General features: G+C 55.0%; 56 protein-coding genes and 1 pseudogene (1 of these 57 only partly in view). 16 read left to right on the top strand and 41 right to left on the bottom strand.

The annotated features are described in order from the left end of the window. From BM70_RS0123755 to BM70_RS32655, 3 genes are all read right to left on the bottom strand, one after another. Positions 1 to 1,133: the 5' portion of an IS66 family transposase gene (locus BM70_RS0123755; RefSeq protein ID WP_025858351.1), read on the bottom strand. 457 nt of this gene lie to the left of the window's left edge; 1,133 of the gene's 1,590 nt are visible here — the first part of the coding sequence; it begins with the start codon at positions 1,131 to 1,133; the stop codon falls past the left edge of the window. 61 nt (positions 1,134 to 1,194) lie between these two features. Further along, positions 1,195 to 1,530 carry an IS66 family insertion sequence element accessory protein TnpB gene (gene tnpB / locus BM70_RS0123750; RefSeq protein ID WP_025858350.1) on the bottom strand — a complete coding sequence of 112 codons (336 nt, stop codon included), beginning with the start codon at positions 1,528 to 1,530 and terminating at the stop codon, positions 1,195 to 1,197. Beyond that, positions 1,527 to 1,859, bottom strand: a complete 333-nt coding sequence (locus BM70_RS32655) for a transposase (RefSeq protein WP_155952193.1) — start codon at positions 1,857 to 1,859, stop codon at positions 1,527 to 1,529. Before BM70_RS32655 ends, tnpB begins: the two co-directional genes overlap by 4 nt. 60 nt (positions 1,860 to 1,919) lie before the next feature. On the opposite strand from BM70_RS32655, the gene BM70_RS0123745 reads away from it, so the two are divergent. Further along, positions 1,920 to 2,681: an alpha/beta fold hydrolase gene (locus BM70_RS0123745; protein WP_025858349.1), complete on the top strand. Its 762-nt coding sequence runs from the start codon at positions 1,920 to 1,922 to the stop codon at positions 2,679 to 2,681. Between the two features lie 92 nt (positions 2,682 to 2,773). Here BM70_RS0123745 and BM70_RS0123740 read toward each other — a convergent pair whose 3' ends face one another. The 4 genes from BM70_RS0123740 to BM70_RS0123725 form a co-directional block, all read right to left on the bottom strand. Next, on the bottom strand, positions 2,774 to 3,124 hold the full coding sequence (locus BM70_RS0123740; protein ID WP_025858348.1) for a hypothetical protein: 351 nt from the start codon (positions 3,122 to 3,124) through the stop codon (positions 2,774 to 2,776). Between the two features lie 959 nt (positions 3,125 to 4,083). Continuing rightward, positions 4,084 to 4,467, bottom strand: coding sequence for a VOC family protein (locus tag BM70_RS0123735; RefSeq protein ID WP_025858347.1), 384 nt, complete (start codon positions 4,465 to 4,467; stop codon positions 4,084 to 4,086). A 36-nt stretch (positions 4,468 to 4,503) separates the two neighbouring features. Further along, on the bottom strand, positions 4,504 to 5,193 hold the full coding sequence (locus BM70_RS0123730; protein ID WP_025858346.1) for a nitroreductase: 690 nt from the start codon (positions 5,191 to 5,193) through the stop codon (positions 4,504 to 4,506). A gap of 292 nt (positions 5,194 to 5,485) precedes the next feature. Further along, entirely contained in the window at positions 5,486 to 6,142 is a 657-nt protein-coding gene (locus tag BM70_RS0123725) for an SDR family oxidoreductase (protein ID WP_025858345.1), read from the bottom strand. A 105-nt stretch (positions 6,143 to 6,247) separates the two neighbouring features. On the opposite strand from BM70_RS0123725, the gene BM70_RS31535 reads away from it, so the two are divergent. The 6 genes from BM70_RS31535 to BM70_RS0123695 all read left to right on the top strand — a co-directional run bounded on the left by BM70_RS31535 (position 6,248) and on the right by BM70_RS0123695 (position 13,164). Then, positions 6,248 to 7,162, top strand: a complete 915-nt coding sequence (locus BM70_RS31535) for a LysR family transcriptional regulator (RefSeq protein ID WP_043274343.1) — start codon at positions 6,248 to 6,250, stop codon at positions 7,160 to 7,162. 155 nt (positions 7,163 to 7,317) lie between these two features. Further along, the gene (locus BM70_RS0123715) at positions 7,318 to 8,250 is read left to right on the top strand and encodes an MBL fold metallo-hydrolase (RefSeq protein ID WP_025858344.1); all 933 of its coding nucleotides are present in this window, start codon (positions 7,318 to 7,320) and stop codon (positions 8,248 to 8,250) included. A gap of 161 nt (positions 8,251 to 8,411) precedes the next feature. Beyond that, on the top strand, positions 8,412 to 9,725 hold the full coding sequence (locus BM70_RS0123710; RefSeq protein ID WP_051556787.1) for an Nramp family divalent metal transporter: 1,314 nt from the start codon (positions 8,412 to 8,414) through the stop codon (positions 9,723 to 9,725). Positions 9,726 to 10,032: 307 nt separating this feature from the next. Further along, on the top strand, positions 10,033 to 10,956 hold the full coding sequence (locus BM70_RS0123705; RefSeq protein ID WP_043274342.1) for a nucleoside recognition domain-containing protein: 924 nt from the start codon (positions 10,033 to 10,035) through the stop codon (positions 10,954 to 10,956). Between the two features lie 425 nt (positions 10,957 to 11,381). Beyond that, positions 11,382 to 12,515: an ImmA/IrrE family metallo-endopeptidase gene (locus tag BM70_RS0123700; protein ID WP_025858341.1), complete on the top strand. Its 1,134-nt coding sequence runs from the start codon at positions 11,382 to 11,384 to the stop codon at positions 12,513 to 12,515. Continuing rightward, positions 12,505 to 13,164, top strand: a complete 660-nt coding sequence (locus BM70_RS0123695) for a hypothetical protein (RefSeq protein ID WP_025858340.1) — start codon at positions 12,505 to 12,507, stop codon at positions 13,162 to 13,164. Before BM70_RS0123700 ends, BM70_RS0123695 begins: the two co-directional genes overlap by 11 nt. 253 nt (positions 13,165 to 13,417) lie before the next feature. On the opposite strand, the gene BM70_RS0123690 is transcribed toward BM70_RS0123695, so the two are convergent. The 6 genes and pseudogenes from BM70_RS0123690 to BM70_RS0123665 form a co-directional block, all read right to left on the bottom strand. Beyond that, positions 13,418 to 14,302 (bottom strand): DsbA family protein, encoded by an 885-nt coding sequence (locus BM70_RS0123690; RefSeq protein WP_081782118.1) that lies wholly within the window; start codon positions 14,300 to 14,302, stop codon positions 13,418 to 13,420. A gap of 13 nt (positions 14,303 to 14,315) precedes the next feature. After that, positions 14,316 to 14,546, bottom strand: coding sequence for a hypothetical protein (locus tag BM70_RS0123685; RefSeq protein WP_051556786.1), 231 nt, complete (start codon positions 14,544 to 14,546; stop codon positions 14,316 to 14,318). A gap of 91 nt (positions 14,547 to 14,637) precedes the next feature. Continuing rightward, entirely contained in the window at positions 14,638 to 15,540 is a 903-nt protein-coding gene (locus BM70_RS31955; protein ID WP_025858337.1) for a DUF1749 domain-containing protein, read from the bottom strand. An 87-nt stretch (positions 15,541 to 15,627) separates the two neighbouring features. Beyond that, positions 15,628 to 16,770 (bottom strand): NADH-dependent flavin oxidoreductase, encoded by a 1,143-nt coding sequence (locus BM70_RS0123675; RefSeq protein ID WP_025858336.1) that lies wholly within the window; start codon positions 16,768 to 16,770, stop codon positions 15,628 to 15,630. Between the two features lie 342 nt (positions 16,771 to 17,112). Further along, positions 17,113 to 18,081 (bottom strand): annotated as a pseudogene (locus BM70_RS31525) (NAD-dependent epimerase/dehydratase family protein); the annotation flags it as partial. Positions 18,082 to 18,506: 425 nt separating this feature from the next. Further along, positions 18,507 to 19,517 carry an NAD(P)-dependent alcohol dehydrogenase gene (locus tag BM70_RS0123665; RefSeq protein ID WP_025858335.1) on the bottom strand — a complete coding sequence of 337 codons (1,011 nt, stop codon included), beginning with the start codon at positions 19,515 to 19,517 and terminating at the stop codon, positions 18,507 to 18,509. A 419-nt stretch (positions 19,518 to 19,936) separates the two neighbouring features. Between BM70_RS0123665 and BM70_RS0123660 the strand changes: the two genes are divergently transcribed. From BM70_RS0123660 to BM70_RS0123645, 3 genes are all read left to right on the top strand, one after another. After that, positions 19,937 to 20,839 (top strand): LysR family transcriptional regulator, encoded by a 903-nt coding sequence (locus BM70_RS0123660; RefSeq protein ID WP_025858334.1) that lies wholly within the window; start codon positions 19,937 to 19,939, stop codon positions 20,837 to 20,839. 232 nt (positions 20,840 to 21,071) lie between these two features. Further along, positions 21,072 to 21,986 (top strand): LysR family transcriptional regulator, encoded by a 915-nt coding sequence (locus tag BM70_RS0123655; RefSeq protein ID WP_025858333.1) that lies wholly within the window; start codon positions 21,072 to 21,074, stop codon positions 21,984 to 21,986. Between the two features lie 689 nt (positions 21,987 to 22,675). Further along, entirely contained in the window at positions 22,676 to 22,858 is a 183-nt protein-coding gene (locus BM70_RS0123645; protein ID WP_025858332.1) for a LysR family transcriptional regulator, read from the top strand. A gap of 230 nt (positions 22,859 to 23,088) precedes the next feature. Here BM70_RS0123645 and BM70_RS0123640 read toward each other — a convergent pair whose 3' ends face one another. After that, complete coding sequence (locus tag BM70_RS0123640) at positions 23,089 to 24,084, bottom strand: MBL fold metallo-hydrolase (RefSeq protein WP_025858331.1); 996 nt, start codon at positions 24,082 to 24,084, stop codon at positions 23,089 to 23,091. 625 nt (positions 24,085 to 24,709) lie between these two features. Here BM70_RS0123640 and BM70_RS0123635 point away from each other — a divergent pair. Then, complete coding sequence (locus BM70_RS0123635; protein WP_081782117.1) at positions 24,710 to 25,099, top strand: nuclear transport factor 2 family protein; 390 nt, start codon at positions 24,710 to 24,712, stop codon at positions 25,097 to 25,099. Between the two features lie 131 nt (positions 25,100 to 25,230). Here the strand turns inward: BM70_RS0123635 and gabD are convergent, their stop codons facing one another. The 10 genes from gabD to BM70_RS0123585 form a co-directional block, all read right to left on the bottom strand. Further along, complete coding sequence (gene gabD, locus BM70_RS0123630) at positions 25,231 to 26,679, bottom strand: NADP-dependent succinate-semialdehyde dehydrogenase (protein WP_025858329.1); 1,449 nt, start codon at positions 26,677 to 26,679, stop codon at positions 25,231 to 25,233. Between the two features lie 76 nt (positions 26,680 to 26,755). Further along, positions 26,756 to 28,399 carry an acetolactate synthase large subunit gene (locus BM70_RS0123625; RefSeq protein ID WP_025858328.1) on the bottom strand — a complete coding sequence of 548 codons (1,644 nt, stop codon included), beginning with the start codon at positions 28,397 to 28,399 and terminating at the stop codon, positions 26,756 to 26,758. A 257-nt stretch (positions 28,400 to 28,656) separates the two neighbouring features. Then, complete coding sequence (locus BM70_RS31520; RefSeq protein WP_025858327.1) at positions 28,657 to 28,959, bottom strand: DUF1330 domain-containing protein; 303 nt, start codon at positions 28,957 to 28,959, stop codon at positions 28,657 to 28,659. 25 nt (positions 28,960 to 28,984) lie between these two features. Continuing rightward, positions 28,985 to 29,227 (bottom strand): SDR family NAD(P)-dependent oxidoreductase, encoded by a 243-nt coding sequence (locus tag BM70_RS0123615; protein WP_025858326.1) that lies wholly within the window; start codon positions 29,225 to 29,227, stop codon positions 28,985 to 28,987. A 42-nt stretch (positions 29,228 to 29,269) separates the two neighbouring features. Beyond that, positions 29,270 to 30,259 carry a quinone oxidoreductase gene (locus tag BM70_RS0123610; protein WP_025858325.1) on the bottom strand — a complete coding sequence of 330 codons (990 nt, stop codon included), beginning with the start codon at positions 30,257 to 30,259 and terminating at the stop codon, positions 29,270 to 29,272. 36 nt (positions 30,260 to 30,295) lie between these two features. Continuing rightward, on the bottom strand, positions 30,296 to 31,078 hold the full coding sequence (locus BM70_RS0123605) for an SDR family NAD(P)-dependent oxidoreductase (protein ID WP_025858324.1): 783 nt from the start codon (positions 31,076 to 31,078) through the stop codon (positions 30,296 to 30,298). 115 nt (positions 31,079 to 31,193) lie between these two features. After that, on the bottom strand, positions 31,194 to 32,450 hold the full coding sequence (locus BM70_RS0123600; RefSeq protein ID WP_025858323.1) for a sugar ABC transporter substrate-binding protein: 1,257 nt from the start codon (positions 32,448 to 32,450) through the stop codon (positions 31,194 to 31,196). Positions 32,451 to 32,496: 46 nt separating this feature from the next. Next, positions 32,497 to 33,549 carry an ABC transporter permease gene (locus tag BM70_RS0123595; protein ID WP_025858322.1) on the bottom strand — a complete coding sequence of 351 codons (1,053 nt, stop codon included), beginning with the start codon at positions 33,547 to 33,549 and terminating at the stop codon, positions 32,497 to 32,499. A 1-nt stretch (position 33,550) separates the two neighbouring features. Next, complete coding sequence (locus BM70_RS0123590) at positions 33,551 to 34,513, bottom strand: ABC transporter permease (RefSeq protein WP_025858321.1); 963 nt, start codon at positions 34,511 to 34,513, stop codon at positions 33,551 to 33,553. Further along, positions 34,510 to 36,057, bottom strand: coding sequence for a sugar ABC transporter ATP-binding protein (locus BM70_RS0123585; RefSeq protein ID WP_218187299.1), 1,548 nt, complete (start codon positions 36,055 to 36,057; stop codon positions 34,510 to 34,512). The genes BM70_RS0123590 and BM70_RS0123585 overlap by 4 nt, the downstream gene beginning before the upstream one ends. Positions 36,058 to 36,186: 129 nt before the next feature. Here BM70_RS0123585 and BM70_RS0123580 point away from each other — a divergent pair, with 129 nt between their 5' ends. Continuing rightward, a complete protein-coding gene (locus BM70_RS0123580) occupies positions 36,187 to 37,137 on the top strand; it encodes a LysR family transcriptional regulator (protein WP_025858319.1) in 951 nt (316 codons plus the stop codon). Positions 37,138 to 37,145: 8 nt separating this feature from the next. On the opposite strand, the gene BM70_RS0123575 is transcribed toward BM70_RS0123580, so the two are convergent. Genes BM70_RS0123575 through BM70_RS0123540 form a run of 8 tightly spaced genes read right to left on the bottom strand, consistent with a single transcriptional unit; the run spans position 37,146 to position 46,462 of the window. Continuing rightward, positions 37,146 to 37,988: a CoA ester lyase gene (locus BM70_RS0123575; RefSeq protein WP_025858318.1), complete on the bottom strand. Its 843-nt coding sequence runs from the start codon at positions 37,986 to 37,988 to the stop codon at positions 37,146 to 37,148. Between the two features lie 30 nt (positions 37,989 to 38,018). Continuing rightward, positions 38,019 to 38,837, bottom strand: a complete 819-nt coding sequence (locus tag BM70_RS0123570; protein WP_025858317.1) for a MaoC family dehydratase N-terminal domain-containing protein — start codon at positions 38,835 to 38,837, stop codon at positions 38,019 to 38,021. Between the two features lie 9 nt (positions 38,838 to 38,846). Next, positions 38,847 to 40,508 carry a GMC family oxidoreductase gene (locus tag BM70_RS0123565; RefSeq protein WP_025858316.1) on the bottom strand — a complete coding sequence of 554 codons (1,662 nt, stop codon included), beginning with the start codon at positions 40,506 to 40,508 and terminating at the stop codon, positions 38,847 to 38,849. Positions 40,509 to 40,551: 43 nt separating this feature from the next. Beyond that, positions 40,552 to 41,952 (bottom strand): GntP family permease, encoded by a 1,401-nt coding sequence (locus BM70_RS0123560; protein ID WP_025858315.1) that lies wholly within the window; start codon positions 41,950 to 41,952, stop codon positions 40,552 to 40,554. A gap of 53 nt (positions 41,953 to 42,005) precedes the next feature. Then, entirely contained in the window at positions 42,006 to 43,226 is a 1,221-nt protein-coding gene (locus tag BM70_RS0123555) for a CoA transferase (RefSeq protein ID WP_025858314.1), read from the bottom strand. Continuing rightward, on the bottom strand, positions 43,223 to 43,726 hold the full coding sequence (locus BM70_RS0123550; protein WP_155952191.1) for a MaoC family dehydratase: 504 nt from the start codon (positions 43,724 to 43,726) through the stop codon (positions 43,223 to 43,225). Before BM70_RS0123550 ends, BM70_RS0123555 begins: the two co-directional genes overlap by 4 nt. A gap of 37 nt (positions 43,727 to 43,763) precedes the next feature. Then, the gene (locus tag BM70_RS0123545; RefSeq protein ID WP_025858312.1) at positions 43,764 to 45,242 is read right to left on the bottom strand and encodes an aldehyde dehydrogenase; all 1,479 of its coding nucleotides are present in this window, start codon (positions 45,240 to 45,242) and stop codon (positions 43,764 to 43,766) included. Between the two features lie 14 nt (positions 45,243 to 45,256). After that, on the bottom strand, positions 45,257 to 46,462 hold the full coding sequence (locus tag BM70_RS0123540) for a CaiB/BaiF CoA-transferase family protein (RefSeq protein ID WP_218187298.1): 1,206 nt from the start codon (positions 46,460 to 46,462) through the stop codon (positions 45,257 to 45,259). Positions 46,463 to 46,844: 382 nt separating this feature from the next. Between BM70_RS0123540 and BM70_RS31515 the strand changes: the two genes are divergently transcribed. Further along, positions 46,845 to 47,375, top strand: coding sequence for an SDR family NAD(P)-dependent oxidoreductase (locus tag BM70_RS31515; protein ID WP_177326584.1), 531 nt, complete (start codon positions 46,845 to 46,847; stop codon positions 47,373 to 47,375). 104 nt (positions 47,376 to 47,479) lie between these two features. Here the strand turns inward: BM70_RS31515 and BM70_RS0123530 are convergent, their stop codons facing one another. Together BM70_RS0123530 and BM70_RS0123525 are read right to left on the bottom strand one after the other, a co-directional pair. Next, entirely contained in the window at positions 47,480 to 48,385 is a 906-nt protein-coding gene (locus tag BM70_RS0123530) for an N-acyl homoserine lactonase family protein (protein ID WP_025858310.1), read from the bottom strand. Positions 48,386 to 48,436: 51 nt separating this feature from the next. Then, on the bottom strand, positions 48,437 to 48,979 hold the full coding sequence (locus tag BM70_RS0123525; RefSeq protein ID WP_025858309.1) for a hypothetical protein: 543 nt from the start codon (positions 48,977 to 48,979) through the stop codon (positions 48,437 to 48,439). On the opposite strand from BM70_RS0123525, the gene BM70_RS33180 reads away from it, so the two are divergent. Next, positions 48,978 to 49,319, top strand: a complete 342-nt coding sequence (locus BM70_RS33180; RefSeq protein WP_155952190.1) for a hypothetical protein — start codon at positions 48,978 to 48,980, stop codon at positions 49,317 to 49,319. The two genes, BM70_RS0123525 and BM70_RS33180, sit on opposite strands and share 2 nt — an antisense overlap. 101 nt (positions 49,320 to 49,420) lie before the next feature. Here the strand turns inward: BM70_RS33180 and BM70_RS33175 are convergent, their stop codons facing one another. The 4 genes from BM70_RS33175 to BM70_RS0123510 all read right to left on the bottom strand — a co-directional run bounded on the left by BM70_RS33175 (position 49,421) and on the right by BM70_RS0123510 (position 52,240). Beyond that, on the bottom strand, positions 49,421 to 49,603 hold the full coding sequence (locus BM70_RS33175; RefSeq protein WP_155952189.1) for a hypothetical protein: 183 nt from the start codon (positions 49,601 to 49,603) through the stop codon (positions 49,421 to 49,423). Positions 49,604 to 50,101: 498 nt separating this feature from the next. Next, a complete protein-coding gene (locus tag BM70_RS0123520) occupies positions 50,102 to 50,536 on the bottom strand; it encodes a nuclear transport factor 2 family protein (protein ID WP_051556788.1) in 435 nt (144 codons plus the stop codon). 232 nt (positions 50,537 to 50,768) lie between these two features. Further along, positions 50,769 to 51,788, bottom strand: a complete 1,020-nt coding sequence (locus BM70_RS0123515; RefSeq protein ID WP_025858307.1) for an alpha/beta hydrolase — start codon at positions 51,786 to 51,788, stop codon at positions 50,769 to 50,771. A 68-nt stretch (positions 51,789 to 51,856) separates the two neighbouring features. Continuing rightward, positions 51,857 to 52,240, bottom strand: a complete 384-nt coding sequence (locus BM70_RS0123510; RefSeq protein WP_025858306.1) for a nuclear transport factor 2 family protein — start codon at positions 52,238 to 52,240, stop codon at positions 51,857 to 51,859. Positions 52,241 to 52,359: 119 nt separating this feature from the next. Here BM70_RS0123510 and BM70_RS0123505 point away from each other — a divergent pair, with 119 nt between their 5' ends. Beyond that, entirely contained in the window at positions 52,360 to 53,331 is a 972-nt protein-coding gene (locus BM70_RS0123505) for a LysR family transcriptional regulator (RefSeq protein WP_025858305.1), read from the top strand. Positions 53,332 to 53,519: 188 nt separating this feature from the next. On the opposite strand, the gene BM70_RS33170 is transcribed toward BM70_RS0123505, so the two are convergent. The 3 genes from BM70_RS33170 to BM70_RS0123490 all read right to left on the bottom strand — a co-directional run bounded on the left by BM70_RS33170 (position 53,520) and on the right by BM70_RS0123490 (position 55,915). Continuing rightward, positions 53,520 to 53,663, bottom strand: coding sequence for a hypothetical protein (locus BM70_RS33170; protein WP_155952188.1), 144 nt, complete (start codon positions 53,661 to 53,663; stop codon positions 53,520 to 53,522). Between the two features lie 404 nt (positions 53,664 to 54,067). Next, on the bottom strand, positions 54,068 to 54,835 hold the full coding sequence (locus tag BM70_RS0123495) for an SDR family NAD(P)-dependent oxidoreductase (RefSeq protein ID WP_025858303.1): 768 nt from the start codon (positions 54,833 to 54,835) through the stop codon (positions 54,068 to 54,070). 423 nt (positions 54,836 to 55,258) lie between these two features. Further along, entirely contained in the window at positions 55,259 to 55,915 is a 657-nt protein-coding gene (locus tag BM70_RS0123490) for a hypothetical protein (protein ID WP_256220938.1), read from the bottom strand. Between the two features lie 169 nt (positions 55,916 to 56,084). Here BM70_RS0123490 and BM70_RS0123485 point away from each other — a divergent pair. Continuing rightward, positions 56,085 to 56,949 (top strand): LysR family transcriptional regulator (locus BM70_RS0123485; protein WP_025858301.1); only part of this gene is annotated, 865 nt, incomplete at its 3' end.

Below are 56,949 nucleotides of genomic sequence, written 5' to 3'. Positions count from 1 at the left end.
AACTGGATATAGCGCAGGGCTTGCTCGGCGAGCGTGCTTTTATTCGTCGCATGCAGCTCGAAGAACTTGCGCCGCGCATGGGCCATGCACCCGATTTCGGTCACGCCAAGTTCGAAGCTGGCTTTGTAACCGCCAAAATCATCGCAGACCAGCTTGCCCCTCCAGTCTTGCAGGAAGTTGCGAACATGCTCACCGGCTCGGCTAGGACTGAAGTCGTAAACCACCGCTGCCAATTCCGAGAACTGGCTGGTGGCGTAAGCCCAAACATAGGAACGATGGGTTTTCTTTGTTCCCGGCATGAGCATCTGCACCGGCGTTTCATCGGCATGAATAACTTGCTGCCCAAGTACCACGTCGCGCAGTGCATCGACCAGCGGCTGTAACTGCACGCCGGTCATGCCAACCCATTGAGCCAAGGTTGAGCGTGGAGTCGCCAGACCCGCTCGACCGAAGATTGATTCCTGACGGTAAAGCGGCAGGTGGTCGGCAAACTTGGCGATCATGACATGGGCCAGCAGCCCGGCAGTTGGGATGCCCTTATCAATAATCTGTGCCGGAACCGGTGCCTGAATCAGCGTTTCGCAGTCATCGCAGACCCATTTGCCGCGCACATGGCGTTCCACTGTGAACACACCAGGCGTGTAGTCCAGCTTCTCGCTGACGTCCTCGCCGATGCGCTTCAGGGCGCAGCCGCATGCGCAGTTAGTGTTGTCCGGTTCGTGATGAATCAAGGTGCGTGGAAACTCCGTCGGCAATGCCGTGCGCTTGGGCTTCTGCTTTTTCTCGGTCGGAGTAATCACTGCCTGTAAGCTTTGAAGCTCTGCTTCAATTGCCGCGATATCGGTATCGATCAGGTCATCGAGCAAACTGGCCTGCTCAGGATTCATCTGCTCGCTGCGTTTGGCAAACTTCAACCGCTTGAGCTGGGCTATCTCATGAGTCAGCTTTTCGATCAACGTTTGGTCGCGGTTGATCTTATTGCCCATCGTCTCAACGGTTTTACCCATCGTTTCGACCGTCTTGCCCAGCGTGTCGACCTGGTGGTCGAGGCTCTCGACACGCTGCATCAACTGCGCCGCTAAGGCGCGCAGTTGTTCAGGGGTCAAGTGATCAAGATTGGGTAGCGAAGTCATGGGGCCGATTTTGCCAGAGCAGGCAATTCGCGGCGATAGACCGATATGCTAATGGCAGCCATTAAAGCAGTGTGATCGAGCCACCAGAACCTGCGCGTTGCCATGGCAGACCCAGCACCAATGCCTGAAGTTGCTCGGCATTCAGTTCCATCTCAGAACCATGGCGAATGCCAGGCCAGTGGAACTTGCCTTGGTTTAACCGGCGCGCCGCCAGCCATATTCCGAAGCCGTCATGCACCAGCACTTTAATGCGATTGGCGCGGCGGTTGGCGAACATATAAGCACAGTGCGGCTGCGCCGCACCGAACACAGCGATCACCTTGGCCAATGCCGTCTCGGTACCGGCGCGCATGTCCATAGGCTCGGTGGCGAGCCAGATGGAGTCGATGCGAATCATCGCAGAAGGTCTCGAAGAAAGGTCGCGCAGGCAGCAGCATTTTCAGTGGGCCAGTTCACTTTGACGGTGCCACTCGGGTGTTGTATTTCAACGCAGATATTCGATGATGCTGAGTGCAAGCTTGCCCCGGCCACCGGCACGGGTAACGGAATAAATGCAGGTTGCAGCGCTGTGCTTTTCTGCGATTGGAGCCGAATCCATTTGTGGACGAGGTTTGCGTTGAGGTTATGGCTGAGTGCGACGCTGGCAATCGAAGCGCCGGGTTGGGCACACTCTTGAATGACTTGGGCTTTGAAGGACTTGGAATAGGAACGGCGTGTTGGCTGCATGAAATACCCGCTTAAAAGGCTAGAACTGGTGCCCACTTAAATTTAAGTGCACACCATGTCTTGGCTTGGCGGGGCTGGGTAGATGACTTGGCCGGACGGTTACGAGGATACGGTGGCACTCGCTTTATTGCTTCCATTACCCCTCGCTCTGGTGAGCAAGCGGCTTTGGGCGCTGATCTTCTGGAACTCCTGGATGCCCTGAAGATTGAGAAGGCCGTGGTCGCTGGTTACGACTGGGGTGGCCGGGCAGCCTGCGTGGTTGGAGCGCTTTGGCCGGAGCGCGTATCGGGTTTGGTCAGCCGTGAGTCGGGCTACAACATTCAGGACATCGCTAATGCGAGTATCCCCGTCGCGCCCGAGATTGAGAACCGCTTGTGGTATCAGTATTACTTGCACGGCGCCCGCGGCTATGCCGGGCTTGAGGCGAACCGTGACGCGTTCTGTCAGCTTTTATGGAAGCAGTGGTCGCCTACCTGGCACTTCTCGGATCAAACGTTCGCAGCGTCCTCACAGTCCTTCCAAAACTCTGACTTCGTGGACGTGGTCACCCATTCATATCGCCATCGGTTCGGCTTAGTCGCGGGCGACCCTCAGTACGCGCACATCCAGAACCAGCTAGCGCTTCAACCCGACATCTCCGTACCTACGGTCATATTGGCAGGCTCAAACGACGGCGTCACACCGGCTCAGAGTGAACAACAAGCGTTGATCAAATTCACCGGCTCTGCGCGGCGATTAATCCTCGATGGCGTTGGACACAACGTACCCCAAGAGGCGCCAGCTGATTTTGCGCAGGCCGTACTTAGCCTGTTGCACCTCTAAGCTAGGTTTGCAGCACCAATGGCAGGGAGCGGATATGACTCGAAGGCCACGATAGCGGCCATAGGGCGCACGGAGCTCGACAGATGCCCCCCCTACAGCCCCAGGTCGGCCGAGAAGTAGTTGTCACGCATCGCATCTGTTGCATGCTCGTCTTCGATGAGAATTTGCTGCAAACGCCGGCTGAGATGCCAGCGAAGCCCTGACCGCATTTCGATGTAGCCATTCTCCAGGCAAAGGCCGGAGTGATCATTGGCTATGAACGCGCGAGCTAACGCCTGAAAGGCTGATGACTCCATGCTGGACTGATAAATTCGCGTAGGATCGTCGAGCCCCGGGCGCCTCCGGTATTGCATCAGTGCCTGGGACACAATTGGTTCGAGGCTCGGCCCATACGCTTGGGCCGCTAGCGACCAAATCAGCACCTCAAGTTCGGTTTCCAGCATCGATCTCATTTCAGGGGCGCTGTTTCCAGCCAGCCCTCAATATTCGCTCAAACCGTCATCAGCGTCGAGCATGTCGCCCTTTGGCCCCAATCCTGATGAGTTTGAAAATCGCCACGCATTACCTTGAGCCATGACCTTTTAGCCGCAATGGGCGCGGGTGGATCGGCCGCGGTATGCGGTGCTCAAGTCAAATCCACGATTTTTTTGGGAAGTGGTTTTTCTGTGTTTGTAGTCAAAGAGAAGGCGGCGGCACAGCCGCCGAATAACCGATGCCCCTAAAGCCTGTAGAACCATGCACCGTCAGCACGGCTGCATCAGCCAGAAGCCAAAACCGAAGAAGAAACCAGACCCTGAACAGCGCTGAAAAACCCAAATCGACTCAAGTCCGATCACCTCAAAGGTGGCGATCAGGGGCGCATAAAGCGGCGTGACGAAGATCTATGCTTTTTCTTTTGCTCTCAAATACAAAACTCCGTCGCCGTTAAAAAATTTCAAGGGGGGTCTCTAAAAGAAATATGAAATACAGTGAAATCACCTTTTTCTACCAGCAGTAAGAGCGGATATCACTGGTAAATGACGGTCTCGATGCCCCCCCTTTTGCGGCGATGAGTGGGGAGAGAATCAGCTAGTTACCCGAGCGGCGCCCGGATTACTCGATGGCCAGGAGCGTTACCAACCGGCCTAACAAGCGGAAGAATCGGCGGACATACAGGGCGCCCATATCGATGCGGTTCAGGTGCCAACATGGCGTCCCCACCAGTGCTCTGCAAACCGTGAAAATGGGTAAACAGCTGGCTGCTGAATCGACCAGGGTCTGCGGCCCTCGCGCGTCAAAGCAGCAGTCACTCCAGCGCAGGTGTTGAAACTGCCGCCCTTGCCAGAGGCGCAGGTGCGTTCTTCAAGGCAGACTGCCCCGGACTTTAGGGCGGTGCCCTCCTCCAGAAGAGTCACACCAGCGATCAGTCGACTACAAGTTGGGAGATCTCGATCAGGTTGAGATCAGGGTCTCGCACGTACACTGAGCGAATCGGCCCGGTCGCACCGGTACGCTGGACAGGGCCTTCAATGATCGGCCATTGGAATGTGGTCAGGCGCTTCATGACCTCATCCAACGTGCAACTGGCGATGAAGCACAGGTCTAACGATCCTGGCACCGGCAAGTGCGCTTTAGGCTCAAATTCATTGCCTTTCAGATGAATGTTGATTTTCTGTATGCCGAAACGAAACGCTAGCCGCCCTTCTCCAAATGTCTCGAGCTGCATGCCCATCACGTCGATGTAAAAGCGCTTGCACGCCTCAACGTCCACGGTGGTGAGTACGATGTGATCCAGGTGATCGATCATTGACGTGTCTCCCGAGCGCTGGGATTGTACATCGCCTCAGCCGTGAAACCTCACGAAGCTTTCGGCAGGAATGCGCTCACTCGCGAGCGTATTTTCGATCTTACTGTGGTCTGCATAGCCCAGGCTCATGGCGCACACCATGATTTCATCATCTGGCAGGCTCAATTGTTCAGCCACTAGCCTGTGGTAACGGTTGAATGCGGCTTGGGGGCAGGTATCCAGTTCAAACGTTCGAGCCAGCAGCATCACGCTCTGAACGAACATCCCAAAATCGAGCCAAGTGCCCTGCTCCATGCTGCGATCCGTAGTAAAAATGAGTCCGACGGGAGCGTCGAAGAAATCGAAATTACGGGCGTGCTGGGCCTTCATGGCTTGCTTGTCATCGCGGGTGATCCCCAGCAGCGAGTACAGCCCCCATCCCAATGCGCGGCGACGCTCGATGTAGGGTGACTTCCAGTGCTTGGGGTAATAGGCAAACTCCTCCGTGTGGAGGGCATCCTGGTCTGGGTCGCTCTGCACATCCTTGATGCGTTGAGACAAAGCAGCCTTAGTTTCACCGGTAAGGATGTGCGCTTTCCACGGCTGAATGTTGCTCCCGGAGGGAGCACGCGCCGCTTGGCTCAGGATGGTCTTCAATACTTCCTGATTGACCTGATCTGGAAGAAACGCCCTCACGGAGCGACGAGATTTCAGGGCCTCGACCACGCTCATTGTCGACTGGTGCATAAATCACTCCTAGTGAACGTGCTGGCAATCCGGGTAGCCGTGTGCCACCTCATCCTTGCGCATTACAAGCGAACTGCCTGTCTTACTTCGCCGGATTCTGATCATGGTCGCCAGCATCCGATGGGATGCCGGCGTACAGCGTTATGAGTTTGCAAAGCTTCATCGGTCAACATTTGCCGCATTCTACTTCCAGCTCGGGTGCGAGCGCGCTATGGCCTCACTCTAGGACGAGTAAGGACATCAGGATCACTCTCTTCCGGCCTGAGTGGCCAGACGTCTATGACATGTTGCCTCATTCGGCCGTGAACGTGATCTCCGGATTCCACTCGTTGAAGGGCTGCTGATGAATCTCCCAGAAGCGCTGTGCGATCGCAGAGGCTTCTGGTGACTCAGGTGCAATGTTCGCTGCGACCGTGACAGTACCGATGTGGATGCCACGGACTTTGAGTGCTTCGAACAATCCCAACACTAGGGCGCGGATGCCTGCCTTGCCGATGCTGAGTGACAAATAGTCTGGACTTGGGTACAGGGCGAAGCCACCCCCGGTGTGCAAGATCGTGCCCGCTCCGGTTTTGCCCATCACCGTCAGTGCTGACTGAGTGGCCGCCAGTGCACCTCCAATGTTAACCGCCAGGTCGGCGTTGAAGCTGGTGCTCGGCTGGTCGTCTATCGTGGACTGCCTGAGATTGGCGGCGTTGTAGTGCACCACGTCGAGGGTGCCAAATTGCGTTTCGGCGGCTGCAATCAGTTGACCGATGGAACTCGCGTCGGACGCATCTACAAAGCGCGCATGCGCGTCATACCCATCGATGCTCAGTCTTTCGACCAGGGCTTGGGTTCTCTGCTGATCTCGAGCGCTCAAGATGACCCGGTAGCCTTCTCGTGCAAAGCGCAATGCAGTCTCAAAGCCAATGCCTGGCCCGGTACCAATACTGAGGAATGTTTTCATGTGAAGCGCCTGCTGTAGGAAAGGACTTGATCCAGTCTAAAGATGCATAATCGAATGATAATCAGCAGTCGGTGCATTTGAATGATGCGGAATTTGCAGTAGTCTTTGAGCGCGCTTAGCCTTGAGGAACTCACAACCTTTATCGCCGTAGTGGAACACAGCAGTTTCATAGAGGCCTCAAACGTGGTCGGCCGTGATGCCACCATCATCTCGCGTCGGATCAGTCGACTCGAGAAAAAATTGGGTGTTCGCCTGCTCTCACGCACCACCAGCAAGGTTGCTTTAACTGAAGTGGGTAATCAGTACTACCAGCGTGTGCGCAGAATCCTGGAAGACCTAAGCAGCGCAGGAGAAGAAGCCAGCGATCTTGCTTCCAAACCCCAAGGCCTGCTGAGAATCTCTGTGCCCGTCACCTTCGGTCGGCAGTGGGTTGCCCCCGCTCTGCCAGGATTTCTGGCCAAGCATCCGCAGATACGAGTAGATGCTGCCTTCAGTGACAGGTTTGTCGATCTGGTTGCAGAAGGGTTCGACGTCGTAATCAGGCTGGGCGCTTTAAAGGACAGTACTAACACGGCCACGTGGATCGCCCCATCTGAAACGGCGCTTTTCGCGTCGCCTGGATATCTGCGGGCACATGGTGTCCCTTCGCACCCCGAGGATCTGTCCAGTCATGCCTGTCTAGGCTTTACCAGCCATGCGAGCTGGCCAGAGTGGATTTTGGTGAGCAAGGACTCCCAGCGAGCTATCAAACCATCCGGCCCGATGACGGCAGATAACTCAGAAGCCCTCCTGGCAGCTGCAATAGAGGGACTGGGTATTGTCCTGACACCTGACTGGCTGGCAGGGCCTGCTGTGAAATCCGGAAGCCTGGTGAGGATACTTCAAGGTTGGCAGGGTGTAGCGAACGGGGGTATCCATGCGGTCATGCCTCCAGGACGCCTAGTGCCGGCCAAGACGAGGGTGTTCGTTGAGCACATCTCGACAACTATTCGCACCGCCTGGTCGCGCGACTTAAGTTAGTTCGGGCCAAACATGCGGCACGCAATAACAATCTATTACTTAAACAATAACAATCACTGTTAATGGAGGATTGCCAATCAATTAATATAACGAGGATTTATCATCTACATGCTGCTCGTTATTCTGGCTCCCACACCAAACAACGGAGTCACAAAATGAATTCCCTCGTAAATGCCCCAAAGAAAGTTGCAGTACAACGCACTCAAGCTCCAGGCTTCTTCCGGTATGCGCATGGTGATGTTGTAGTAACCGCCCTGTATGACGGTTATGTAAGTCTTGACCCAATGACACTTACCGGCCTGACCGACGAAGAACGTGCTGAAGACCTTACCCGTCAAATGCATGCACTCAACGCCGACGTCGACTCCGCCGTCAATGCCTTCCTGATTCACGATGGCAAACAGCTGATCATGGTCGACGCAGGCTCTGCCCATGTCGCTGGCCCAACTATGGGCAAATTGCTCAAGAACATCGCAGCCGCCGGCTACACCCCCGAGGATGTCGATACCATTATTCTGACTCACATGCACCCCGACCACATCGGCGGCATCACGAATGAACAAGGTGTCGGGTTCTTCCCGAATGCGATCGTCTGGACACACAAGGCGGATGCAGACTTCTGGCTGGACACCAACACCGCGGACGGCCTACCTGATGGCGAGAAAGCATTCGTCCAGATCGCCATTGACGCAGCCGCTCCTTACATCGCAAGCGATCGCTTCAACACTTTCGCCTTCGGTGATGAGATTGTTCCTGGTTTGATCACTGCAGTTGATGCCGCAGGCCATACCCCAGGACACACAGCTTTCATGGTGACTTCGGCTGGCCAGAACATGCTGTTCTGGGGGGACATCTCGCACATCCCTGCGATCCAGCTGCCTCACCCAGCCGCGACCATCGAGCTGGACGTCTTCCCTGAAATGGCTGTGGCATCTCGTAAGCGCGTACTGGCTGATACCGTCAAGGGTCAGTGGGTAGTCGGCGGCTCGCACCAACCGTTCCCCGGCATCGGCCGCGTCCGCCAGGAAGGCGAAGGTTATGCATGGGTCGCCGCGGAATATGGCGCACCTTCCTCGCTGGATGATTGATCACTCTGTCGGGTTCTCGGCCCCAAAGGCCGGGGCCAGATGAGGGCTCATTACAAATATTCGTTAGCGTGCGGTGGCTTCGTCCACCGCACGTCTGCGTGCAGCCGCTTAACAGCTGACGAGCGAGCCGCCACCCCCTCCCCCTTAGGTATCGACGAATCATGCTGACTACCATGACCTCGGCCTCCACTCGGCTAGCGTCTACGAATGAGCCTTTGCAGACCCCAATTAAGGGTCGCAACTTGCGAAAGCTTCTGCATTTTCTCGGGCCTGGCTTGATGGTGTCAGTGGGTTACATGGATCCTGGCAACTGGGCGACGGCTATAGAAGCGGGCTCGCGGTTCGGTTACGCCCTCCTCTTCGTTGTAGTGCTGGCGAGCTTTACGGGCATGGTCTTGCAAAACCTCAGCTCGCGGCTTGGTATCGCGACCGGAAGAGATCTTGCACAGCTATCACGCGCGCATTACCCACCTGCGGTCGCACGGGGTCAATGGCTCCTGGCCGAACTATCCATCCTGGCTACCGATTTGGCGGAGGTGCTAGGAGCCGCCCTTGCATTCCACCTGTTGCTCGGGGTGTCGATCATGACCGGGGTAGTCCTGACTGCCTTTGACACGCTGCTGGTTCTGGCCTTGCAACGGGCAAATGTACGTCGCCTCGAGGCAATCGTGCTGGGCCTCATCGGTACGATCGGTGCCTGTTTCTTCGTGGAGCTTGTATTGGTCAAACCGTATTGGCCGGACGTCGTTGCCGGACTGCGTCCGAGTTGGGATGTCTTGAGCCATCAGGAGCCGCTGTACCTGGCGATCGGGATTCTTGGAGCGACGGTGATGCCGCACAACCTCTACTTGCATTCCTCACTAGTTCAGGCGCGAGTTCGCTCCCATGAGCCGAAGGCCAAGGCAACTGCCATACAATTTGCCCGTCTGGACACGTTGGCTTCTTTGACGTTGGCGTTGCTTATCAATGCAGCGATTTTGATCTTGGCAGCTGCAGCGTTCCACCGCACCGGCCACACCGATGTAGTGGAGCTTCAGGACGCGTTCCATTTGCTAGACCCCATTGTTGGCGGCGCCTTTGCGAGCCTGCTATTTGGCATAGCCCTGCTGGCCTCAGGGCAAAGCTCGACGTTCACGGGCACGATTGCGGGACAAGTAGTGCTGGAAGGCTTTCTTCAGCGCTCTATTCCCTGCTGGGCACGCCGCCTGATCACACGGGGCATAGCGTTGATCCCGGCAATGATTGGCGTGTGGTGGCTGGGTGACAGCGCGGTTGGAAAAATGCTGGTGCTGAGCCAGGTAGTGCTAAGCCTTCAACTCCCTTTTGCACTGTGGCCTTTGATCCGCTTCACCAGCAATTCCCGCTTGATGGGTGAGTTCGTCAATCGGCCATGGGTACGCTGGCTAGCCTGGGGACTGTTCGGCCTGATCTCGTTCGCAAATGTCATGTTACTGATGATCGCGCTGAACGACTGAAGCATCGACATGAAGATCCGAGTTCCCAATGCAAAGCACATACTCTTTGTACTTTTTCAAATCATTGCATCATCGGATTGCGCAATAAAATACTAACAATCAATTATCCAATCGCTGGTTAAAGATATCGACGCCAACCGGTATCCTACAGGCATCTAATAGCGATGCATTTGATGGGCGCGAAGTGCTTATCAAGCAATTGCTTTCCCGCGGTTCCAGGCTCGAGTGATGCAGTCATAACTTAATCGAAACGGAATTCAAGACCAGGTTATGTTTTCTCGCTCCCAAAATATTGAAGGTTGAAGTGATGATTGACGTCATTCTATGTGCCGGGCGTAGTGCGCTCGAGGTCGCACTCTATACGTTATTGCCGATAATGGTGCTACTTACCATCATCATGCGACTCCTTGAGGCGTATGGCGTGTTGGACAAGCTAGTACAGTGGCTCACCCCGATAGCGCGCCCATTCGGCCTGCCAGGGTTAGGTGCGCTGGCTCTGTTGCAAGGCAGCCTGATCAGTTTCATCGCGCCGCTGCCGACGATGAAGGCCATGGAGGCTCGCGGGGTCTCTACCAGGGGGCTTGGTGCCACGTTAGCGGGTGTACTTGCGATTGCACCGGCAAACGCAACATTCCCTCTCGCCTCGTACGGGCTTCATGTGGGATTCACCCTCCTCGAATCCACCATTGGAGGTCTGACGGCCGCGACAGTAACCTACTGGTTCTTTGGCCGACGCCTCTCCGGACTTCGCGAGGAACCGCTTGCAGTTGAAGTTCGCGCTTCGGAGCGTCAGCCCCTTTTGATGATCATCAACACCGCTGGCGCTGAAGCCATTCAATCGATCTTGGGCATCATCCCGATGCTGCTGCTTTCACTGGTCATCGTGATGGGCCTGCAGGCCGCCGGTGCAATCGGTTGGCTGGTAACCGCAATGAGTCCGCTGTTAACGGTGATTGGGATCGACCCAGTCTACATATTGCCCACCATCACCAAATTCTTGGCCGGCAACACAGCTTTTGTCGGATTAACCCACGAAACGGCGAAGCAACCAGGTTTTGTTCCAGAGCATTTCTGGAAAGGCGCGGGATTTCTCCTGCACCCGCTAGACCTCACCGGTGTCGCCATCTTGACGGCGGGCGGCCCGCGGATCATGAGCACGATCGCTCCGGCGCTCGCCGGCGCAGTGGTCGGAATCGCAGTGCGTGGGATGATCACAGTGCTCTGTGGATGATCAAGTGGCAAAGGACAAGCCAGTCACCAGTGGACTGGCGACGGCCCTACGGCCCAGCATCGCTAGATACTGAGTGGGCTTTCCCTAGAACGGGTCGGGTGTGGATCCCTCTGACCCTGCGCCAGACGCGATTTCGAAAGCGCTGTGGTGGATGAGCAACTCTAACTCCAGCGCTTATGACGGCGGTGTATCTCCATCCAGGGAGAATCCATTTATTTGCCCACGCAATAAAATGCCGTGCGCAATCCACCGTCATTTCTAGCCACCCAGATCATAGTCGCATCAGACTTTCTGAGCGGCTCAGCACCCCAAACGGCCTAACACTTCCCTGAGGTGCACTCCGGGTTGAGCGCGGTACCAGTATCCAAGACAACCTGAGCTAAGATGTCTTCACACGCCAGTGCCGTCTAGGACACAAATGCAGCATGAACCTTCAATCGCTCGGCGAAAAATTGCAGCGTTATCGGAGCCAGTTGGAAGCCACACAGGAAGACGTGGCCAACGGCACTGCGATCTCCGTGGAGCGTCTGAGTGAAATCGAACTGGGCGTCGTAGAGCCCACGGGTGATGAAATCCTCATCCTCGCCGACGTCTATCGATGTGACTTCAAGTTCTTTATCTCCAACGAGCAGGTGGCCCCGTTCGAACAAACGGAGACCCTTTATCGGGCACACGGCAAGGAGTTCTCGAAAGAGGATCGCTCGGCCATCCAGGAATTTCTGTACCTCTGCGACACAGAGCAGTTCCTAACGCAGGAACTGCATGGTGCGTTCCAAGAATTTTCCTTCTCGCCCACTGGAACCTACTTTAAGGGGCATGCGCAAGATGCCGCCACGGCGCTGCGTAAAGCGATGGGGCACAGTGAGAGGCAAGTGCCTCTGGACGTGTATGCCGAGTTCCGGTCGGTGGGCGTCCACGTATTCCGACGAAAGCTTTCTAACTCCAAAATCTCGGGTGTGTTCATCCAACATCCCACAGCAGGGAAATGCATCCTGGTCAACTACACAGAGGATGTCTATCGACAGCGTTTCAGTGCTGCTCACGAGATGGCTCACGCTATCTTCGACAGTCATGAGGGCGCAAGTGTGACACTGCAGGGTGACGGATCGGACATGCGCGAGGTGCGCGCGAACCGATTCGCATCGTGCTATCTCATGCCCGAGGAAGTCGTCCGCCAACTGCCGGATCCCTCTGGTTGGTCGGAAAGTGATGCACAGCACTGGGCCAATAAATTTCGGGTGAGCTGTGATGCGTTAGGCATAGCCGTAAAGGAGGCGCGGCTAGTCGATGATGATACGAGTCGGCGGATTCGCCAGTATCGAGTGCCAAGAGAAGCAAAAGTAGATCCTGAGCTCCCAGAGCGACTCACCGCTGAACAGCGCGTCAGAAAGGTGAGCTTACTCACACGGGGCCTGTCCGATCATTATGTTGGATTATGCCTGGAGGCTTATAGCCAAGATCTGATTAGCCTTGGCCGACTTTCGGAAGCCCTGCTTTGTGGCTACGCAGAGCTTGCAGACCTAGCAAAACTTTACGGACGAACCCTTCATGGCTATTGATCCTTCAAGCTTTCACCGCATCAATGTGGCAGACACCTGTTCAGTCTGGAATGTGTTGTCGTCCATCCGCTTATATGCGGCCGCGCGTGAAGCGAATTGCGAGTTCTGCATGACTGCATTTGTCCATTACGAGTGCTTAGTCAAAACCCGCACGAATCCCAGCGCGGCAGATCTGGAGTTCAGGGAGCGGCTTAAACGTGAGCAGCAGCGAGGCAGGTTCCAAGCTCACTCCTGCAGTATCAGCGATCTTCAAGCGATCGCAGATTTGGAAAGCCGAAAGCGCCTTGGCAAAGGTGAGTTGTCATCCATAGCTTTCGCCATGAGCATCAGACAAGCCTTCATCACCGATGATAGGAAAGCGCGAAAGCTGTCCGAAGCGGTAGGTAACACGCTTACCCAGACGACCCCTCACCTGCACTCTTGGCTCATTTTCACAAACCTGCTAACCGATACCGACCACAGCACCGTAACCAGCCAACATCAGTCAATGGGGGGTACCTTGGGGCCGCACTTCGATACCGCTTATGATCTCGCGCTTCAGTATCGGTACAACATTAATCGTGCGGTCACCTCTGCGTCACCCTCAAGCAATTCACCATCCCTATCGCCAGCTGGACAGCCCCCAGCCCAAGGCAATCCGAATCCTTGATACAGGAACCTGGTTGGCACCCGGTGTAAGGCATTGGGCTTGGTGGCTTCGAGATTATCGGATGGCCCTGCGGCCTGACACTACGGGCGTTAACTGGCGGTGTTCTTTGCATGGATGTCCAACCTCACCCGCGAGCATCAACTCATGTATCCACCTATTGTGGTGAGTTGCCGACGTTGTGAAGGCTGGTGAAGTTCCGTAGTCCAGGGCTAAGGCGGGTGTGGCTAGAATGTCGGGTTGTCCGACTAAGTCCTCAGCACAAGCTGTCAGCTGACACTCGGCGAATAAACCAACCATTGGGCACATCGTGGATGCTAATTTCGCCGCTAGATAGCAGAGGCTTAATCAACTCTTTGACCTCCCCCAGGCTTGCCAAGTTGAGAGCATACTTAATCTCGATCGGCGAGATTAGCGGGTGCAGATTGACCAGTTCCCTTACGCTTTCAAGAGAAACCACAGGAGGGATCTCGACCATTTCGTTGTTAGTCAGTTGCTCTATCACTTGGCAAAAATCATCATAGTTCAGCACGCCTTTCGCCAAGGTGTTCCTGCCGTCGTACTCAAAAAGGTAAGCCGGCAATGTCCTTAGCCCTAACGTTTGTCGAAACTGAAAATCCTTGTCCAATGCAGCCTGCGCGCGGCCGTCGTTGTAGCAAGTGACAAATGCATCCACATCTATCAACGTTCGCTTGACCACGGCCAGGATCTCGTCAAACCGAGTGGTAGGCCTGCACTCGACAATGGTCGCGTAACGCAGATTGTAGAGAAACAGATCTGCTTTACTGATGTCGACGATCTGCGCAGCCTTATAGGCCAAATTTAGGGGAATTGAGGAGGTATGCTCGGTCGAAAAAAGCTGGAGCCCTTTCATCTTGATGGGCATTCCAGAAATGTATTCTTCGTCCTCGTATATCTTGGCAAGTCTTGCGTTGTACCGATCTAGCGCTAACTCCCGCCCCATCAGCAGATCATTAGGGTCAACAAAGTCATACACGTTGCGCACAAGGCCTGACATGATGAACTTCAGAGTGACTCGACGTTGAAAGTGAGTCTCGAGCTTACGAAAAAAAGGCTCGCTTTCATAAGAGAGCCCCATCATGGGATCGGTGAAGTTACTGATCGTCAGTTTTTTGGGCATCTCTTCCTCTCATTCAACTTAACACGTGACCCGCAATGCTCCAGCAACTGATGTCTTCGTACTTGATGAACACGCTGGTAGGGTCGATGCCCAGGGTCTCGTGGAACAGCTTTGCGATCATCGGGCTCAGTTGCGCATACCCCCGTTGGTCAGGATTGGCAAACACAGCGACCGTTATGTAGCCCATAGGCTCGCTGTTATCCCCACGCAAGTACAACGAGCATTCAGCTTCAAACTCGAGCATCGGTGATGCTTCCGTTTTCCCCGGTATACATTCAGTTGCTCGGCCGAGGCCTGTTTTGAGGCGAAACTCGTGCTCGGGGGTTATCGGGACATTAACCTTGGATACGATGAACGGCACGTCCTGGCTCCTTCGCAAAACTCTCGTTGTGCCAGTTCAGGACAAGCCCCAGAATCGATTCAGCCAACTCTTGCTCTTTGCCCTGGTACGTATGGCCAGTGCGCTCAATGAAAATCAGCTCATTATCATGGGCGAATTGCATATGATCGTTGATATTGCGAAGGAACCCCGACGGGTCACCGTAGGTGAACCGGTCATAGGTGCCGATAATAAGCGCACCCGTATGCTCGATTTTCTCAACCTGTGAAAAATCCTGGTCAGCCTCGACGTGAACGTTGTCAAGAATGTCGGTATACAACCACTGGTATGCAGTGTCCGCTACACAAGGCAGCCAACCCAGCAATGGAAACGGCAGCATCTCCTGCCCCATACCTTGCTCGCGAAACTTGAGGACAAGCTGACGCTGTTCTTGCGTCACTACACTGGTGAGATGCTTGATGTTGGCCGGGCTCAGAAAGATAAATTTTGCTATCCGAGCATCGTTGTTTCTGGAAAGGTAGTAAATGGCCTTATTCACACCCAGAGAATGGGCCGCGAGAATAATGTTTTTGTACCCGGCGTGGTACGCATAGTCTACATAGGCGGCAATATCTTCTTCAGCCTTTGTGAAATCTTCGTTGAAAGAACCTATGCTTTCCTTTTGACCAGTGATCGTGTTTACGATCTCATCTTCTCCAAACGCATCTCGGGTCTGCGCGTAGATAAAATCAATACCTGAGGCGCTCAGGGTGTGCCCGATGTTGTAGTAAAACGGATTGGAGTGGAAGTTACCATGGACGCCAGTTATAGCGATCACCACCGTATCTGTTCCAGTTGACGGGAACAGAACGCCAGTCAATAGCGTTCCGCTCTGCGTAGCAATGTCTAGCCTTTTCATAATTGAATTCTCTAAAAGACGCCTATCGCAGAGCTGGACGCTAGGCTGCGGCGTTGCGCGGTAATTTATTAGTATTGCAAGACCAACTTAGAAGTGGTTGGTTTTGTAACGAACGCCATTCTGCTTAGATGGAGGGAAGAAATCAGTCCCCGCCAGCGTACCCTGCAGCATCGCTGGGGTGTAGCGATAAAAGTCCTTCTTCTCCCAGTCAAAGCTCGTTTCGATTTCTGCCTCCCTATCATTGAGGATCAGCTCGATCAAATTGGGATTGAGCATGATGCTCTTGCCGATTGCGATAAATTCAGCCCATCCTGTCTGGTATGCAGCGAGCATATCGTCCGCGGTATAAAGATTGCCCGCCCCCATGAAAGGTACTCGCCCGGCAATGTGGTCGTGGACAATCTGCATGCGCGTCAGGTGGCTGTCCGCACCCCGCCTAGCTTGCTTATAAAAGTCCCAAAGCGAAATGTGCAAGTACTGAAGTGGCCGAGTAAGCAGCGCATCGACTAGTGCCAACGTTTCTTTCATTGTAATACCATCCTCGCCAGGTTCTTCAGGGGAGAAACGGTAGCCAATGATAAAATCTGGACGGTTATGTTTTTTGCGCACTTCGTCTATGGCGTCAACCAGCGCCAATGGGAAGTTAAAACGCTTCTCAAGAGTGCCGCCCCAGTGATCGGTACGCAGGTTCGTAGCAGCGGAAACGAATTGCTGAATCAGCCATCCGTTCGCTCCATGAATTTCGACCCCGTCAAACCCTGCACGCATCACCAGTTCGGCAGCATTGGCGAAACTCGCGACCTGCTCGCGAACCTCTGCATCCGTCATCGTGCGAAAACGGCCGCTCATGTCGCCGGTCGCAGCGATCACACCCTGCCCCCGGGTCATCCGCGGATCAGCACGTAGCCCAGAATGCGCCAGTTGCACGACAGCTTTCGCGCCTTGCTCATGGGCGATTTCTGCATATTCGATCAGGGTTGGCAGGTCAGACTCATCAATGGCATTGGGCGATTCAAATCCAATTGCGGTTGGATGCACGTTGGTAAAAGGCATGATGAAGAGCCCAAACCCTTCGAATCGATCTGTCCAGAAATTGCGACCCGTTTCGGTCATCTCTCCGTTGGGGCCCGAATCATAGATCGTCAGTGGAGCTACAGTAAGTCGATTCTTGATTTCCACCCCATTATTTAGTCGATAGGGTTCAAAGAGCGGTTTATATGCTTCTTTCATGACGACAGTATCCTCTCCCAGCATAGTTCGGCTGAGTTGGCAGCCATACTGGAAACTTAAGGGTTAGTATCGCGATCTAGTTGATCGGTGTATGAGACAAATTTTATCATGAGGTTTCGCAAGCATTGATAGCTGCAAAGGAAACAATCAATTATCGCTTTGCATAACTAAGTGCCAATTGAACACCGCCCGCTGGGGTGTATCAGCCTAGCCGTGAGTCACGAAGACAGCACCAATCGATGGTGTCAGCGCGCGACGAATGTCGCGGCTGATCCTGATTTCATCACGGACATCGCGTCACTACGATGCAGATAGGAACCTGAACCGCTGTCCAGTACCGGTTCAGGCGTTGATCAGTTGGGAGACCAATGCCAGATCGCTTTCAACCCCGCCCAGCATTGCAGCGGCACCACCCAAACGGGGCTCCCAGCCGAGTGCTATGCAATTGGTAGGTTGAAGTCGTACGTTGCTACCCCAGAACCAACCTGGCCGCAGGCCTGTAGTCGGCTCGGCATTCGGTAAAATTTGGGTCGAGTCAAATACTGCCGCTATGCGGTGAGCGACCGCTGCCCACGTAAAGTGCTCAGTAGCTGGGTAAAAAAGCCCCTCCCTACCTTCCGGAGCCGTGCCAGCGAGAGCACCCTCCAGGATCAGCAAATAGAGCTCAGCCAAATCGCCTACGTGCACGTTAGCCCAGACGTTTTGGCCTGTGCCCACGTATTGGACTGTCCTATGGATGAGGGACTGATAAATCAACCGCGGGATTTGGATTGATGCACGGTGCTCCGCAAATGGCCCTAGGCCTACGCCGAAAACTGTTGGGGGTACGACAAGATAGGTTTTAACCGAACCGGATTTCGCCGCTTCGAAGACCTTGAGGTCGACCAGGCGATGCGGTGCATGAGCGGGGATCGCCGCATGCTTCTCGGCATCCGCGTCATCCCAAATATCTGCATGCTTGTCATCGGTCGGGGATTCACCTCGGCCAGATGAAGTGTCCGACAGAACCCCTGCGCCTGAGGTGTGTATCAGGACGGGACGTACCCCCGTCTTTTTCCACCGGCTCGTCAGACCTATAACTATTGATTGGGCACTTGCCTGATGGTCGCAGCTGGCTGTGTTGAAAACTACATCGGCGTTGGTTGCTTGATCCACAATCAAGTCACGATCATCGAGGGTGCCAAGTACTGGAATGACGCCCATGGACTTGAGCTTTTCCGCATCTTGTTTGCGGCGTACCAGCGCTGAGATCTCAAATCGCGAGAGGTAGTCGCGTGACAGCATCAAGTGCAGAAAGCTACCGGCGATGTACCCGGTTCCCCCCCCCCGTGATAAAAATGCGTGGTTTGCTGGGCATTGAGCTCATTTCAGGTTCTCCCCTTTGAAACCAAGGCCATTTCGTGCCCCAGAACTGAGTTGCGCTGTAAAAAAGCCACTGCCAAGGCGGGATCTGCAACGGCGGCAGTGGCCCAAAACCAGGAAGACCAATTGCTTAGCCCACCCCGTATTGAAAAAATCTCCCGACCAACTTGGCATCTAGTTGGTCGAGTCTTGAAGTGCCGGCTGCATCCCAATCAGACAAAAAACCGTCCGGCAAAATGAAAAGAGGCCATTCAGGCCTCGCGAACCTTGAACGGCTCTTTCACGCCAGGTTGGAAGGTAGCCCCCTGTCGTGGGATAGCGGGGATTGAAAAGGGACGCTACTGACTGGAAGTCGCCCCTTCGATTTTGCGGGTTTAGCTGACCTTGATAACAACCTTGCCAAATGGGCCGCGAGCCAAGTGCTCATAAGCCTCGCGTGCTTGCTCAAACGGGTAGACGTGATCGATTACGGGACGAATATGGTGGGAGTTGAGGAACTCGTTCATCCGGTCGAAGGACGAGCGCGGTGCTACTGCAATACCGCGAATGGTCGTTTGACGGAAGATCAATGGCATCAAGTTCAGATTGGTCGATTGGCCAGTCAGGAAGCCGATCTGAGCGATCTTGCCTCCGACTTTGGTCGCTTGAACAGAGTCATTGATGCCGTCACCGCCGGCGACTTCGAGCAGCAGATCCACACCCTTACCGTCGGTGACCTTCAATACCTCTGCAGCCCAGTCAGGGGTTTTACGGTAGTTCACGCCAGCCACGGCACCCAGCTTGATCACAGCTTCAAGGTTTTCATCACGGCTGGAAGTCACGATGACTTTGGCACCCAGTGCCATCGCGATCTGCGCTGCGAATATCGACACGCCACCGGTGCCCTGTACCAGCACGGTCTGGCCAGCTTCGATTTGGCCGAAATCTACGAGCGAGTACCACGCGGTCAGCGCAGCAATCGGCAGGGTCGAAGCTTCTTCATCGCTCATGTCATCCGGCGCACGAACTGCGCTGTCCTCATGGATGATCATGTATTCAGCGAGGCCGCCAGGCAGCGGAGAGCCGAAGCAATAGTCCGGTTCGTCGTGAGCAGGCATGCCCTCGATCCAGCGGGAGTAAAGGTGGGAATTGACGCGGTCACCTACAGCAAAGCGGCTAACACCCTCGCCCACGGCGACGACTGTACCGGCTGCGTCGCTGACAGGAATCAGAGGCTTAGGAACCATGTGCGGTTCGTAGATGCCGTCCACGATTGCTTTGTCGCGGAAGTTCAGGGAGACAGCACCGATCTTGACCAGCAGCTCACCGGTTTTAGGGGTAGGGGTTTCAGTCTCGCCTTGTTTCAGATTATCGAGACCAAAATCTTGCAGCAACCAAGCTTTCATAGTTCTACTCCAACCAATGTAAGGGCGCGCCGAGTCATTCGGCCATGCCCGAGCTGGAAGGCATTGTTTCTCTACAGATAAGGCGGATAAAGGTCACTTTTGGAACAAGATTGTAATTCTAAAAATTACAATTGAGGGTTCTCAAGCCGGCCGCGCGATCTCATTTGCTCGCTTCCCTGGAAGTAAAAGCGACGCGGATCGGGGCATCCATGCTGGTAAGGTGCTTCCAAAGCTTGCCCGCCGTGCAGGTTACCGCCAGTCAGCACCGTCCCGAGCATTGGCGTGGTCACGGGGCACGTCTGCGGCTTGCTGGCCAACAAAGCTGGATCTTCTGATAGGCTTCGATGGATCTTGCGTTGCTAGACTCACATCCAACCCCCTTCGGCTGTCTGGCCCCACCCGTAGTAGAAGACCCAAAAATGAATATGATCGAAGCGATGGAGATCTACGTGAGCGTCGTAGAACAGGGAAGTTACACGCGCGCGGCGGAGTCTCTCCGGCTTCATCGTCCCGCTCTCTCAAAGGCCATCCAAAACCTAGAGCAAGAGCTTAATGTGCAGTTGCTGCACCGCACGACACGCAAGATACATGTCACTCCGGAAGGCGAGGAATTCTACGGACGTTGCAAACAGATGTTGGCGGATCTCGCCGATACGGTCGCATGGTTCTCTCCCGACCGACCTCCTCGCGGCAAGCTGCGTGTGGATGTCCCGGTAACCTTGGCCAAAGCGTTCATCATTCCTTCACTGCCCCAGTTCCGGGAGGTCTATCCCGAGATCGAGCTGATCCTGGGTTCAACCGATCACCAGATCGATCTCATCGCAGAGGGGGTTGATTGCGCCGTCCGCCTGGGCGAACTGGACTCGTCGAGTTTGATTGCGCGCCGAATCGGAACAGTAGCCATGGTCACCTGCGCAGCACCCGCCTACATCGAAAAACACGGCATGCCGGCCGATTTGGAAAGCCTGGACACGCATTCCGCTGTCAACTTTCTGATCGATCATCGCCGCCAGATCATGCCCTGGAAATTTCAAATCGATGGCGAGACCGTCGCGGTGACGCTCAAGAGCGGGATTGTGGTCGATGACTCGGAGGCATTTTTGAGCTGCGGCCTCGCTGGTCTGGGGCTGTTGCAGGGCCTGCGCCCTTCCCTGCAGCCACATATCGATTCTGGTGAGCTGGTGGAAGTCCTGCCGCATCTCGCTACCATTCCCAAGCCTGTGTCGTTGCTCCTGAGTGATCGCAAATACCGCTCTCCCAAGGTGCGCGCATTCATGGACTGGCTCGCCGCTATTTTCAAAGACCAAGAAGTAACTGCTTAGGCGCTTTGACCAAGTGCCGCCGGCATTGCTCAGACGCTAGCGTCGATTGTTTCCTTTCCGATAACAAACTCGTATCGGAAACGCTATTGATGCGCCTAATCAAGGCCCCTAAAGTCCCTCCGCAGAACCGGGAGCTATGTGCTCTTGGTTGATCTCTGGGCATCGGCTTGCCTCTTTTTATCGAATCAGAGGAGTCCGTGCCACCGCTTATGAACGCCTTGTGAGGGGCAAAATGGACGTCATCGAGAGCATGCGAATATTCGTCCAAGTCGTGGACGATAGCAGTTTCACCCGCGCCGCCGAAGCGCTGGGGATCCATAAGCCCTGCATCACCAAGGCGATCCAGAATCTTGAGCGCCAGCTCGGTACCCGAATCTTGCACCGAACGACACGCAAGGTCGGCGTTACTCCAGAAGGCGAAGAGTTCTATCGACGCTGCAAGAGCATTCTAGATGAAGTTTCGGACACAATGGCCTTTTTCTCGGGCGATGATAAGTCCATCGATGGCAAGCTCAGAATCGATCTGCCTATCACTTTGGCTAAATATCTGATCATCCCTTCCCTGCCCGAATTCAACAGGCTGTATCCGGGTATCGAACTGATCATTGGCACCAGCGATCAGGCGGTCGATATCGTAGCGGAAGGTATCGACTGCGTTGTGCGGCTCGGGGAACTACCGGACTCAACACTGATTGCTCGAAGAATTGGCGCAGTCCCAATGGTTACTTGCGCTACGCCTCAATACCTGGAGCAGTACGGTAGCCCTGAAAGTATCGAAGATCTTGCCGACCACAAGGCAGTCAATTATTTCTCCGGCTCGAATCGCAAGCTGATGGAGTGGCAATTTGACGTCGATGGCAAAACGCAAAGCCTGAGAATGCGCAGCGCGATCATGGTCAATGACACTGAAGCCTTCGTGTCCTGCGGCCTGGCGGGCTTCGGCATCATGCACGGTCTGAGACCTACCATGCAGCCGTATATCGACTCAGGTGAGCTTGTGCAACTTCTGCCGGAGGTAGTTTCACCGCGCAAGTCCATTTCGATCATATACCCTGACCGACGCCATCTAGCTCCAAAGGTGAAGGCATTTGCCGACTGGCTTTCATCACTGATCAATACGCAGGGTTACGACTGCTTGAGTGTTTAAGTGAGAACATGAGAGGCGATCCAGTTCGCGTTTCAATTGACGACCTAGAGCTTAAATTAGCGCCCCCCTCCAATGATGTGATGCGCAGTGATTATTTCCTCCGCATTAACAGTGAAAGCAGGATCCAAGCGTATATCAGCGATAGCTGCCTCAATAGAATCGCCGCCACTGAGCATCTCGTATTTGACGCTGTGGAAGCTATTGAGCAATCCTTTTACGGATCATTACAAAAACTCCCCTCTTGGCGTTTTTGAAGCCGCCATGGCCGCACGTGCGCAGTCCGAGCAGAGCTGAGCCATGTTCCGCTCGGTACAGCACGTTGTACAAGAGGATGGCGCCGGGAACTACTTGCTGAATCGACAACTCGACGCTGAGCTGGCGTCACTAACAGAGCTTTATCGTTGCGCGAGCAGCAGGACACGTTATCACTGCACAGATACGCCAAGACAGTCAGCGACGCTCTGACTATAGGCATTATGAGCTTCAGCGAAGCGCATCCAAGCGCTCTTTATTTTTTGAATGGTTATCCGGGAGGACAGGACGAATGGGTAATCCATTACCCCTGGTCGCCACAAGTCATTTCTAAGGGGATGGAAGATCCCCGTTTGCCAGGCTGATACCCCTACTCAACAGCAGTAAGGTAATAAGGATGGGCTTCAACACTTTTGGCCCCGGAGTCTCAACGGCCCATGAATGATGATTGTAAATATCTCACGCAGATAGATCTGAACCTTCTGCTGGTTCTCTTCATTATTCATGAGAGCCTGAGTGTATCCGTAGCAGCTAAACGACTAGGTGTTGGCCAGCCGGCGGTCAGTAATTCTCTGAAGAAACTACGCTGCCTGTTCGACGACCCGCTGTTTCTGCGCTAAGGCCGTGGTGTTCGTCCCACCGCTAAGGCTGATGCGCTAGCCATGGAAATCGGTACCGCTCTAGGCGTGCTGCGAAATGTGATTCCTTAAACCTCATGAGCGGATGTTGCGTGTGGTGGACATTCTCCGCATCCACTGTGCCCCCGACGAGGTCTATGGATGCAATTATTCCACGCAGCAGAAAGCGCGCACCCGCAGGCACGCGCTTGATGTGGATGAAGCTTAAGCCGTTACTTCACTCGACCTGGAAGAGGCGCATACTCGACAGGAGTCCAAGAATACCCCTGCTTCTCCTTGCTCACGTGCCCGATACCAGGGAACGGCAGATGGGCTGCGCCGATCAGCCAACCATTGGCGGCCGCTTGAGCCAGGATTTTCTCACGTGACTTGATAGCCTGCTTAGGGTCAACGTCAACCTCTATCGTCACTTCCGGATGCGGCAGCTGTACCGCGTGGAAATGGATGATGTCGCCCCAAACCACGAGTTTCTCGGAGCCTGAAGTAATCAGGTACGAAGTATGACCTGGGGTGTGACCCGCGGTAGACATGACCTCGATGCCTGGAATCAGAGTTTCTGCCCCGTTGAACGTCTTAAATTTTCCTTTGGCGGCGTATGGTGCTACTGCGTCCTGCGCCATTTTCAGGAAGTCCCGCTGATCCTGCGGCAGCTTGTTTCCAGATTCTGGGTTGAGCCAAAAATCCGCGTCATCCTTGTCTGCCCAAACGGTGGCGTTTGGGAAAGCCGCTTCACCGTTGGGTAGCGTGATGCCACATGCGTGGTCAGGGTGCATGTGCGTCAACAATACGGTGTCCACATCTGCAGGGTTGTAACCCGCCGTCCGGATATTATCGACCATGCGGCCCATCGTTGGGCCGAAGCAGTTCGCCGAGCCTGAGTCGATCAGCACCAGGTTTTTATCGGTATGAACCAGAAACGCATTCACCGAGACCTGAAGCGTGGTGTTTTTGACCTGAAACTCTTTAGCCATCAGATCGCGAATTTTGCCTTGATCCATGCCCGAAAGTGACTTCGGATCCAGCCCAACAAACCCGTCATAGACAGCCGTAACGACAAAGCTTCCAAGCGCCTGACGATGAAAGCCTGGGCTCTGTTCCAATTGGGGTTGTGGTGGCGCCGCCATCGCGGCACTGGCGGCTAACAGCGCCAGGGCGAATAAGCCGGCAGCGGCTTTTTTGGGGGAAGCCAAATGCTTGAAGCAGATCATACGATTCTCGTCCGATGTTTAAGTGTGGCAGGATTGAAACTCGGGAGAATCATATTTATTAAATAAATATTTATGTAGATAGTTAAATATTAATAGTCTGTAATTAATATAATAACAGTGACGTCCTCAACACAAGCGGCAATGCCGTGCAATATAGTATCTCTACCAAATCATTTCAAGATGTATCAGGCTTTGCGCTTGAGATTATAGGCGGCCTCCAGATCAGGGGTAGGTCGTACAAAGCGGGCCTATTTTTAAACCACGAAGTTTATACTTTGAGTAATTAATCCAAATAACAAAGCAATAATAACCTCTCAGAAAACAACCACTCATGAGTGGATTCATATAATCTTTCTCTTGCTTTTGACGCTATAACTGCTCAAGCAGCCGACCGCAGCACTTGCGAAAAGTTTATTTTGATTACAGTACTAATCTAGTATCTCGCCAGCGGTTGTTCAACTCCATGAAGCTGATAGTTTGAGGGCTCACTCCACTCTGATGAGGAACTGAGATGTCTATAGAATCTGATGTGCGTTATCTGCTCGATCGCGTTGAGATCCAAGACAAAATTGCCCTGTATGGATTGGGCCAGGATTGACACCAGTCCGGTGCAGAGAACAAGAATATCCTTGAGCAGTGGGGACAGCTGTTCACACCCGACGCGCAAATTGACGTAACCGATCTGGGTGTACCGAAGGTCATGAGCCTTCAGGAATACGCCGAGCTGATGCGAGGCCCTGGCCTTAAGGGTGGCGGTCTAGAGGTACCTTTCAAGGCGTGGCAGCACATTGAGGGCCACGGCACCGTGACCATCACAGGTGATACTGCAAAGTCGGTAGCCCTGCACTTGCACAGCCATATCACCAAAGACGGAAAGGCGAATCTGCACGACGCTGGTTATTGGTATGACGAATGGGTTCGGACTCCCGAAGGCTGGAGAATCAAAAATCGTCGCCATCAATTCCTCTATACCAATACCTACCCTACGGTCGAGAACCCACCTTTCCTCAAATAGAATCCTCAATGGATTCTGTGTGATCCCTAGTCAGGTCTTCCGTAGTGGTAAAAGAACGCTTCAAGCCCTTTATATCCCATGATCGAGGCCTGTAAGAAAAAAGCCCAGCTAGTAGCTGGGCTTTTTTGTTATCAAATACTGAGGCACAAGTACTTAATTTCCAGATAGTCCTCAATCCCGTACTTCGAGCCTTCGCGGCCTAGACCCGACGCCTTCATCCCGCCAAACGGCGCCACCTCGTTAGAAATCAGGCCGGTGTTGATACCGACCATGCCGTACTCCAGGGCCTCGGCCACCCGGAACACCCGGGAGAGATCGCGCGCATAGAAGTAGGAAGCCAGTCCGAATTCGGTGTCGTTGGCCATGGCGATGACTTCGGCTTCATCTTTGAAGCGAAACAGCGGCGCTAAGGGGCCGAAGGTTTCGTCTTTGGACACCAGCGCATCCTTGGGCACGTTGGTGAGTATGGTGGGCTCGAAGAAGGTGCCGCCCAACGCGTGAGCCTTTCCGCCAGAAAGCACGGTCGCGCCCTTGGCCAATGCGTCTTCGATATGTTCCCTGACCTTGGTCACGGCTTTTTCGTCGATCAGAGGGCCGGTGGTCACGCCCTCTTCCATGCCGTTTCCGATTTTGAGTTGCTCCACCGCGGTTTTGAGCTTCTCGGCGAAGGCGTCGTACACGGCATCCTGTACGTAGATACGGTTAGCGCATACACAGGTTTGCCCGTTGTTTCGGTACTTGGAAATGATCGCGCCTTCGACGGCTTTGTCGAGATCGGCGTCTTCAAACACGATGAAGGGCGCATTGCCGCCCAGCTCCAGCGAAACCTTCTTGATGTCTTGGGCGCATTCAGCCATCAACTGGCGGCCGATTTCGGTCGAACCGGTGAACGACAGCTTGCGCACGATAGGGTTGCTGGTGAGCTCACTGCCCACCTCGCCGGCGCTGCCGGTGATCACGCTGAATACGCCTTTCGGGATGCCGGCACGCTCGGCTAGCTCAGCCAGCGCCAGCGCCGAGTAAGGGGTTTGCGAAGCGGGCTTGAGCACCATGGTGCAACCGGCTGCCAGCGCTGGCCCGGCCTTGCGCGTGATCATCGCGGCAGGGAAATTCCACGGGGTGATAGCCGCGGTCACGCCGATCGGTTGCTTGATCACGATCAGACGTTTGTCTGGCTGGTGGCCCGGAATGGTGTCCCCATAAATGCGCTTGGCTTCTTCGGCGAACCACTCGATGAACGAGGCGGCGTAGGCGATCTCGCCCTTGGCTTCGGCCAATGGCTTGCCTTGTTCGAGCGTCATCAAGCGGCCAAGGTCTTCCTGGTTCTCGAGCATCAACTCATACCAGCGGCGCAGCTTGGCCGAACGCTCTTTGGCGGTCAGCGCGCGCCAAACCGGCAGGGCTCTGTCCGCGGCCTCAATAGCACGACGGGTTTCGGCCCCGCCCATCTTTGGCACGGTGCCGAGGATTTCGTTGGTGGCGGGATTGTTGACTTTGAGGGTCTGACCGCTGTCGGCATCCGCCCAGACGCCATCAATGTACGCTTGTTGGCGGAGCAGGCTTGTGTCTTTAAGCTGCATTTCGAACTCCTTCGATATGAGACGCGAGCAAACGCCAGGCACGTGAGCCCAGCGTCGAGTTTGTAATGAGGCAGTATCAGACCAGCGCTGCGCGCCGCTTGAGGTCGTGATTGAGGATGGTGTCGTTTTCTGAGTAATCGACTGGGCAGTCGATCACGTGAACGCCCGGCGTCCCCATGCATTCCCGCAGTAACGGAAGGAAGCCTTCTGCACTCTCCACCCGGTGACCCTGGGCGCCATACGCTTTGGCATACAGGACAAAATCCGGGTTGCCATAGTCCAGACCGAAATCGGTGAAGCCCATGTTCGACTGTTTCCATCGAATCATCCCGTAAGCATCGTCGCGCAGGATGATCACAGTGAGGTTCATCTTGAGGCGGACTGCAGTCTCGAGCTCCTGGCTGTTCATCATAAAACCGCCGTCACCGCACACCGCTACGACCGGCCTGTCGGGGTAGACCAAGTGAGCTGCCATCGCCGAGGGCAAGCCTGCACCCATGGTCGCCAAGGCATTGTCGAGCAGCACGGTATTGGGCATGTGGGCTTTGTAGTTGCGCGCAAACCAAAGCTTGTAGACGCCATTATCCAGAGCCACGATTCCTTCTGATGGCAGCGCGCGTCTTACATCGGCCACCATGCGTTGAGGGTAGATGGGGAAACGGCTGTCATCCGAGCCCTCTACGATCTGGGCTTCATTGGCCTCCCGAATCTCGAGCAGGCGGGAAAACGCCCAGTGCGAAGTGTCTTCAAGGGCTTCGCTGATCTGCCATACCGCGTTGGCGATATCGCCCACCACCTCGATTTGAGGGAAGTAGACCGGATCGACTTCGGCAGACCGGAAGTTGACGTGAATGACTTCTGTCCCGCCACGAACCATGAAAAACGGTGGCTTCTCGATAACGTCATGCCCGATGTTCACGATCAAATCCGCTGCCTCGACTGCACGATGCACGAAGTCACCGGCGGAAAGCGCCGCGTTGCCCAGGAACCGCGGGTGACGTTCGTCAACCACGCCTTTGCCCATTTGCGTGGTTACAAACGGAATGCCTGTCTTGTCGATGAGCTGTTTGAGGACTTTGGCGGTCATCTTCCGATTTGCACCGGCACCGATCACCAAGATGGGGCTGCGCGCGTTGCGAAGCTTCTCTACGGCCGCACAGATCGATTTGTGCTCGGCCAAGGGGCGACGGCTCAGGCTGGGTGGCAGTGGTGTGCTGTCAGTGTGTTCATCTGCGATGTCCTCAGGCAACTCGAGGTGAACTGCCCCGGGTTTCTCTTCCTCTGCCAGGCGGAAAGCTTCACGCACACGCGAGGGGATGTTGTCGGCCGACGCCAGTTGGTGGGTGTACTTAGTCACTGGCTGCATCATGCCAACTACGTCCAAGATCTGGAAACGACCTTGCTTGGACTTCTTGATAGGTTTTTGGCCCGTGATCATGAGCATGGGCATGCCGCCCAGATAGGCATATGCCCCGGCCGTGACAAGGTTGGTAGCGCCGGGGCCAAGCGTCGACAGGCTGACCCCAGTCTTGCCGGTGAGACGGCCGTAAGTGGCGGCCATGAAGCCGGCCGACTGTTCGTGACGAGTCAGCACAAGCTGAATATCTGATTTCCTCAAGGATTCCAGGAGATCGAGGTTTTCTTCACCTGGAATACCAAAGATGTACTTCACGCCTTCATTCTCAAGGCACTGCACCACTACGTCTGAAGCCTTTGCCATCGTCTCTTCCTCATGTTGATGTGCCGCCCGATCGCTTGAGGTTGAACGGGCAGACATTAAATAAGGGCTGGGAAATTAGATATCTCGCCCACGCCATGCCCCCCAAACTGGAAGCCAATGGGCCAAGATAACTTTGTGGGGTAGGCAGTAAAAGGAGCGGTGGGGATACAGTCTGTTATTGCAGGAGTACTAATCGGCCTTACCGCAAGACAGGTGCCCGCTCTCCCTAATTTACGAGAGTGGGCACCCTTCTACATTTACGACGCGGTACCTTCGAGCAAATACAGATCAGTTTTTGCCGAGCGGGTACGATAGCCGATCACGTCCTGGTAATCCTGAGAGTGGTAGAACTCTCGGGCTTTCTCAGGGCTCTCGAACTCAACCAGCACTACGCGCTCGACACTGCGATCGCCCTCGAGCACCTCAGGCTCACCGCCAGCAATCGCGAACACTGCGCCCCATTTTTCCAGCACGGGGCCAACCCGTGTCATGTACTCATTGTAAAAATATTCTGGATCGGTAACGACCAGCTCGGCGTAGATAAATCCTTTCTTTTGCATGATTGCACCTTTTGTTGTTGTGAAATTAATGGGCCGAGCCGAGGTAGGCTGCGCGTACTGCTGGATCACTGCGAAGCTTACTGGCCGGGCCGTGTATGGATATGTGGCCGTTCCCAAGCTCAGCAGCCGCTGCGTCGGTCGCGCTTTGATCAAGGTCTAGAAGTGCGACACGCGCGCCGTTTTCGACGAAACACTTGGCAGTTGCCCAGCCGATGCCTCTCAGCGAGGCGCTACCGGTAACGATGGCGGTCTTGCCTTTAAGTAACATGGTGTTCTCCCTTGTTCTTGTTTTGTGGAGAAAACGTCGCGGTCACACGGTCAGAATCACCGACCCGCTGGTCTTACGGGACGCCAGGTCTTGGTGCGCAGTAGCCGCTTCTTTCAACGGATAGGCGTTGTCAATGCGAATGCGTAAAGCACCTGTCTTCACCAGATCGAACAGCTCTGCTGCGCCACGCTGGAAGTCAGCAGCCTCTGCCACGTAATGCGAGATGGTGGGTCGGGTGATGAACAACGAACCCTTGTTGCGTAGGTAGGCCAGATCCACGGGGGGCACGTCGCCGGATGCCCAGCCGAAAGACGCCACTAGACCGAATCGTTGAACACAATCGAGGGATTTTTCGAAGGTGTCTTTGCCGATGGACTCGTAGACGACGCTGACGCCCTTGCCATCAGTCAATCGTTTAGTTTCTTCGAAGAAGTCGAGCTTTTCGATATTGATGGGATGCGCGCAGCCGTATTCTCTTAGGATCTTGGCCTTGTCGTCACCCACGCAGGTGCCGATAACATTGGCCCCAAGATGAGAAAGCCACTGAGTCAAAATCAGACCGACCCCACCCGCTGCTGCGTGTACCAGCACCCAGTCACCGGCCTTGATGTCTTTCAAGCGCGTGGCGAGATACCAGGCCGTAAGTCCACGAAACAGCGCGCCGGCGGCGGTTGCCAAGTCCAGGTTTTGGTCGGGCAGTTTGAATACGCGTTCGGCCGGAACATTGCGTCGCTCAGCGTAGGCACCAGGCGTCAGGAAGTGGTAAACAACCTTGTCCCCTTCGGCCAGACCTTTGACCGACTTGCCGACCTTTTCAATCACACCTGCAGCGGCGAAGCCAATCCCGCTTGGCAGCTTTGGAAGCAGGAGGAGCCCAGAGCGCAACTGGGTGTCAATGAAATCGACCCCGATCGCTTCCTGGCGAATCTGTACTTCCGAATCACCCACTTCTGGAAGCTCAATTTCCTTCCACTGCAGCACTTCAGGGCCGCCGGTTTTCTCGACAATCAATGCGCCTGTTGAACTGGTCATTGCAGTACCTCGCGATTAGAAATCGTTGATGTGTGCTTACTGGGCCGTCCAGCCACCGTCCACTTTCAAACTGGCGCCGGTGACCATGCGGGCTGCCGGACTTGCCAAATAGAGAGCAGCGCCGACGATGTCTTCGATTTGGGCTATGTGGCCCAGTGGAATCTTGGAGACGAGAAACTGCATCTTCTCCGGGGTATTGACGATGCTGCGTACCAGGGGCGTGTCGACAAAAGTGGGAGCGATGCTATTGACCCGCAGTCCGCGGTCTGCAAATTCGATTGCCATCGCTTTGGTGAGCCCTTCTACCGCGTGTTTGGTCATGCAATAGACCGTACGGTTGGGTGAGCCGATATGGCCCATCTGGGAAGTGATATTGATGACGACGCCGGGGACTTCCTTCTCCGTGCTCAACATCTTTTTGGCCGCAGCCTGGGCGGTGACGAAGCAAGCTCGTACATTGAGATTGAGCATGCCATCCAGATGCTCATCACTAACTTCGCCCATCGGTTCGGGGAAGTTGGTACCTGCGTTGTTAACTAGGATATCGAGCACCGGAAGCTCATCGATCAGTGCGCGGATAGCAGTGCTGTCAGTGACATCGCAGACCGCTACGGTGGCTTGACCGCCTTGCGAGCGGATATAAGTGGCGACAGGATCCAGAGGGTCGCGATCACGACCGACGAGAATCACATGAGCTCCGGCATTGGCGTATGTGAGCGCGATGCCCTCGCCGATACCACCGCCTGCACCTGTAATCAGGGCAGTTTTGCCGTCGAGGCGGAAGCTTGGGGCTACGAAGGGTTTGAGATCAGAATACACAGTGGAGCTCCTTTTATTTTTGTTTGGCGCCATTACGTTTCAACGAAACCGGGATCTCGATCAGAGCAATGCAACAGACCTGCAGACAGGTCGATATCAATCCCGGTCAACCTTCCTACTGCGCGCTGACCGCCTGAATCTTGGTGAGTTTGTAGAGGTCAGGTGCCGGCTCGCATTTGGCACAGTTCACTCCTGGCTCGTTACCCGCCACTTGAGCAGCATCTTGTGGAAGAGGCTGGATCGTGGCGCCCGGCGTGGCCTTGCCATCGGTGGCTGACTGCAACGAGAGCTCTGGCAGCAATACCGGGTTAAAAATCTCGGTTACAAAGGAGTCCGGAACTGTCCCTGCCGGAAGGGTGTTGCACGCGGGTGTCACCACACCGCCTTCGCACACTTTCACCTTGTCAGCAGGCACCCAGGGCAAGGCGTACTCCACGTTGTGTTCCTTCATCTCGCGCTTACCAAGCAACTGCTCCATCATCAGCTTGAACGCCAGACCTGCGGATGCGGGCGGCGATCCAGAAGAGACGCCTCGTAGCCCGTTCGCTTGGTATTCAGGGTTAGCAAGACCCAAGCGGAAACCGTTCGAGTTCTCGCCCGTGATAGGGATCAGTTTGTGATTGGCGGCGAGCAGGGCTTTGAGCGCGCCGTTCTCGCCGGCCTGAGCCCAGATGCCATCGACGTCCGGGTGCGCGGCCAATGCTTTTGCGGTTTCTTGCTGTGTGGTGCGGTCATCCCAGAAGCTGTAGTACTCAGCGACGATCTTGATGTCCGGGTAGCGCTTGAAGACACTCATGGCCCCGTCATAGTGACGTTTGTCCACCGAGTTGCCGGACATACCGCGACTCAGAAAAATCTTGCCCTTACCGTTGAGCTCATTCACCAATGCCTGGGCGGTGTTTTCCCCGAAGCCTGCCGTGATATAGCTCACGTTGTAGGCGCACGGTTCGGTGACGGTGGCGTCGTACATGTAGAACAGCGTGCCCTGCGCGCAACCCCGTTTGATCGTTCGGTTCAAAGCCGTGGGCGAGATCGGAAAGCTGATGACGCCGTCGGCGCCTGCAGCGATCATGCTTTCATAGGCCGATATCTGTGCCTGGACATCGGTGCCCGAGATTACCTCTCGCAGCTCTATCAACTTGTCGTACGGCGGTGTTTTCGCTAGGGCTTTCACCACGTTCGCGGCTTCTGACTGCCAGGCGTTGCCGCTGTAGCTGACACTCAGATAAATGAGATAGTGATCTTTAGCCTTGGTCTCGGCCGCCTGTGCGCCGGGTATGCCAGCCGCGCCCAAGGTAGCTGCTGCGCACGCCAGTGTCGCAAGCATGCGCTTGGAGAAACTGGAGGACGGCGATGTCGTTGTTTTTGTCATGTCATGCCCCTTTTATTGTTGTTGGTTTGATATGAACGGTTTGGATCTAGGCCATGGTTTTGGACTTGCGTCGTTGCATTGAGCGCAAGTAGTCCATAGCCCCCTCGTGCTGAAGCAGAATGGCGCACAGGATGATTGCCCCGGAGATGATCGTTCTCCATCCCTGGGAGAAACCCAGACTCGAAATGATCATGTCGAGTACGGTCAGCAGCAGTGCACCGGCCAGGGTGCCTAGGAAACTGCCTCTCCCTCCGCTAATTGCTGAGCCGCCAATCACTACCGCTGCGACTGAGGGCAGCAAGAATGGCTCCCCCATGCGCAGCGTCGCACCGTTGGAATAACCCACCAGGAGCATCCCGGTAATACCTGCCAGCAGCGCGCACAGCGCATACGTCATGACCGTTAGCCGCACGCTGTGCAAACCAGCGAAACGCGCAGCGACCGGGTTTGAGCCCAAGGCGTATAGCCGTGTCCCAAAGCGGGTTCGTGCTTGGAGGATGTAGGCGATTGCCGCACCGAAGAGTGTGAAAATGATGATGACCGGGACGCCGAAGGTGCGGGCAGTCATCAGCCAGGTCAGGTGATCAGGTGACGTGCCACTGGGTGCGCCCCCTGTAGCCCCTAAGCTGAGGCTGTAGACGATGATGGCCATAGCCAACGTCATGATGAACGCGGGCACCCTGAACACCGCGACTCCCAGGCCATTCAAAGCGCCTACAGCGGCACAAATCCCCAGCACGACGAGCAGTTTCCACTCTTCGCCGTCAGCCCCTACCCAGGCAGTTGTCAGAATGCCGCCAAGGGTAATCACCGACGGGATGGAGAGATCTAATCCCCCGATCAGCACAACCAGCCCTTGGCCGAAGGCGACTACGATGAGAAACGCACCAAGGATCAGTACCGTCTCGAGCTGCTGTGAACCGCTGGCATTCGGGTTGACCCAGCGAGCTACGAACAGGGCGATGATGCAGAGCAGAAATACGCCGCCGATGTTGAGCGCCTCGCGGGATACCCTCGCTGATTTTCTAGTATCCGGTAGCCCCTGATTCATGACATGCACCTGCAGAGCTTCAGTCGATTCAATTCGTCCACTGTTCATCTCAAGCACTCCTCATGCGGAATCGATCGCCTGCGTTCATCAGGCCGACAGCCAGAATCATCACCAGACCTTGAAGCAAACCGATATAGAAGGACTGAGCCCCCATGGAGAACAAAAGCTTTTGTAGAAGCATCAAGCTGGCGGCGCCGATGATGCTGCCCGTAAGGCCACCCACACCGCCCCGGAACGAGGTTCCACCCAGTGCGATCGCGGCAAAGGTCAGTAGCAGAAGGGAATTACCGGAGGTGGGATTGCCCGTGGCGGTCTGGGCCGAAAGCATGTAGCCGGCCAGAGCGTATAAGCCGCCAGCGATTACAAACGCGAAGCAACGGGTACGCTTAACCTGGATGCCAGAGAGCGATGCAGCATGGTCATCCTGGCCCACCGCATAGAGCGAGATGCCAAAGTCCGTGCGGCGAATGATCAACCAGAGAGCGACCACAATCGCCAGCACCACACCCGAAGCAGGGAAACCAGCGATGGTGTCCGTCAGATTTTCGCTCAACCAATCGGCAACGTAACCACCGGGTGCATCGAGTACGACCAGTGAAAGCCCCAACGTCATGATCATGGTTGCCAACGTCACGGCCACGGCTTGAAAACCACCGTAGGCAACGAGAATGCCGTTCAGCAGTCCGACTGCGCAGCCAATCGCAAGTGAGATACCCAGGCTGGCAACTGCGCCACCGGGCCCCTCCAGGGGATAGGTTGCCAAGACTACGTTCACGAGCGAGATCACGCCGGCGACAGACAGGTCGAACCCTCTGATCAGAACGATCAAGGTACCGCCGGCCGCTGCTATGGCCAGTGGCGCTGCGTTGTTAAGCAGGTCGTTGAAGGCGTAAGCGCTCAGCGCGCTTTTTTCAACAATGGCATAGGCTATGTAGAGCGCTACATACAAGATAGCCGCCATCCCTGCGCCGCTCTTGGCAATGGGTGCCAGCGTCGAAGTCACACTTTTCATGCGATCGCTCCTTCTGGGTGGCGCTGGTTGCCCGTCGCCGCTGCCACTAGCGCTGTCTCTTCGATCCCCTCACCCTCAAGCTGGGTGGCGATTCGGCCCTCGTAGATCACGAGGCACCGCTGACTTAAACGCACCAGCTCTGCCAGTTCGGACGAGTACAGCAGAACGCTTCCGCCCTGCCGTGCGAAGTCCTCGATTGCCAGATACAAGGCCTGCTTGGTACCCACGTCGACACCACGAGTGGGATCAAAGAGAAGAAGTGTTCTTGCTCCCGTGAGCAGTACCCTGCCTAGGAGTGCTTTCTGCTGATTGCCACCAGACAGTTCCTTGATTTGAAAATCGAGATAACGGTCTTGGAGATCGACTTGGCTGGCGATGCCACTAGCCAAGTGACGCTCTGTACCGCGAGAGGTGAAGCCCATCAGGCCAATGCGATTCAACGCAGACACGGCCATGTTCGAGCGAACGGCCAAATCTCCGAAGATCCCTTGGGTCTTGCGCTCTTCCGGTAGCAGTGCGACCTGAATGCCTGCATTCAATGCCGCAGACGGTGAATCGATTGAGACGGGTTTGCCTTCGACCTCGATCGCCTTGGCGTTCTTGGGAATCAGCCCGTAGAGCGCATGGAAAAGATCACACTGCCCTTGCCCGTCCAACCCTGCCAAACCTACTATCTCGCCAGGGTAGAGCTTGAAGCTCAGATCCTTGACCTTGCCGGCGGTAAGACCCTCAACACGCAGACGAGGCTGCTGGGTCATCCGGTTGCCCGTCGCCATCGACCGTGCCGTCGCGGCTGCCATGCGTTGACCAACCATCATTTCAAAGATCTTGGCGTCATCGGTGTCCGCCAGGTCGGCGGTGCCGGTGCTGCAGCCACTGCGCAACACAGTTGCGCGGCTGCACAGCTCGCGGATTTCATTGAGTCGGTGGGAGATGTACAGAACCGCAGTGCCTTTGGCGGTCTCTTTACGAATCAGATCGAACAACCAATCGGTTGAAGGCAGTGCTGCTGTGGGCTCGTCCAGGATCAGCAGCGCCGGGTGATGGCTTAGCGCTCGAACAATCTCGAGTCGTTGTTTATCCGCCAGAGTGAGCTCACTCACGAGCGATCCGGGCTTGATATCGCTAAGACCGTAGGTGGCCAGTGTCAGGCGCGCCGCTTCGTGATTGAGGGATGTGGAGTTCAGACCCCGCCAGCTCTTGGCCAACACCGGGAGTGCCAAGTTGTCTGCGACCGTAAGATTGGACAGCAAGCTGAGCTCTTGGAAGGCTGTAGTCACCCTGCCCTTGCGCGCTTCCATGATGGTCTTGGGCGCGTACTGCGCGCCGGCAAAACTCATGCTGCCGCTGTTGGGAGCTACGACGCCGGTGAGAATTTTGACGAGGGTCGATTTGCCCGCACCGTTCTCACCGAGTAAGGCGTGAACTTCCCCGGGGAAGATATCAAAGCTGACACCGCTCAGTGCGTGAGTCGGGCCGTAGGACTTGCGCAAATCGCAGACTTTCAGAATCGGATCCGCAGGCAACATGGGATTCAAATTCACGGTGGGCTCCTTTTATTTTTGTATGGCGCCATTACCTTTTCGGTGAAATTGAGGTTACTGCGCACTGGCGAAACCGACCAATTCAATTATCATGTTAATTGTGCAATCTAATCTAATAATGAGCTCATCATGGCCGCCCCAGTCGATCCCCAGCCCCTGCCAAACGTCAATCTCAAGCTTCTCCAAGCCTTCATGCTCGTTGCAGAGCATGGAAGCTTTCGGCAGGCAGCTGACTTGACCCACAAGTCTCAATCAGCGGTTACCAGCCAGATCAAGCAACTGGAGAGCCAGCTAGGTGTGCAGCTCTTTCATCGAACGACGCGTCAGGTCAGCCTCACAGAGTCAGGCGTCGAGCTGCTGGAGAGCGCAAAACGAGCGGTGCGTGAGGTGGAGTTGGGTCTACGTCGAATCCAGGAAACGGCTGACTTGAAACGGGGACGAATCTTTCTCGCCTGCTCGACCACCGTCGCGTCCACGCGCCTAGCAAAGATCCTTGCTGCATTCGAAAGCGATTTCCCAGGTATTGAAGTGTTTGTGCACGAGCTCACCTCGGGCGACATGCACGACAGCATTCGCAAGGGAGAAGTGGATTTCGGGATCGGGCCCATGAGCGAGAATCAGGACTTCAACTTCGAGACCATCCTCACGGAAAACCTCTACGCTCTGGTGCCCAAGAAACTCCGAGAAGCTGGTGGGCCGACGATCACGATGACCGAATTGGCGGAGCTGCCGCTCTTGCTACTGAACTTCGCAACGATTCTGCGTGCCGTCGTCGATGACACGGCCAAGCAACTTGGTCTTGAGTTGAAGACGCGCTACCAGTTCAACCAGGCCCAGACCCTGATTTCCATGGCTAACGCAGGGTTGGGCGCCGCAGTTCTACCCGCTGTGGTGCTGCCAGATCACCCAAGTCCAGACACCCACGAGATGCTGATCATTGAGCCGGAACTCACTCGCCAGTTGGCCATCATCACACTTAAGGGAAGGAAATTATCTCCGGCGGCTTCACGTCTTGCCCAGCTGGTGCGGCTGCTGATCACAGCACCGCACTCCATCGATCGCCAGCGTGCTACTCGCTAACTGGAAGGTCAATTACTCAGCGTGCTGAGGATGCGTCTTGCCCGAGCGAGCACTGGCGCATCAATCATCTGCCCGTCGAGCTTGAAAGCCCCGCCTTGCGTCTCAGAGGCAGCCAAGACACGGTTCGCCCAATTGATCTCCTCGACTTCAGGTGCGAGTGCCGAATGGATATCCGCCACTTGCTTGGGGTGGATACACAGCACACCGCCGAAGCCCATTTGGGCCGCCGTCTGCACTGCATGCTTCAAACCCGCAGAGTCGTTGATCGCTGGGAACACGCCATCAAAGGCCGGGGCCAAACCATGAACCTTAGATTGAACAACAATGCCGACCTTCAGGTGTTCCAGTACCGTCAATGCGCCTGCCGATCCATCCTTGAGCCCCAGATCAAGGGCCATGTCGATAGCGCCAAAGCAAAGCCTTTCCAAGCCCGTCGCTGAGCACAGATCGCTTAGATTCGCCGCACCCAGTGCGCTTTCGATAATAGGGACGACGGGCTTTCCGGTAGCAGCCGCGGTCTCTATCTGCGCCTTGGTCTCCGCTTTGGGGAGCATGATCGCGACGACCCCATGATGCTCACGACAGAATGCAAGGTCTTGCTCGTGTTGTACGTGGCCAGGCGAATTGACACGCACCCACACGCTCGCCTCAGGATTGGCAATCAGATAGTCGCCTAGCAGTTGCCTTGCGCCGGCTTTCGCGCCCTCCTCCACAGCATCCTCGAAATCAACGATTACCCGGTCAGCACCGCTCGCGAGCGCCTTCGAATAACGCTCGGGGCGATCGCCTGGGACAAATAGTGCGGAGCGCACCACATCGTGCGCGCGAGATTGGTTTGAAGCGTTTGCCATGATTAGTCCTGCTATTAAATCGTTAAATGATCAGTCAAACCCGATCTCGCCCACCTGCCCGACCCCGCCTTGATTCCCGGCCCAGACCGACGCCTTCCCCGATTCAATCACACGCCCACCGACAATCAGCGTGTCGCCCGCTATCAGCGGTCTGACTCCGCGGAATGCGAATGACCGGACGACAGAGTCCGGGGCAAACTTGCAGAAAGCACGCATCACCAGCGTGGCCGTGAGGGGGCCGTGCACCACGAGTCCCGGGTAGCCTTCCACTTCTGTGACGTACCGCCAGTCATAGTGGATCTTGTGAGAGTTGAAGGTGACCGCTGAGTAGCGAAAGAGCATGGTGGGGCTCGCATCGATCTCCTCAGACCACTCGGCGTCGGGTAGCGGATCGCCCTCCCCGACGACAGCCTTTGTGACGGCGCGGTAGACGATGTCTTGCTCTTCCACCAGGGCAACCTCTCCCTCCTGGAGGTACTCGTGACGCACTGTCACGAAGAGCAGTGAGCCCGAACGGCCCTGCTTTTCTTTCACGTCCTGGATAGTGGAACTACGCTGGGCGCGCTTGCCTACCACCAGCGGCTTGACGAAGGTCAGGCGGCCGCCTGCCCACATGCGCGTGCGGTCGCCAGCGTCGGGAAGAAAATCACCGGTCTTGGCATGACCGTCAGTGCGCAAGGCCTCTGTGGAGGCCAGATCCTGGAAGTAAGCCCAATGCCACAGCAGGGGTAAGGCTTCGCCATCAACGGGAGGCTTTTCATTGAGCGTTGCAGCGATCCTCGCAGCGTTCGCCTCGGTGATAACCTCCGCACGATCCTGCGTTTTACCAATCCACTGAGAGTGTTCCACGAGTCCTCCTTATGCCACAGCAGCTTTGGCTGTCAGACCAAGACTTGCGACATTGTTGGTTGAACGAACATCTTCAAGCACCATGTCCGCGCCCTTCTCGGCGATCATGATGGCCGGTGCATTGGTGTTGCCTGAACTGATGCTCGGCATGATCGAGGCGTCGATCACACGCAGGCCCTCAATGCCCCTTACACGCAATCTGGAGTCGACAACGGCTGTTTCGTCATTGCCCATGCGGCAAGAGCCGACCGGGTGGTACATGGACTGGCCAAACTTGCGCAGATAATCGAGCAACTGCTCATCGGTCTGGACGTGACTACCCGGCATGGTCTCTTTGACGATGTGCTGCGACAGTGGCTGGGCAGCATGGATTTTCCTCATCCAGCGAATACCGGCGATCAAGGCCTTGCAGTCATCCTCGTGCGTCAGGTAATTCATGAGGATGTTCGGGTCATCGTAAGGATTGGCCGAATTGAGACGGATACGGCCGCGGGATTTGGGCCGAATCTGGCTGCAAGATGCGGTAACCACGGGGATCTTCTCAGGGACGATCTTGCCGTCTTCGGTCACGATGATGCTGAAAGGTCTGAACTGGATCTGCAGGTCTGGCGAGACCATTGACTCATCGGATTTGATGAAGCAGACCACCTGCGCCGCTGCCGATGTCAGCAGGCCCTTGCGAGCGCCCACGTAATGCAGCACATGGGGGATCAGGCGCCAGCCCTGGATTTCGTGGTTGATCGAAAACTTTGGCGTCACCTGGTTCAGGAAGTGAACGTATGCGTGATCGTGGAGGTTCTCGCCCACGCCCGGCAGGTCGTGCACGACCTCGATGCCATGCTCCTTCAGGTGATCTTTAGGCCCCACACCCGAGAGCATGAGCAGTTGAGGCGACGCAATCGTGCCGCCGCTCAGAATTACTTCCTTGGCAAAAACCTCTTGCTTCTGGTTGTGACCCTTGATCGCAAATCGCACGCCTACGGCACGTTTACCCTCAAACAGGATCTTCTCCGCATGGGTGTTGACCTGAACCTCGAGATTCGGACGGCTGCGCACAGGCTTCAAGAACGCTGTGGCGGCAGACTGACGTACGCCGTTCTCAACGGTCATCTGGGGGTAGCCCACGCCGTATTGCTGGGCACCGTTGAAGTCCTTGTTGAAAGGAATGCCGATTGTCTTTGCAGACTCGATGAAGGTCAGGGAGGCAATGTGGGGATTGACCACATCGGAGATGGCAAGCTCCCCCGTTGCGCCATGGAACTCATCGCCGCCGCGCAGTTGGCGCTCACTTTTCTTGAAGTACGGCAGAACGTCTGACCAGCCCCAGCCTTCGTTACCCTCATCGCGCCACGAATCGTAGTCATGCGAGTTGCCGCGCATGTAGACCAGACCGTTGATGGCACTAGAACCGCCCAGCGTCTTACCTCGAGGGCAGTACAGAACGCGGTTGTTTAGGCCAGGCTCCTTTGCGCCCTGGTAGCGCCAGTTCACCTTGCTGTTGGAAAACAAGCGGGTCATGCCTGCCGGGATCTTTATCCACAGCAAGTCATCGGATGGCCCAGCCTCAAGCAGCAGTACTCGCTTGGACGGGTCAGCGCTGAGGCGGTTCGCGAGCACACAACCTGCTGAACCTGCGCCAACAATGATGTAGTCATAGTTTTTAACGTTCATGTGTTCACCCCTATCCTTTGTTTTTTTGTCGGGAGTTGGCCAATCAAACCAGGCCTGTCAGGTAGAAAACTGCAATCACCACGAAGGCAGCCATGGTTTTGAAAATCGTCAGTATGAAAATGTCGCCGTAGGCTTGGCGGTGAGTCAGGCCGGTAACAGCCATGAGTGTGATGATCGCGCCGTTGTGCGGCAGCGTATCCATGCCACCCGCGGCGATGGACGCCACTCGGTGCATTACTTCGGCAGGGATCGCATACTGGTGGGCCAGTGCGACAAAGTGATCGCCCAGCGCACCCAGGGTCAGACTCAGCCCACCCGATGAGGAGCCGGTAATGCCCGCGAGCACGTTCACGCTGACAGCCAGATTCACTAGAGGGTTTTCAATGTGCGACAGCGTATCGGCGACCATCTTGAACCCTGGCAGCGCAGCAATCACCGCGCCGAACCCATATTCCGAAGCCGTGTTTACCCCTGCCAGCAGGGAACCAGAGACGGCGATCTGAGTGGAGTTCGTAAACTTGCCACGAATTCGGCCCCAGCCCAGTACCAATGTCGCCAGGATACCCAGCGCCAGTGCGCCTTCTACTGCCCATACCGCGGCCATCTTGGTGACGTCCTGAGCAACGGCAGTGAAGTCAGGCCGGAAGGTCACCATCACCTGGTTGCCAGCGCCGTAATGGGAAAGGATCAGGTCGAGAAGAAGCTTGTTGCCCACGCCGACGATGATCAGGGGCAGTATTGCCAACCACGCACTTATTACATTCTCGTCAGTGTGCGGAGCCGGCTCATTGGTATGCCCCGAGCCGTAGCCCTCGCCTTTGGCCATCAGGCTCCGGCGACGCATCTCCAGGTAGGTGATACCACAGCCCGCAACGAAGATTGCCCCGATGATACCGAGCCATGGCGCCGCGTAAGCATCAGTGCCGAAGAACGCCGTCGGTATGATGTTCTGGATCTGCGGAGTACCTGGAAGCGAGTCCATGGTGAACGTAAAGGCGCCCAGCGCAATGGTCGCCGGGATCAGTCGTTTGGGGATGTCGTTGCGGCGAAAAAGCTCGGCTGCGAATGGATAGAGTGCGAACACCACCACGAACAGAGACACGCCGCCATACGTCAACACGCCACCCACGCAAACGATGCAGGTGATCGAGTAGCTACTACCAAACCACTTCGAAATAGCGGTGACGATTGAGCGGGCAAAGCCCGACACCTCAATGAGCTTGCCGAAGACTGCGCCCAGCATGAACACGGGAAAATAGAGCTTCAACAGCCCTACCATCTTGTCCATGAACAGCCCGCTATAGGCCGGCGCGACCATGGCAGGTTCAGTGAGTAACACGGCAGCCAAGGCTGCAATCGGCGCGAACAGGATGACACTGAAGCCCCGGTACGCGACAAACATCAGAAAGCCCAGTGACGCCAGGCAAATTAATAGACTACTCATTCAGATCGCTCGCTTTTATTTTTGTAAGTCGCACGTTCCGCAATCGCTGATGCTTAACCCGAAGCACCCGCGACAATTCCCTTGTCTCTCAATGCACCGATCTCCTGCTGACTGAGCCCGAGGACATCAGCAAGCACCTCATCGGTGTTTTGCCCAAGCTGCGGTGCGGGCTGGATGGCATGACGCTGCGATTGCCCGAATCTCAGAGGCGTGCCGGCTGCTAAGTGCTCACCGACGCCAGAAGTCGTGATGCGCTCGAATACAGGGTTTTCCAATGAGACCCGGTTGTCCTCCTGGAGCAACTGCCGCACGGTGCGGTAAGGCCCATAGGCCACTCCGTGTTGGGTCAGGTGCGCTTCGATCTGCGCCAGTGAGCGCTTCGAGCACCACTGCTTGATCAACGCACCCAGCAGCTCGCGGCCTTCAAACCGGTCGGACTCATTGTCGAAGTTGACGCCCAGAGCGGACTGCAGAGATTCGATTGCCCCCTCAAGGTCACAGGCTTTTACCAGGGCTCGCCATTGCCGGGATGAAATGGCTACGATCATTACGCGTCTGCCATCATTGGTCGCAAAGTCGTGACCAAATGCCCCGTACAGGTAATTACCCAGCGACTCGCGCGGCTGCTCAATCAACTCAGACTCAGTCAGTAGGCCAAGATGAGAAAGTGTCGAGAAGGCGCTGTCAGACAACGCCAACCGGATCTCAGCGCCCTCTCCGCTTTGCTGACGACGAGCCAAGGCGGCAACGATGGCGGTGGCCGCCTGGTTGGCGCAGATGACATCCCACGCCGGCAACGTGTGGTTCACAGGCCGATCAGCTGAGCCATTCCCGGTGAGCATCGGATAACCCGTCGCACAGTTGACGGTGTAGTCAACCGCGGTGCTCCCATCGAAGTTGCCTTCGATGGTGCAGGAGATCAGATCAGGCCGCATTTCAGACAGCAGCTTGTGGCTCAGCCATGGAGTGCCGATATTGGTGAGCAGGATGCCGCCGGCTTCGCCAGGCGCGCCAACCAGTTGCTGCAACAGCTCACGCCCTTCCGGCCGCTTGATGTCGATAGCAACCGACTTCTTGGCCTTGTTGAGGCTCGTCCAGTAGATGCTGCGACCTTCGGGCATCATGGGCAGACGTTGATAGTCGATCCCACCGCCAATCAGGTCGACCCGAATAACCTCAGCACCCAATTGGGCAAGGGTCATCCCACACAGCGGGGCAGCGATGAATGCCGAACTTTCGATAACTCGAACACCTTTGAGCAGATCGTAATTCATGACCCTTCCGCTCCACGCGCACGCAGTTCGGTAGCGTTCTGCCGGGTAGGCACCAGGCAGGCGCGAATGAAGCTCATGCAGACCGTGCCATCCTGATTGAAGGCTTCAGTACGTGTCGTCACGATGCCCTGCCCTGGACGCTTGGCACTTTCGCGAACCTCGGTGACTTCGGAACGGGCATACAAGGTATCGCCAGGGAATACCGGCGCGCTCAGCGTGATGTCCTTCCACCCCAGATTGGCGATGGCATTGAGGCTGACATCGTCCACGGTCAGGCCCAAGACGATCGCGACCGTCAGCCCGCTGTTGATCAGGGGTCGGCCGAATTCGCTTTTGGCCGTGAAGTTACTGTCGCAGTGCATCGGGTGCCGGTTCATCGTCATCAGGCTGAACTGGATGTTGTCCGTCTCAGTGATGGTGCGACCAGGCCAGTGACGATAGGTGTCACCGACCTTGAAGTCTTCGAGGAAGCGGCCAGGCATTGGAAATTGCGTCGTCATTATTTTTATCCTTCTCTGCAATCGGCGGTTTCGTGAATCAGCCGAGGACGAATGGATCCGGGGTTTCCAGCGCTGTGCTGATCCACACGGTCTTGGTCTGCAGATAGGAGTAGATGGCGTCCTGGCCGTTTTCATGACCCACACCGGAGCGTTTGAAGCCACCGAACGGCGCCATGTAGCTGACTGCGCGATACATGTTGATCCAGACCATGCCGGCCTGAAGACGCTCGGACATCATCAGCGAGCGACGAGTGCTCTGCGTCCACACGCCAGCTGCCAGGCCGTAAGGCGTGTCGTTGGCAATCGCGATGGCGTCTTCTTCATCTTTGAATGGAATGATGCTCAGGACTGGGCCGAAGACTTCTTCGCGCGCAATGCGCATCTGGTTGTTCACGCCAGTGAAGATGGTGGGCTCAACGAACAGGCCATTGCCGCATTCAGGCTTGGTCGAGGGGTTGCCCCCCAGACGGCAGACCGCACCCTCTTCCTTGGCGATACCGATGTAATCCAGAATCTTCTGATATTGAGCAGGAGTCGTGACCGGGCCCACCTGAGTGGTCGGCAACATCGGGTCACCCATCTTGGCCGTGGCTGCAAATGCCAGCAGTTTTTCAACGAACTCGTCGTGGATGGATTCCTGCACCAGCAAGCGCGAGCCCGCAACGCAGGTCTGGCCAGTGGCAGCCATGATGCCGCCGACAACACCCTTCACGGCGTTGTCCAGGTTGGCATCGTCGAACACGATGTTGGGCGATTTGCCGCCCAGCTCCAAGGTGACTTTCTTGAAGTTCTTGGCAGCAGATTCATAGATCTTCTGGCCGCCATATTCGCTGCCAGTAAACGCAATCTTGGCCACGTCAGGATGGGTGACCAATGGCTCACCGACTTCAAGGCCGAACCCGGTGACAACGTTGACCACGCCTTTCGGGAAGCCGGCTTTCTCGATGAGCTTGGCCAGCTCCAGCGCCGACGCTGAAGTGAACTCGGAAGGCTTCAGGACGAAGGTATTACCTGCGGCGAGACCTGGCGCAAGCTTGTTCACAGCCAGCAGCAGCGGCGAGTTCCACGCCGTGATCGCCACGCACACGCCCAGCGGCTCATAGCGCGTGAAGGTGAAGGTGTCTGGCTTATCAATAGGCAGGACGCCGCCTTCAATTTTGTCGGCCAGGCCGCCGAAGTAATAGAAATACTGGGGCAGATAACGGACTTGGCCACGCATTTCAGCCAGCAGCTTGCCGTTGTCAGCAACTTCGGTCGCAGCCAGGTGCTCGACGTTTTCAGCGATGAGGTCGCCCAGGCGGCGCAGCAATTGGCCACGGGCACTGGCCTTCATTTTCGACCATTCAGGAGAATTGAAAGCAGCTTTTGCGGCAGCTACGGCTTTCTCAGCATCAGCGGCGCGACCGCGAGGCAGCGTTGCCCAGGTTTCGCCGGTGTAGGGATTTTTGGTTTCAAAAGTCTCACCAGCAGCAGCTTCAACCCACTCACCACCGATGTACATTTTATAATTAGACATTGTCGATTCCTTGTTCAAATCACTTTGCTGGCTTTAAGGGCCTGAAGGGTTTCGGCGGAGACGCCGAGCAAGCGACTGAGGATGTCCTCGGTGCTTGCCCCTAGCGCTGGGCCGGTAGAAACGAATGCCGCCGGCGTTTCAGAAAGCCGCGGCATGGCGTTGGGCAAAACCAATTCACCGATGCGTGGGTCTTGAACCTTGATGAGGTTTTCACGCTCGGCGAACTGCGGATCTTCAAAAATATCGGCAATGGAGTTCAGCGGGCCGGCAGGCACCTGCCCCTCCTTGCAGACATCCAGCAGCTCCTGCTGAGTGAAATCTGATACCCACAGAGCTACGAGGGCGTTGATCTTGGCGCGCTCTTTAACGCGATCTGGACTGGTGGGGTACTGTTCAGCCAGTTCAGGCTTGCCCATGGTCACAGCCAGTCGCTGGAACATGCGGTCGTTACTGCAAGCCAGCGCGATCCACTGGCCGTCCTTGGTCTGATAGTGGCTGTGAGGAACGACGTTGATGGTGTCTGCGCCCATCCGCTCACGGACATATCCGTATTTCGCATACACCGGCGCGATCTCGTCGAGCAGGCGAAAAACGGATTCATAAAGGCCGATGTCGACGTATTGGCCAACGCCACCGGCTTGCACAGAGCGCAACGCCAGCAGGACGCCAATCGCGCCCCACATGCCGGAGATGTAATCGGCCAACGAGGTTGAGCCAGGGACTACTGGCGGGCCGTCTTTCTCGCCAGCCAAGAAGGACAGGCCGCCAAAGGCATGGGCTATCCGGGCGAAGCCTGGCTCACCACGCTTCGGGCCTGTCTGGCCATAGGCACTGACGCGTAGCATCACAAGCTTAGGGTTGATCTCACGCAACGACTCAAAGCTCAGGCCCCATTTTTCCAAGGTTCCCGGACGAAAGTTTTCGAGCACCACGTCAGACTTTGCGACGAGCTGCCTGAACAGATCAGCGCCTTGCTCGGAACGCAGATCAAGCGTCACGGACTGCTTGTTTCTGGCTTCACTGAGCCAAACCATGCTGTCACCGCACTCGGTAGGAGTGCCGAATTTGCGCAGGGTATCGCCCCCCGCAGGTTGCTCGATCTTGATTACCTCTGCACCGAAATCCGCGAGGATGGTTCCGCAGAATGGAGCGGCAACGAATGTGGCAATGTCCAGTACACGGACACCTGCCATAGGCTGATTGTTATTTGTCTGGCCCAATTTGAAATTCCTCAGTTGCTGTGGATCGACAAGCGCATGAGGTGCGCCGGCGAGCTAAGGTGATCGTATGAGAATCCTGAGGATGGCACTAATTGAATAATAATTTCGATTATTCGATTTAATCTATTAGTGAAATTTTCTAAGTAAGCTTGGAGTTCTCCACGCTGTTTGCAGCGGATCAACTCCAACAACTGAGCCACTTACAGAGCGCAGATAAGACACAGGCCTGCCTTACTGTTAATGCTGATGAAAATATCAGTGGGGATTAGTACAGCATCGTTCCTAATGTGTTTCCGGTGCGGCTATTTATCGAATCGCCATAGGCGACCAGAATCTGCTCACAAGTCGGGTGCTATCCCTAAACCCGACGCCCCTTCTACTCATGAGGATTGAACATGGATCTGCAAATCGCTGGAAAACAAGCCAAGGCCTAGGCCGCGCCATCGTTAAGTCACTTGCGGCTGAAGGCGTGAAAGTATTCGCCACCGCCCGTAACGAGGATTTGCTCGCCAGCCTGATATCGGAAATCGAAGAGTCCGGCAGTGTCGCTCCCGTCACCTTTGCCCAAGATTTCGTCGCCGCTGATGGCCCTGAAAAGATCGTCGCTGCCGCTCTGGCCGCCATGGGTCACATCGACATCTTGATCAACAACGCCGGCGGTAGCCGTCCGATGGATATCGACGCCCCAGAAGAACACTGGATTGAGGGCATGACGCTCAACTTTGATCGTCATCGCCAGGTTACCCAGAAGCTGTTGCCTAACTTCCTCGCACGCAAAGCCGGCTCGATCGTCAACATTTCGGGCAATCTCGAGCCGGAAATCGTCAATGCCACGATGGCCTCCCCACGTGCCCGCTACATCACTGGCACAGTATTGGTGGCCGACGGTGGGATGCGTCGTTACTCGTTCTGATCAGATGGTAGCGGACATCAACGCACGTCCCCTTAGCTCCCTCCATCTGCGGCAAAGCGCCGCTCACCTCCTGAACAGCGCTTCACCCGTCGGTGAGGATGGTTCTAGAGGACAGCCGAGGCTTGTTCGTCAGCCAGACAAAGCTCACTTACCCGCAGACCCAGCTTGGAGATCCGTGAGGGGAATACATCCTTCAGGCGCTCCTCGTGGATCGGTATCACCCGCTTGACCTGGTAGTCCACCGCTTTGAGCATGTCATCCGAAGCGGTGATGAGGTTGGTGTTGCTACCCATGGCGAAGCCCACGGGCTTGAGACTCAGCTTGCCCTCAATCTGACCGTCGCTGACCTGCGGGTTGGCTACGAGGTTGTCATAAACGTAGACCAAGTCACCCGCGAGCACCCAGCCATTCTGGGATTGCCGGGCCAAGTCGTTACGTACGTGCACCCACATACATCCGTATGTATGACTGTCGAAGGCAACGTGAAGGTCGATGCCTGGGAGGACGTCTTCTTGGGGGCCATCAATGCAACGCAGACGACCCTGCTTGGTCAACTCCACCGCTCTCAGGATGTCCGAGGGATCGGTACCGGTCATCATCCACTGCATATGCTCTGGCTGTGCCATCGCCCAGATCCACTTCGACAGTTCGCGCTCCTGAATGTAGAACGTGGCATTCGGGAAGGCGTCGGTGTTGCCCAGGTGATCGAAGTGGGAGTGCGTAATGAAGACGGTGTCCACTTCTTCAGGCGTGATCCCAAGCTCTTCGAGCACTTGCTTCGGCGAATGCCAGTGCTCGACACCGAAACGGTCACCTAGCACCCCGCCGTAAGCGGAATGGTTGTAACCAACGTCGACCATCATTGTTCGGCCGCCCCCCTTGATCACTACATAGCAATAGGGAAGCTTGCAAACCCCTTCGTTATGAGCGCCAGAAAGGACGCCCCCAATGGGATAGTTGGTGACATAGGCGTATTCAGCCACCCAGATGGAGTAGGCATTTGCGGACATGGTGTGCTCCTTGTTGTTTTTAGCGAAGGCACAGGGTTTGGAAAGGTGTGGCTAGGGTGTTGTTTTGATTACGCAGCAGGCGCAAGCGTCTTCGAACGCCACCGGCTGCAGGGATACCACCGGATCTGCAGCGCAATGGAGCATGGCGCTTACCGATTTCAGCGCAGCCAGCCATTGCGCCAGCTTCGCCGTGAGCTCGCGGGGATCACTCACCGCCCCATGCAAATCCTGGGCGATCTGGTTCAGCTGCCGAGCTGCTGTCTGCATGTGAGTGAGATGAGGAATGGCACCGGCGGGCGCGATCACAGAATTGAGATCGTCCAGGCAGGCTGCTGTCTGCTCCTTCGGCGTACGCGACATTTCAAAGTACGTATCGAAGCAACCTTTTGCCTGGCCCAGAATCAGCAATCCGCCGATCTGGCCAATGAGCCGGTTCATCCGCTCGTAATGTGGGCGCACCCGGCTTGCGTAATACACCCAGTTGTCAGAGCGCTCGTTGATCCCGATGGGGGCGGTTTGAGAAGCCATGGGTGCGAGTGGCGCGTTCGCTTGTGCGGGGAAATGAGGTTTATCCGCGGCAAAACTGAGCTTCATGGAAGACGCCCTCATGCAACAAAAAGCTGGCAAGGCTCGTCACGCGTGGCGTTGGAGTCATTGGAAGATTCGCGGCCGGATTGCGGGCTATGAAGGCCTGTGTGAACCCGAGAAATTTGTGGATGCAACATGCAAACCTCTTGTCAATTTTGTTTTTGGTCTGAGTGATAGAAACCATAACCGTTGCCTAATACGGGTTCTATTTCAATTTTCAAGAGGATTATGCAAAAGCATCGATCAATCAGATCGCTGCAAAAAAATATGCACGGGAAACCGCTACATTGTTAAATCCATGGGAACAATTAAGGTGATTATTAAATTTGCTAAATTGTATAATTAGCAACCTAATTCACTAAGCAGTGAGAGCTCATGTCTGTAACCAGACGTATTTGAAGTGAGAAGAGCGCCAACTCAGTTGAATTTGGCGCCCAACCCAAATATTTAAGCTTGACGTTTGTGCCAGCGCTCTAAATTTTCCGCGCCATCAGAGGCTAAAAATACTTCGCCGCTAGCCGCGGCTGCAGGCGCCGATGGAATCGCTTGGTTGCTGATCGATGCCCCTGTAAGGGTCGCAAGCACTGCAAGGAAAGAAAAAGCAAAGGTAATTCCGATGGCAGATTTCATGATTAACTCCAATGTGTTTTGTATGCTTGTATTTTTCCACATCGAAACCCATTGAAAGAGAGGCTTTTCTTTAATAGATTGCTTCCCCCGCGTTAATAATCCAACCTTTCTCTAAGCTTGACTCCCCCGACTATTAATTTATTGGAAACTCCTGATCGCACTGTAATATGCAACACTGAATCCCACAATTTCTCCCGCTGTTCTCACGCGAGACGCCTGGTGATCATCTATAAAACTCTAGAAAAGCAAATCCCACATATCAGTGACGTTTCAAGTCATTGAAGCGCTATAATCCGACGAAGGAAACTTAAAGCTTCATGAAGTAGCTACCGGTCTGTGAGAGTATTCGATGCAGCATGCCAGGTTAATCATTGCAGGGATTGCAAGCAAAAGTTCGTTCCTGATGAACTGGTGTCTAGTACACCCGACCGCCATGTAACCGAAATTGTGAAAGCCCCTCATCACCTGATGAGGAGCTAGTACAGTGCAACTGGATAACTAAGGCGCTACATTCGTGTTGAAAATCTTGCTAACCACAGTCCACTTGCCATCGACTTTCAACAGATGGAAAAAGTCAGTGAACGAAATACCTGACATGTCGTTGGCGTCAATGCGAGCGCTAGCCGCAGTACCGATGATCTCGATGCGGGTAATTGCAGCCTTTGCGTCCGGAGATGGGCGGAAACCATTGTCAATTCCCTCGAACAAGATTGGAATCGCGCCGCCTTTCAATTTGCCATCTGCGCCGACGCTGTACATCGTCGCATGTTCATTGAAAGCGGGTTTCATGATACTGCTCTTGGCCTGCTTGCAACCCTCAATATACTTGTTAAGCACCTCTGTAATAGCTTGATAGTCTTCTACGTACGTAGCTTTGCTGACTTTTTTACTACTGACTTGCGGGATACTCGGTGCATTTTCTGCGTGAGCCATCGTGCCAATGCTCAAAATCAAGGCCACGAAAAAAAGCTGCTTAATAGATGTAATTTTCATTTAGTCGCCCTTTGTAAGGAGTGCAATTATTGAAATATACTCAACCGCAAAAACGCAGCAGACACTCCGGGGAATCTGCTGTGCGCATGCAGCCTCGCAATGAAATTACGATGTGTTTTCAAAAACGAAACCCCTAGTTTCAGCGTAACTCGCGGCCTCGTTTTCTTTGAAATTACTTGCTCAGGTTGACCTTGAGTTCCTGAGACGCCTGCGCAATCGCACTGCGCGGCGTTGGCAGATGGCTGAACGCGTTTGACAGACCGAAATCGTGAATCATGCCGTTGTAGCGAACCGTCTTCACAGGTACACCCGCAGCATCGAGCTTGCGGCCGTATGCTTCAGCTTCATCGCGTAGAACATCGAATTCGGCAGTCTGGATAAGCGTCGGCGGCAAGCCCTTCAACTGTTCGGTCGTGGCCTGCAGTGGAGAGGCATAAATCTGTTTGCGTACCTCGGCTTCGGGTACATAATTGTCCCAAAACCACGCCATCATCTCCTTAGTGAGGAAATAACCGTTGGCAAACTCCTTGTAAGACGGTGTGTCAGCGTTGGAGTCTGTCACTGGGCACAGCAACACTTGTGAGCGCAGTGCCGGCTCACCCTTATCGTTGGCCATCAGGGCAACTACAGCGGCAATGTTACCGCCAGCACTGTTGCCGGCTACGGCGAGGCGACTACCGTCTACCTTGATATCCCCTCCATGTTCGGCGACCCATTTTGTCGCGGCATAGGCTTGCTGAGTGGCGACACCATATGCCGCCTCTGGAGAGAGGCTGTAGTTGACGAAGACCGCCACGGCACCCGAGCCTACCACCAGGTCACGCACCAGTCGTTCGTGGGTCGGGAAATCGCCCAACACCCAGCCGCCGCCATGGAAATACATGAATGCGGGCAGGGTCTTCTGTTGGCTGCCGACGGGTCGCACGATGGTCAATTTCAGATCGCTGCCGTTGACGCGTATCGTCTTCTCGCTGACATCAGCTGCCGGCAAGGCCACTTGGGGGGCAGCCTGGGCACCCGCCAGCGCCGCACGGGCATCGACCGGCGTCATGGAGTCGAGCGTCGGGACACCTTCAAGCGATTCCAAGAGTTTCGCCGTGTTGTGCTCAACTCCCGGGTAGCTGTTCGCGGAGGCAGTACCGGGCGCAAGCGTAACGACCGTAAGAGCGAAAGCAGAAGTAAGGGTTTTCATAACGTTTCCATTTTTATGCCTGAGTGCTGGGAAGCTTCAACTTCCGCAGACTCAAGGGCGGCAGAGGTTCAAGGCGTGACGTGGGTGTGGAAGATCTTGCTGACGACCGTCCACTTGCCATCGACTTTCAACAGATGGAAGAAGTCGGTGAAGGAAATGCCTGACATGTCATTAGCGTCGATGCGGGCGCTAGCAGCCGTACCAACGATCTCAACGCGTACAATGGCGGCCGGTGCGTCGGGAGATGGGCGAAAACCCTCGTCGATACCCTTGAACAGGATTGGAATTGCGCCGCCGGCCAACTTACCGTCCCCATCGACGCTAAACATGGTCGCTTGCTCATTGAAAGCGGGCTTCATGAGGCTGCTTTTTGCTTGCTTGCAGCCCTCGATGTACTGGTTTAGCACCTCTGTGATGGCTTGGTATTCGTGTACGTAAGTAGCTTGGCTCATGGTTCTACTCCTGCATCAGTTGATGCCTATGTACCGCTGATTTGGCGTAATAAATTATTTGATGCACCACTATAGGCATCAGCGATAATGAATAAAATGATCACAGGCATGGATACCGTATGAGCAATAAAGTCATAATAAAAACCCCATCACACCCGGATTCTCCTAAGGCCGCAGTCGCGCTCCCCCCCGTGCATCTTCCTGGGCTTCTAACGTTTGAGGCTGCAGCCAGGCATTTGAATTTTGCCCGCGCGGCTATCGAGTTGGGTGTCACGCCGACTGCCGTATCACGCACCATCAAAGGCATAGAAGCGCAGTTGAATGTGCGATTGTTCAACCGTACAACTCGCAGTGTCAGCTTAACCGAGGCTGGCGAAGCTCTAATCGGAGCATTAGCCCCCGCACTGGCACTGATCAAGGACGCCTTGTCACAAGCATTGCTCGCGACCGACCAGCCATCTGGCACCGTGCGCCTCAATTCTTCCTACGTCGCATACCGTATCTTTATCGAACCGCACCTCAACGCCTTTATGGAAAAATTCCCACTTATCAATGTAGAGATATCCCTTGATAACCGACTGAGTGATATTGTCAATGGCGGTTTTGACATCGGCATACGCATGGGAAAGCGTGTTCAGAACGATATGGTGTCCGTGCAGCTGGGATCGCTACAAAAAAGAATTGTCGTTGCTGCACCGGATTACTTCCGCGATCTAAGTGAACCAGAAACCATTGAGGAACTGCTAGAGCACAACTGCATTCGTCAACGCTATTCCGTTGGCGGCAGACTGTTCGAATGGAAGTTCGAAGCTCAAGGCCAAATGACCCAGGTCGACGTTCAAGGGCGCTTTGTGTTCGATGAGATGAGATCCGTTCTGGATGCAGCCATACAAGGTCAGGGCATCGGCTTCGTCTTCGAAAATTTTGCAAAGCAAGAGTTAGCCAGCGGAATGCTGCGGCACATATTGAAGCAGGACAGCGCACTAGATGATGCGTTCAATCTGTACTATCCGCATCGCAAGCACATGCCTGGAAAGCTGCGTGCATTTGTTGACTTCATGCGCAGTGCAAATCGGATGGAATCCGATTGATTGAATGTTCGCCTACAAAATCCCTATTGCATCAACGAGATCCCAACGCCCCGAACATACTCATTGTCGACTGATGCATGCATGCTGGCGAACCTGCTTGGGATTACGATGGGGGGAACGGGCTCATCAGACCAGCTCAAGGCAGGCGCCGGTCTTCTGTAAACCAGAAGACTGGCGCCCTGCTGCTATTAAGAGGCGGTACCTTCCAGCAGGTGATAAACCCATTCATCCATTGGCTCGTTGATATCAATAATTGCATTCGGGAGCATTAATGGCACGGCCGGAGCCGTGCCGATTGAGATCGGCGCAAAGGAAGTAAAAGGCACGTTCATTGCTAACCCCTTCGTAGCTTCAGCCATCAAACCAGCGTTGGCGCACTGCTCAGCGGCTAATTTTGTGTACGGGACGTTGGAACAGAGCCTTATCAGGCCCTCCCTAACGACATACACCTAAGCGTTGGTTCGCTCAAGCATGATTGCCGTTCACCAAAAGGTGATAGGGACGAAGGGACGAGCATGAGAGTGTCTGCGAGCTTTCTTATTTTTGTAAGGGAAGACCTTATCCCACCGCTCATTACACTGGCTACTTCAGTAAATTTGGAGATTATTCAGCTTGATCGATCAATGATGTGTGAGATGCGACTCCGCTATAAAAGAGCCGCACCTAAGTGTTGCATCTGAATTATACTCTCTTTCAATCTTTAGCCTGATTTTGCTAAATCTAAATGATGTCGAAATTACAGAGCCGAATAACCGCCATCAACAGTTAACACTGTCCCGGTAACAAAAGATGCTTCATCAGAGGCGAGAAAGAGAATAGAGTTTGCAATCTCCTCAGGCCTGCCAAGTCGCTTGATCATTTGTTTATCAGTCATCACCTTCAAATACTCTTCGGAGATATTGCTGACTGCAGGAGTATCGATCGTACCTGGCGCAACGGCATTGACACGAATACCCTTTGGTGACAGTTCGGCAGCGAGGTGAAGTGCAAGGCCCGATGCTACGAACTTACTTGGGCCATAAACAGCCAATCCAGGAATGCCATTCAAGGCCGCAATAGATGAAAGGAAAATTATCGAGCCTGTAGCTTTAGGAACCATGTGAACAGCAGCATGCTTTGCAACAAGGAACATGCCGCGGGCATTGATCGACATCACCTTATCCCAAAGCTCTGCGGTTGCCTGCTCAAGATCTGCTTCCGGAATGATCCCAGCATTGGAAACGACTACGTCGAGTTGCCCGTAGGTTTTGATGCCTACCGCAATCATCTCGATAATATCTTGCTCTACAGATACGTCGCATTTGATAGTGGTAACTTCAACTCCCTTGACTCGAAGCGAGTCGGCAAGCGTGTTCAAAAGATCGATATTAACATCCGACAGGACAAGCTTTGCGCCCTCTCGCGCCATGACCTCGGCGGTTGCTCGACCAATACCATTAGCAGCTCCGGTAATAACAGCCACTTTGGATTGCAGGCGGCCGAATCCCTGAATTGAAGTAGTCATGTATTCGTTCTCGTTTAAAATTCTACTAAAGTTGTGGGCAGCTTTTAGCAGTTAGCCCAAGTTCTTAAATTAAAAAGGTTTGCTAAAATACGTACTCGATCGAGGCTCGCATTGAGAACCCTCATCCAGGCAGCAACTCAGATTACTGCGCAGCACGACAGCGCACTAATTAAATTATCATCGTGATTATGCAATTAAATCCAATAATCTCTTAACTCACTGACTTGCCAGCCACCCGTAGGAGGCCGGCATCTTTCACCCATTATGAAAAAATCTGCCCGATGAGTGACGCATGCAAGGCAAGCTAGCTATGCTTAACCGGGCGTAACAACTCCCACAGGATGAAGTGTATTTTTGGGCCCGTCATTTCTCGATATCGAGAGTTGCTAAGTCCGATCGCCCTTTTACCGCACTAATGTATAATTAGGCTTTGGTATCAAGCCATACAGAACCGTATCGTGTGTAGGCAGTAGGAATTTCAATGATTTCTTTCAAATCATCTGCTGCAGTGCGCACCCAGAATGGATCACGCAGCATTTGCCGACCGACAAACACCAGATCAGCTCGGCCGTTTTGCAGAATTTCTTCGGCTTGGCGACCACTTTGGATCACGCCCACGGCCCCCGTAGCAATGTTCAGCTCTTTGCGCAGCAGTTCCGAAGCCGGTACCTGGTAGCCCGGATAGGTCTGCACCTTGACCATCTTGATTCCGCCGGAGCTGCAGTCGATCAGATCGGCGCCCTGCTGTTTCATCCAGCGACCATATTCAAGGAATGACTCAGGGATGTTGCCGCCTTCGGCGTAATCGGAGCTGGAGATCCGAACAAACAGAGGGCGATCGCCCCAATGCGTTTTGACTTCCTCCAGCACTTCGCGCAGGAAGCGATAGCGACGCTTGGCGTCACCGCCATATTCGTCATCGCGAGTATTGGCGAGTGGCGAGAGGAACTCATTGAGCAAATAACCATGTGCAGCATGGATCTCAAGCACATCGAAGCCCGCGTCACTGGCACGTCGTGCGGCGTCTCCATAGAGCTTCACCAATCCCGGAATTTCGTCAGCCGCGAGTGCGCGAGGCACAGGGCTAGTTTCCGTGAAAGGGATAGCCGATGGCGCGATATGAATGAGGTTTGCTGGGTATGTCGAGCAAGTTTTCGGCTCTTGCCTCAGGCCTGTGATCACGTTATGCCTGTCCATTTGAACTAACAATCAGGCTAATATTGGATGAACAGATGCAGGAATTAGCACAGTGCAGAAATCAGGCTTTCTTGAACTCCACGCATTCGTCGCCGTAGCCATTCACCGGAGCTTTCGACGGGCGGCTATAGAAGTGGGCTTATCGCCCTCAGCGCTGAGCCATGCCATCGCAACCTTGGAACAACGTTTAGGGGTAAGGTTGTTCCACAGAACAACCCGTAGCGTTTCCCTTACTGCGGCTGGTGAGCAATTTCTGATTCAGGTACAACCAGCGCTGCGCGACATAACGACGGCAATGGAAGCCGTCAGCGAATTTGGTAATACGCCTACAGGGACGCTACGTTTGAACACCTCTGAAGGTGCTGCTCAGATGGTGCTGACGCCTATCGTGTTGAAGTACCTGGCTCGATATCCGGATATGCGAGTTGATATCGTCACTGATAGAAGTCTCGTGGACATCGTTGCAGGCGGCTTCGATGCGGGTATTCGCCTTTCCGAAAGCGTTCCTCTGGACATGATTGCAATCCCCATAAGTGCGCCTCTACGTTTTGCGGTGGTGGGATCCCCCCAATATTTTGCCAACCGCAGGCGGCCAGAGGTTCCGGCAGACTTAATGGCGCATAACTGTATCCGCGTTCGCTTTCCTAGCGGGACGATTTATAAGTGGGAGTTCACAAAGCGTGGCGATCAACAGGCTGTAGATGTCAATGGATCGCTCACGCTGGACAGCCATCATTTGATGCTGGAGGCCGCTGTGCAAGGAGCTGGCCTAGCCTGGACAAACGAGTTCGCTGTCAGTGCACACCTTGCTAGTGGAGCTCTAGTGCGTGTTCTCGAAGACTGGACACCACCCTACCCTGGCTTAAGCCTCTACTATCCAGCGAATCGTTACACACCAGCTGGGTTGAGAGCCTTCA

Origin of the sequence: Pseudomonas sp. CHM02, assembly GCF_000612585.1 — a bacterium.
GTDB lineage: Bacteria > Pseudomonadota > Gammaproteobacteria > Pseudomonadales > Pseudomonadaceae > Aquipseudomonas.
Note: the sequence above shows the minus strand (reverse complement) of the source record. Positions and strands in the feature narration are given on the sequence as shown.

Bases quoted from the DNA above. Each gene is read 5' to 3' on its own strand.
- BM70_RS31515 (WP_177326584.1), top strand. From the start codon at position 46,845: ATGAGGATTGAACATGGATCTGCAAATCGCTGGAAAACAAGCCAAGGC.
- BM70_RS0123625 (WP_025858328.1), bottom strand. From the start codon at position 28,399: ATGGCAAAGGCTTCAGACGTAGTGGTGCAGTGCCTTGAGAATGAAGGC.
- BM70_RS0123655 (WP_025858333.1), top strand. From the start codon at position 21,072: ATGGACGTCATCGAGAGCATGCGAATATTCGTCCAAGTCGTGGACGAT.
- BM70_RS0123595 (WP_025858322.1), bottom strand. From the start codon at position 33,549: ATGAACAGTGGACGAATTGAATCGACTGAAGCTCTGCAGGTGCATGTC.
- BM70_RS0123645 (WP_025858332.1), top strand. From the start codon at position 22,676: ATGAATGATGATTGTAAATATCTCACGCAGATAGATCTGAACCTTCTG.
- BM70_RS0123665 (WP_025858335.1), bottom strand. From the start codon at position 19,517: ATGAAAGCTTGGTTGCTGCAAGATTTTGGTCTCGATAATCTGAAACAA.
- BM70_RS0123560 (WP_025858315.1), bottom strand. From the start codon at position 41,952: ATGAGTAGTCTATTAATTTGCCTGGCGTCACTGGGCTTTCTGATGTTT.
- BM70_RS0123695 (WP_025858340.1), top strand. From the start codon at position 12,505: ATGGCTATTGATCCTTCAAGCTTTCACCGCATCAATGTGGCAGACACC.
- gabD (WP_025858329.1), bottom strand. From the start codon at position 26,679: ATGCAGCTTAAAGACACAAGCCTGCTCCGCCAACAAGCGTACATTGAT.
- BM70_RS0123525 (WP_025858309.1), bottom strand. From the start codon at position 48,979: ATGAAGCTCAGTTTTGCCGCGGATAAACCTCATTTCCCCGCACAAGCG.
- BM70_RS32655 (WP_155952193.1), bottom strand. From the start codon at position 1,859: ATGCAGCCAACACGCCGTTCCTATTCCAAGTCCTTCAAAGCCCAAGTC.
- BM70_RS0123515 (WP_025858307.1), bottom strand. From the start codon at position 51,788: ATGAAAACCCTTACTTCTGCTTTCGCTCTTACGGTCGTTACGCTTGCG.
- BM70_RS0123545 (WP_025858312.1), bottom strand. From the start codon at position 45,242: ATGTCTAATTATAAAATGTACATCGGTGGTGAGTGGGTTGAAGCTGCT.
- BM70_RS0123615 (WP_025858326.1), bottom strand. From the start codon at position 29,227: ATGTTACTTAAAGGCAAGACCGCCATCGTTACCGGTAGCGCCTCGCTG.
- BM70_RS0123700 (WP_025858341.1), top strand. From the start codon at position 11,382: ATGAACCTTCAATCGCTCGGCGAAAAATTGCAGCGTTATCGGAGCCAG.
- BM70_RS0123505 (WP_025858305.1), top strand. From the start codon at position 52,360: ATGAGCAATAAAGTCATAATAAAAACCCCATCACACCCGGATTCTCCT.
- BM70_RS33170 (WP_155952188.1), bottom strand. From the start codon at position 53,663: ATGAACGTGCCTTTTACTTCCTTTGCGCCGATCTCAATCGGCACGGCT.
- BM70_RS0123495 (WP_025858303.1), bottom strand. From the start codon at position 54,835: ATGACTACTTCAATTCAGGGATTCGGCCGCCTGCAATCCAAAGTGGCT.
- BM70_RS33175 (WP_155952189.1), bottom strand. From the start codon at position 49,603: ATGAAATCTGCCATCGGAATTACCTTTGCTTTTTCTTTCCTTGCAGTG.
- BM70_RS0123685 (WP_051556786.1), bottom strand. From the start codon at position 14,546: ATGCTCGAGTTTGAAGCTGAATGCTCGTTGTACTTGCGTGGGGATAAC.
- BM70_RS0123640 (WP_025858331.1), bottom strand. From the start codon at position 24,084: ATGATCTGCTTCAAGCATTTGGCTTCCCCCAAAAAAGCCGCTGCCGGC.
- BM70_RS0123580 (WP_025858319.1), top strand. From the start codon at position 36,187: ATGGCCGCCCCAGTCGATCCCCAGCCCCTGCCAAACGTCAATCTCAAG.
- BM70_RS0123600 (WP_025858323.1), bottom strand. From the start codon at position 32,450: ATGACAAAAACAACGACATCGCCGTCCTCCAGTTTCTCCAAGCGCATG.
- BM70_RS0123715 (WP_025858344.1), top strand. From the start codon at position 7,318: ATGAATTCCCTCGTAAATGCCCCAAAGAAAGTTGCAGTACAACGCACT.
- BM70_RS33180 (WP_155952190.1), top strand. From the start codon at position 48,978: ATGGAAGACGCCCTCATGCAACAAAAAGCTGGCAAGGCTCGTCACGCG.
- BM70_RS0123520 (WP_051556788.1), bottom strand. From the start codon at position 50,536: ATGGCTCACGCAGAAAATGCACCGAGTATCCCGCAAGTCAGTAGTAAA.
- BM70_RS0123705 (WP_043274342.1), top strand. From the start codon at position 10,033: ATGATTGACGTCATTCTATGTGCCGGGCGTAGTGCGCTCGAGGTCGCA.
- BM70_RS0123660 (WP_025858334.1), top strand. From the start codon at position 19,937: ATGAATATGATCGAAGCGATGGAGATCTACGTGAGCGTCGTAGAACAG.
- BM70_RS0123590 (WP_025858321.1), bottom strand. From the start codon at position 34,513: ATGAAAAGTGTGACTTCGACGCTGGCACCCATTGCCAAGAGCGGCGCA.
- tnpB (WP_025858350.1), bottom strand. From the start codon at position 1,530: ATGATTCGCATCGACTCCATCTGGCTCGCCACCGAGCCTATGGACATG.
- BM70_RS0123530 (WP_025858310.1), bottom strand. From the start codon at position 48,385: ATGTCCGCAAATGCCTACTCCATCTGGGTGGCTGAATACGCCTATGTC.
- BM70_RS31520 (WP_025858327.1), bottom strand. From the start codon at position 28,959: ATGCAAAAGAAAGGATTTATCTACGCCGAGCTGGTCGTTACCGATCCA.
- BM70_RS0123510 (WP_025858306.1), bottom strand. From the start codon at position 52,240: ATGAGCCAAGCTACTTACGTACACGAATACCAAGCCATCACAGAGGTG.
- BM70_RS0123565 (WP_025858316.1), bottom strand. From the start codon at position 40,508: ATGAACGTTAAAAACTATGACTACATCATTGTTGGCGCAGGTTCAGCA.
- BM70_RS0123735 (WP_025858347.1), bottom strand. From the start codon at position 4,467: ATGATCGATCACCTGGATCACATCGTACTCACCACCGTGGACGTTGAG.
- BM70_RS0123575 (WP_025858318.1), bottom strand. From the start codon at position 37,988: ATGGCAAACGCTTCAAACCAATCTCGCGCGCACGATGTGGTGCGCTCC.
- BM70_RS0123725 (WP_025858345.1), bottom strand. From the start codon at position 6,142: ATGAAAACATTCCTCAGTATTGGTACCGGGCCAGGCATTGGCTTTGAG.
- BM70_RS0123690 (WP_081782118.1), bottom strand. From the start codon at position 14,302: ATGCCCAAAAAACTGACGATCAGTAACTTCACCGATCCCATGATGGGG.
- BM70_RS0123555 (WP_025858314.1), bottom strand. From the start codon at position 43,226: ATGAATTACGATCTGCTCAAAGGTGTTCGAGTTATCGAAAGTTCGGCA.
- BM70_RS0123730 (WP_025858346.1), bottom strand. From the start codon at position 5,193: ATGCACCAGTCGACAATGAGCGTGGTCGAGGCCCTGAAATCTCGTCGC.
- BM70_RS31955 (WP_025858337.1), bottom strand. From the start codon at position 15,540: ATGAAAAGGCTAGACATTGCTACGCAGAGCGGAACGCTATTGACTGGC.
- BM70_RS0123740 (WP_025858348.1), bottom strand. From the start codon at position 3,124: ATGCTGGAAACCGAACTTGAGGTGCTGATTTGGTCGCTAGCGGCCCAA.
- BM70_RS0123710 (WP_051556787.1), top strand. From the start codon at position 8,412: ATGCTGACTACCATGACCTCGGCCTCCACTCGGCTAGCGTCTACGAAT.
- BM70_RS0123675 (WP_025858336.1), bottom strand. From the start codon at position 16,770: ATGAAAGAAGCATATAAACCGCTCTTTGAACCCTATCGACTAAATAAT.
- BM70_RS0123610 (WP_025858325.1), bottom strand. From the start codon at position 30,259: ATGACCAGTTCAACAGGCGCATTGATTGTCGAGAAAACCGGCGGCCCT.
- BM70_RS0123550 (WP_155952191.1), bottom strand. From the start codon at position 43,726: ATGACGACGCAATTTCCAATGCCTGGCCGCTTCCTCGAAGACTTCAAG.